Annotated in this window: 50 protein-coding genes (2 of these 50 running past the window's edge); 37 read left to right on the forward strand and 13 right to left on the reverse strand. The window is 41.8% G+C overall.

The window, feature by feature from the left end; all coding sequences use genetic code 11:
* On the reverse strand, positions 1–84 hold the beginning of the coding sequence (locus tag BUE31_RS22155; RefSeq protein WP_073406022.1) for a LytR/AlgR family response regulator transcription factor. The gene continues 651 nt to the left of window position 1, outside the view; 84 of the gene's 735 nt are visible here — the first part of the coding sequence; its start codon is at positions 82–84; its stop codon lies off the left edge, out of view.
* Between the two features lie 3 nt (positions 85–87).
* Positions 88–1,206, reverse strand: a complete 1,119-nt coding sequence (locus BUE31_RS22160) for a sensor histidine kinase (RefSeq protein WP_073406023.1) — start codon at positions 1,204–1,206, stop codon at positions 88–90.
* 216 nt (positions 1,207–1,422) lie between these two features.
* Between BUE31_RS22160 and BUE31_RS22165 the strand changes: the two genes are divergently transcribed.
* Both BUE31_RS22165 and BUE31_RS22170 read left to right on the forward strand, forming a co-directional pair.
* Positions 1,423–2,292, forward strand: a complete 870-nt coding sequence (locus tag BUE31_RS22165; protein WP_073406024.1) for a creatininase family protein — start codon at positions 1,423–1,425, stop codon at positions 2,290–2,292.
* A gap of 2 nt (positions 2,293–2,294) precedes the next feature.
* On the forward strand, positions 2,295–4,742 hold the full coding sequence (locus BUE31_RS22170) for a TonB-dependent receptor domain-containing protein (RefSeq protein WP_073406025.1): 2,448 nt from the start codon (positions 2,295–2,297) through the stop codon (positions 4,740–4,742).
* 99 nt (positions 4,743–4,841) lie between these two features.
* On the opposite strand, the gene BUE31_RS22175 is transcribed toward BUE31_RS22170, so the two are convergent.
* From BUE31_RS22175 to BUE31_RS22190, 4 genes are all read right to left on the reverse strand, one after another.
* Positions 4,842–5,660 carry a DUF4249 domain-containing protein gene (locus BUE31_RS22175; RefSeq protein WP_073406026.1) on the reverse strand — a complete coding sequence of 273 codons (819 nt, stop codon included), beginning with the start codon at positions 5,658–5,660 and terminating at the stop codon, positions 4,842–4,844.
* Positions 5,661–5,665: 5 nt separating this feature from the next.
* A complete protein-coding gene (locus tag BUE31_RS22180) occupies positions 5,666–8,347 on the reverse strand; it encodes a TonB-dependent receptor (protein ID WP_073406027.1) in 2,682 nt (893 codons plus the stop codon).
* A 218-nt stretch (positions 8,348–8,565) separates the two neighbouring features.
* The gene (locus BUE31_RS22185; RefSeq protein ID WP_073406028.1) at positions 8,566–9,543 is read right to left on the reverse strand and encodes a FecR family protein; all 978 of its coding nucleotides are present in this window, start codon (positions 9,541–9,543) and stop codon (positions 8,566–8,568) included.
* 340 nt (positions 9,544–9,883) lie between these two features.
* The gene (locus BUE31_RS22190; protein WP_073406029.1) at positions 9,884–10,792 is read right to left on the reverse strand and encodes an AraC family transcriptional regulator; all 909 of its coding nucleotides are present in this window, start codon (positions 10,790–10,792) and stop codon (positions 9,884–9,886) included.
* A gap of 101 nt (positions 10,793–10,893) precedes the next feature.
* Between BUE31_RS22190 and BUE31_RS22195 the strand changes: the two genes are divergently transcribed.
* The 5 genes from BUE31_RS22195 (at position 10,894) to BUE31_RS22215 (ending at position 15,278) form a co-directional block, all read left to right on the forward strand.
* On the forward strand, positions 10,894–11,259 hold the full coding sequence (locus BUE31_RS22195) for a nuclear transport factor 2 family protein (RefSeq protein ID WP_073406030.1): 366 nt from the start codon (positions 10,894–10,896) through the stop codon (positions 11,257–11,259).
* Between the two features lie 355 nt (positions 11,260–11,614).
* Complete coding sequence (gene pxpB, locus BUE31_RS22200; protein WP_073406031.1) at positions 11,615–12,331, forward strand: 5-oxoprolinase subunit PxpB; 717 nt, start codon at positions 11,615–11,617, stop codon at positions 12,329–12,331.
* 1 nt (position 12,332) lies between these two features.
* A complete protein-coding gene (locus BUE31_RS22205) occupies positions 12,333–13,325 on the forward strand; it encodes a 5-oxoprolinase subunit C family protein (protein WP_073406032.1) in 993 nt (330 codons plus the stop codon).
* 9 nt (positions 13,326–13,334) lie between these two features.
* Positions 13,335–14,096, forward strand: coding sequence for a LamB/YcsF family protein (locus tag BUE31_RS22210; protein WP_073406033.1), 762 nt, complete (start codon positions 13,335–13,337; stop codon positions 14,094–14,096).
* Positions 14,097–15,278, forward strand: coding sequence for an NRAMP family divalent metal transporter (locus tag BUE31_RS22215; protein WP_073406034.1), 1,182 nt, complete (start codon positions 14,097–14,099; stop codon positions 15,276–15,278).
* A 133-nt stretch (positions 15,279–15,411) separates the two neighbouring features.
* On the opposite strand, the gene BUE31_RS22220 is transcribed toward BUE31_RS22215, so the two are convergent.
* Together BUE31_RS22220 and BUE31_RS22225 are read right to left on the reverse strand one after the other, a co-directional pair.
* Positions 15,412–15,999 (reverse strand): RNA polymerase sigma factor, encoded by a 588-nt coding sequence (locus tag BUE31_RS22220; RefSeq protein WP_073406035.1) that lies wholly within the window; start codon positions 15,997–15,999, stop codon positions 15,412–15,414.
* Between the two features lie 212 nt (positions 16,000–16,211).
* Complete coding sequence (locus BUE31_RS22225) at positions 16,212–17,150, reverse strand: alpha/beta hydrolase (protein ID WP_200801964.1); 939 nt, start codon at positions 17,148–17,150, stop codon at positions 16,212–16,214.
* A 168-nt stretch (positions 17,151–17,318) separates the two neighbouring features.
* On the opposite strand from BUE31_RS22225, the gene BUE31_RS22230 reads away from it, so the two are divergent.
* The 4 genes from BUE31_RS22230 to BUE31_RS22245 all read left to right on the forward strand — a co-directional run bounded on the left by BUE31_RS22230 (position 17,319) and on the right by BUE31_RS22245 (position 20,771).
* Positions 17,319–18,302, forward strand: a complete 984-nt coding sequence (locus BUE31_RS22230; RefSeq protein WP_073406036.1) for a GlxA family transcriptional regulator — start codon at positions 17,319–17,321, stop codon at positions 18,300–18,302.
* A gap of 165 nt (positions 18,303–18,467) precedes the next feature.
* Positions 18,468–19,352 (forward strand): pirin family protein, encoded by an 885-nt coding sequence (locus BUE31_RS22235; RefSeq protein ID WP_073406037.1) that lies wholly within the window; start codon positions 18,468–18,470, stop codon positions 19,350–19,352.
* A 4-nt stretch (positions 19,353–19,356) separates the two neighbouring features.
* Positions 19,357–19,746: an OsmC family protein gene (locus BUE31_RS22240; RefSeq protein WP_073406038.1), complete on the forward strand. Its 390-nt coding sequence runs from the start codon at positions 19,357–19,359 to the stop codon at positions 19,744–19,746.
* A gap of 83 nt (positions 19,747–19,829) precedes the next feature.
* Positions 19,830–20,771, forward strand: a complete 942-nt coding sequence (locus BUE31_RS22245) for a DUF5996 family protein (protein WP_073406039.1) — start codon at positions 19,830–19,832, stop codon at positions 20,769–20,771.
* Positions 20,772–20,848: 77 nt separating this feature from the next.
* Here BUE31_RS22245 and BUE31_RS22250 read toward each other — a convergent pair whose 3' ends face one another.
* Positions 20,849–21,730, reverse strand: a complete 882-nt coding sequence (locus BUE31_RS22250; protein WP_073406040.1) for a LysR family transcriptional regulator — start codon at positions 21,728–21,730, stop codon at positions 20,849–20,851.
* An 89-nt stretch (positions 21,731–21,819) separates the two neighbouring features.
* On the opposite strand from BUE31_RS22250, the gene BUE31_RS22255 reads away from it, so the two are divergent.
* The 13 genes from BUE31_RS22255 to BUE31_RS22315 all read left to right on the forward strand — a co-directional run bounded on the left by BUE31_RS22255 (position 21,820) and on the right by BUE31_RS22315 (position 44,472).
* Positions 21,820–22,791, forward strand: coding sequence for an alpha/beta fold hydrolase (locus BUE31_RS22255; protein ID WP_083620198.1), 972 nt, complete (start codon positions 21,820–21,822; stop codon positions 22,789–22,791).
* 292 nt (positions 22,792–23,083) lie between these two features.
* Positions 23,084–24,688, forward strand: a complete 1,605-nt coding sequence (locus BUE31_RS22260) for a DUF6377 domain-containing protein (RefSeq protein ID WP_073406041.1) — start codon at positions 23,084–23,086, stop codon at positions 24,686–24,688.
* 598 nt (positions 24,689–25,286) lie between these two features.
* Positions 25,287–28,256 carry a SusC/RagA family TonB-linked outer membrane protein gene (locus BUE31_RS22265; protein WP_073406042.1) on the forward strand — a complete coding sequence of 990 codons (2,970 nt, stop codon included), beginning with the start codon at positions 25,287–25,289 and terminating at the stop codon, positions 28,254–28,256.
* Positions 28,257–28,288: 32 nt separating this feature from the next.
* On the forward strand, positions 28,289–29,809 hold the full coding sequence (locus BUE31_RS22270; protein ID WP_073406043.1) for a RagB/SusD family nutrient uptake outer membrane protein: 1,521 nt from the start codon (positions 28,289–28,291) through the stop codon (positions 29,807–29,809).
* 132 nt (positions 29,810–29,941) lie between these two features.
* Complete coding sequence (locus BUE31_RS22275; RefSeq protein WP_073406044.1) at positions 29,942–30,874, forward strand: hypothetical protein; 933 nt, start codon at positions 29,942–29,944, stop codon at positions 30,872–30,874.
* Positions 30,875–30,902: 28 nt separating this feature from the next.
* Entirely contained in the window at positions 30,903–34,202 is a 3,300-nt protein-coding gene (locus tag BUE31_RS22280; protein ID WP_073406045.1) for a VCBS repeat-containing protein, read from the forward strand.
* Positions 34,202–36,235, forward strand: coding sequence for a glycoside hydrolase family 65 protein (locus BUE31_RS22285; RefSeq protein WP_073406046.1), 2,034 nt, complete (start codon positions 34,202–34,204; stop codon positions 36,233–36,235). The genes BUE31_RS22280 and BUE31_RS22285 overlap by 1 nt, the downstream gene beginning before the upstream one ends.
* A gap of 111 nt (positions 36,236–36,346) precedes the next feature.
* Positions 36,347–37,666, forward strand: a complete 1,320-nt coding sequence (locus tag BUE31_RS22290; RefSeq protein ID WP_073406047.1) for a vanadium-dependent haloperoxidase — start codon at positions 36,347–36,349, stop codon at positions 37,664–37,666.
* A 324-nt stretch (positions 37,667–37,990) separates the two neighbouring features.
* Positions 37,991–38,749, forward strand: coding sequence for a 3-keto-disaccharide hydrolase (locus BUE31_RS22295; protein ID WP_073406048.1), 759 nt, complete (start codon positions 37,991–37,993; stop codon positions 38,747–38,749).
* A 511-nt stretch (positions 38,750–39,260) separates the two neighbouring features.
* A complete protein-coding gene (locus BUE31_RS22300) occupies positions 39,261–41,759 on the forward strand; it encodes a T9SS type B sorting domain-containing protein (RefSeq protein ID WP_234997887.1) in 2,499 nt (832 codons plus the stop codon).
* A 313-nt stretch (positions 41,760–42,072) separates the two neighbouring features.
* Positions 42,073–42,660 carry a TetR/AcrR family transcriptional regulator gene (locus BUE31_RS22305; protein WP_073406050.1) on the forward strand — a complete coding sequence of 196 codons (588 nt, stop codon included), beginning with the start codon at positions 42,073–42,075 and terminating at the stop codon, positions 42,658–42,660.
* Between the two features lie 79 nt (positions 42,661–42,739).
* Positions 42,740–43,600 carry an oxidoreductase gene (locus BUE31_RS22310; protein ID WP_073406051.1) on the forward strand — a complete coding sequence of 287 codons (861 nt, stop codon included), beginning with the start codon at positions 42,740–42,742 and terminating at the stop codon, positions 43,598–43,600.
* 401 nt (positions 43,601–44,001) lie between these two features.
* Entirely contained in the window at positions 44,002–44,472 is a 471-nt protein-coding gene (locus tag BUE31_RS22315; protein WP_073406052.1) for a hypothetical protein, read from the forward strand.
* A gap of 4 nt (positions 44,473–44,476) precedes the next feature.
* Here the strand turns inward: BUE31_RS22315 and BUE31_RS22320 are convergent, their stop codons facing one another.
* Positions 44,477–44,989, reverse strand: coding sequence for a YciI family protein (locus BUE31_RS22320; RefSeq protein ID WP_073406053.1), 513 nt, complete (start codon positions 44,987–44,989; stop codon positions 44,477–44,479).
* Between the two features lie 439 nt (positions 44,990–45,428).
* On the opposite strand from BUE31_RS22320, the gene BUE31_RS22325 reads away from it, so the two are divergent.
* The 6 genes from BUE31_RS22325 to BUE31_RS22355 all read left to right on the forward strand — a co-directional run bounded on the left by BUE31_RS22325 (position 45,429) and on the right by BUE31_RS22355 (position 49,397).
* The gene (locus tag BUE31_RS22325) at positions 45,429–45,764 is read left to right on the forward strand and encodes a PadR family transcriptional regulator (RefSeq protein ID WP_073406054.1); all 336 of its coding nucleotides are present in this window, start codon (positions 45,429–45,431) and stop codon (positions 45,762–45,764) included.
* Positions 45,761–46,339 (forward strand): HAAS signaling domain-containing protein, encoded by a 579-nt coding sequence (locus BUE31_RS22330; protein ID WP_073406055.1) that lies wholly within the window; start codon positions 45,761–45,763, stop codon positions 46,337–46,339. The genes BUE31_RS22325 and BUE31_RS22330 overlap by 4 nt, the downstream gene beginning before the upstream one ends.
* Positions 46,340–46,417: 78 nt before the next feature.
* Positions 46,418–47,311 (forward strand): CPBP family intramembrane glutamic endopeptidase, encoded by an 894-nt coding sequence (locus BUE31_RS22340; RefSeq protein WP_083620201.1) that lies wholly within the window; start codon positions 46,418–46,420, stop codon positions 47,309–47,311.
* Between the two features lie 333 nt (positions 47,312–47,644).
* Positions 47,645–48,112 (forward strand): cupin domain-containing protein, encoded by a 468-nt coding sequence (locus BUE31_RS22345; RefSeq protein WP_083620203.1) that lies wholly within the window; start codon positions 47,645–47,647, stop codon positions 48,110–48,112.
* 12 nt (positions 48,113–48,124) lie between these two features.
* Positions 48,125–48,565, forward strand: coding sequence for a carboxymuconolactone decarboxylase family protein (locus BUE31_RS22350; protein ID WP_073406058.1), 441 nt, complete (start codon positions 48,125–48,127; stop codon positions 48,563–48,565).
* Positions 48,566–48,590: 25 nt separating this feature from the next.
* Positions 48,591–49,397, forward strand: a complete 807-nt coding sequence (locus tag BUE31_RS22355) for an MBL fold metallo-hydrolase (RefSeq protein WP_073406059.1) — start codon at positions 48,591–48,593, stop codon at positions 49,395–49,397.
* 21 nt (positions 49,398–49,418) lie between these two features.
* Here BUE31_RS22355 and BUE31_RS22360 read toward each other — a convergent pair whose 3' ends face one another.
* Together BUE31_RS22360 and BUE31_RS22365 are read right to left on the reverse strand one after the other, a co-directional pair.
* Entirely contained in the window at positions 49,419–50,039 is a 621-nt protein-coding gene (locus tag BUE31_RS22360; RefSeq protein ID WP_073406060.1) for a hypothetical protein, read from the reverse strand.
* Between the two features lie 197 nt (positions 50,040–50,236).
* Positions 50,237–50,656, reverse strand: a complete 420-nt coding sequence (locus BUE31_RS22365) for an SRPBCC domain-containing protein (RefSeq protein ID WP_073406061.1) — start codon at positions 50,654–50,656, stop codon at positions 50,237–50,239.
* Positions 50,657–50,905: 249 nt separating this feature from the next.
* Between BUE31_RS22365 and BUE31_RS22370 the strand changes: the two genes are divergently transcribed.
* From BUE31_RS22370 to BUE31_RS22400, 7 genes are all read left to right on the forward strand, one after another.
* Positions 50,906–51,748 carry an oxidoreductase gene (locus BUE31_RS22370; RefSeq protein WP_073406062.1) on the forward strand — a complete coding sequence of 281 codons (843 nt, stop codon included), beginning with the start codon at positions 50,906–50,908 and terminating at the stop codon, positions 51,746–51,748.
* Between the two features lie 331 nt (positions 51,749–52,079).
* Positions 52,080–52,853, forward strand: coding sequence for an exodeoxyribonuclease III (gene xth / locus BUE31_RS22375; protein ID WP_073406063.1), 774 nt, complete (start codon positions 52,080–52,082; stop codon positions 52,851–52,853).
* Positions 52,854–52,862: 9 nt separating this feature from the next.
* Positions 52,863–53,435, forward strand: coding sequence for a GNAT family N-acetyltransferase (locus tag BUE31_RS22380; RefSeq protein ID WP_083620206.1), 573 nt, complete (start codon positions 52,863–52,865; stop codon positions 53,433–53,435).
* A gap of 74 nt (positions 53,436–53,509) precedes the next feature.
* Entirely contained in the window at positions 53,510–53,782 is a 273-nt protein-coding gene (locus BUE31_RS22385) for a DUF4242 domain-containing protein (protein WP_073406065.1), read from the forward strand.
* Positions 53,783–53,798: 16 nt separating this feature from the next.
* Entirely contained in the window at positions 53,799–55,121 is a 1,323-nt protein-coding gene (locus tag BUE31_RS22390) for a gliding motility protein GldB-related protein (protein WP_143167211.1), read from the forward strand.
* Positions 55,122–55,268: 147 nt separating this feature from the next.
* Positions 55,269–56,021, forward strand: a complete 753-nt coding sequence (locus tag BUE31_RS22395) for a helix-turn-helix domain-containing protein (protein ID WP_073406067.1) — start codon at positions 55,269–55,271, stop codon at positions 56,019–56,021.
* A gap of 95 nt (positions 56,022–56,116) precedes the next feature.
* Positions 56,117–57,391: a M48 family metalloprotease gene (locus tag BUE31_RS22400; protein ID WP_083620209.1), complete on the forward strand. Its 1,275-nt coding sequence runs from the start codon at positions 56,117–56,119 to the stop codon at positions 57,389–57,391.
* 228 nt (positions 57,392–57,619) lie between these two features.
* Here the strand turns inward: BUE31_RS22400 and BUE31_RS30585 are convergent, their stop codons facing one another.
* Positions 57,620–57,671, reverse strand: partial view of an alpha/beta fold hydrolase gene (locus BUE31_RS30585; protein ID WP_083620212.1) — the 3' portion only. 1,322 nt of this gene lie beyond the right edge of the window; only the last 52 of its 1,374 coding nucleotides appear in the window; its start codon lies beyond the right edge, outside the window; its stop codon occupies positions 57,620–57,622.

Below are 57,671 nucleotides of genomic sequence, written 5' to 3' on the forward strand. Positions count from 1 at the left end.
CAAAAATTCAACATCCTCCACAAAATCAATCAGGCCTTCTCTTGCCAAAGGTTCGTCATCTACAATTACACAATTGATCATCATTGTTTAATAAGTCATTTCCGGAATAGATAATTGAACCATTTCTTTCAAAGTTAACTGCAGGCTAACCTGGTACAGGGAAGCCGTTTGGCTGACTGAAAGCAGGTGCTGTACCGGATAAACCAGGTCAAGCCTTCGCTGTACATTTTTTAAGCCGATCCCGCCAACTGCACCCGTAATTGCCTCTCCAATGGTATTAATAACAGACAGCTCAAGCACCTGCTGATCAAGGGAGAGCCGGATGCTGATCCGGTTATCCATTTCCGGTTCTCTCGAAACATGCTTAAAGGCATTTTCCACAAAGGTCATCAGCAGGAAGGGCGCGATCCCTAAATGATCTGCATAAAATTCCTCTGCGCTAAACTCCACTTTTAAATATTTATTCTGCCGCAGCTTTTCCAGTTCTATGAAATGCCCCAGGTAACTGATCTCCTTGCTTAAGGGGATCTGCTGCTCGTTACAATCATACAACTGGTGGCGCAGCAGGTCAGAAAACTTGGCAAGGGCTGAAGAGGCCAGCTCAGGGTTCTTACGGATCAGGATGAAAATGGAGTTGATGCTGTTAAACAAAAAATGTGGATTGAACTGGTGTTTTAAAAATTTCAGCTCCGTTTCCAGCTTTTCATTTGCTATCATCTGCTGCCTGCGCTCTTCCTGGATCCGGTTCTTGAACAGTTTAATGGTCATAGCCAGGGTCATGCTGGCAAAAGCGGAGGGTAAAGCATAGCCCAGGAAAAAATAAAAACAGTTAGAGCCATTCCCATACAATTCTTTCAGCGTTTTACCGGACAGGTCTGAACTGAGGTAATACCCGGAAACAATGAACAAAGCTGTCCCGGTAATTGTAAGGGTTAAAAACAGGAAATACAGCGTATACCTTTTTTTATCAAAGTACCGGGGGATGAGGTAATACAAATTAAAGTAAACCGCCAGCGCTTCAAAAACCACATAAAACAGGTACTTAACACTATAAGGCAGGAAAATAATATTTGCAGCAGCTTTTAGCGGGTTGCCAATGGCTACAGTCCACCACAGGTAATGGTAGAGGCACCAGAAAGGAATATGATACAGCTTATATTTAAAAAACCAGTTCTGTTCCGGGCCTTCGTTCCACCAATTTTTCATCGTTATGAAAATTAATAAACTAAGATAAGGGAATTTTAAGCTTGCCTGGTGCTGTATTGATGAAAGCACCCAAATTATTGCTGAAACTCAGCTTTGGGCAGGTGAACGTACTATTTGCATTTCATCAATAAAACCCGGCGGGTCATCATTCATATTTTCAGGGGTATTTCTGCGCTGTTTCTTTGTGCTAATTAAAAACCATCAAAGAATTTAATTATGACAAAGAAACTTTTTTTACTACTGATCATGCTGGCGGGGCTTTCATTTGCCCATGCCCAGCAACTGCCGGCCCGTTGGGATGAGCTGGTGGCCAGCGATTGGGGCAGGGCCCTGAAATTATCAGATTCTACCTGCATCCTACCCATTGGCGTACTGGAAAAGCATGGCCCGCACGCCCCGATGGGTACCGACCTGATCAGGGTAAGGGAATATGCCGCCAGGGCTACAAAGAAGGAATATGCTGTGGTTTTCCCCGACTATTTTTACGGCCAGATCAATGAGGCGCGGCACCAGCCCGGTGCTTTTGCTTTACCTGAGCGGGTAGTTTGGGACCTGCTGGAGGCCACCTGCGATGAAATTGCCAGGAACGGTTTTAAGAAGATCCTGATTGTTAACGGGCATGGGGGTAACCCGGAACTATTGCATTACTTTATGCAGACGAGGCTGGAAAAACGCAGGAATTACGCAGTCTTTCTTTATGAGCCAAGGATAGACGATCCGGATTTCGATAAAAAATTTGCCCAGCTAAGTAAAGGAGACCTAACCAAAGGTGACCATGCTGGTGAGATGGAAACTTCGGAAGTGCTTTATGTAAGGCCTGAGCTGGTTAAGCTCGACAGCGCCAAAAACGAATCAGGTGTAAAACAAAACCGCCTGTCGCTGCCCAATATCTATACGCCCATCTGGTGGTACGCGGGTTATCCTAATCATTATGACGGGGATGGCTCAAAATCAACAAAAGAACTGGGTAAGCTGGAGGTTGACCATGTAGTAACCGGTATAGCAGAAGCATTAAGAATTATAAAGGCCGACCAGCAAACGCTGAAACTACAGAAAGAGTTTTTTGACCGGGTAAAAGAACAATAACTATGAAAGCTTTACTTGTAGGCCTGTTCTTTTTAACCTGTATGTGTGGCGCATTTGCCCAGGTATCCGGGAAACTGGCGGATGCCACTGGGCAACCTGTTTCATATGCTACGGCTTTTCTTTTGAAAGAGGCCGATAGTACAATAGTACGATCTGCCTTAACTAATGATACCGGGAAGTTTTTAATTGAAAATATACCGGCGGGCAGGTACCTGTTAAAAATAACAAGCATTGGCTATCAAACCTGGATCTCACCTGTTTTTGAGGGACCTAAAGCGTTTGGAACCATTGTACTGCAGCAGAACAAACGACAGCTGGGTGAGGTACTGATCAAAGCGGGCAGGCCGCTTTTCCAGCAACGCCCGGATGGAACAGTAGTAAATATTGAAAGCAGTGTGCTCACAAAAGGCAGTACTGCCCTACAGGTGCTTGAGCGTTCGCCCGGGGTGATCATTGACCATCAGAACAATGAAATTGCCCTAAATGGCAAAAATGGTGTAATGGTTATGATCAATGGTAAGCAGATGCGACTGCCGGCAGACCAGGTGGTGACCTTACTGAACGGGATGAGTGCAGATGATATTTCTAAAATTGAACTATTGACCACACCAGGCGCCGCTTATGATGCCGAAGGAAGTGCCGGCCTGGTCAACATTGTGCTGAAAAAAAACAGGAAAGCTGGTACAAACGGATCTTTTTCCCTGTCGGGTGGCTATGGGTACGGCGAAAAAGGAACAGCCGGGATCAATCTTAACCATAATAGCGGGAATACAAATCTGTATGGTTCCTATAATTATGCCCATGACCGGAGCTATAGTGATTTTCATGCCATAGGCGCAGAACAGGAGCCTTTATTGGGTGGCTTTGCAGCCTCAGATTTTTTAAGTATTGCTAAACCTGTGCATAATAACCATACCGCCGTTGCGGGCTTTGATACCAAGCTGAATACAAAGACCCTTATAGGTGGAAATGTGAACTATAATAATAGCAGTACGGCTATTCAAACCAATAACCATGCAGTTTATACCATTAAACCAGATTCCATTTACCGGCTGAATGCCCTGATCAATGGCGTAAATCACTGGAGGAGCATCACCTCTGGTTTATATGTGGAAAGGCAGCTGAAACCGGGTGAAAAGCTTAACCTTGACCTGGATTATATCAACTATAAAAATGATTACCCTACCAACGTGCAAAGCACTTTCCTGGATAAGAACGGCAGGCAGGCGGGGACTAATGACACCTTGTTTTCACCACGGCAAAAGGGTTTATCCAATACCCTGATCCAGGTGGGGGCGATTAAGGCGGATTATAAAAAGCGGCTCAATACTATGCTTACAGTAGTGACCGGGATTAAAGGAACTTATACGCGCACGGCCAGTGTATCTTCCATAGCCAGCCTGGTGAATGGCGAATATGTTACCAGCCCCACCGCAATTAATCATATCATTATGCGGGAAGGTATCTGGGCGGGCTATGCCACTATGAATGCACAATTAGATTCGTCCACCAGGTTAGTGGCGGGTCTCCGTTTCGAGTATTCGGGTACCCGGTTAGCCGATCCGCAAAGCGGGCAGCTTATCACCGACAGGAAGCTGGCTGAGCTGTTTCCGAACCTGTTACTTTCCAGGAAAGTAAATAATGATGCCGAGCTTTTTTTATCCTATACCAAAAGGATCAGCCGCCCTGCTTACAGCGACCTGGCTTCGTATGTAACCTATAACGGCCCCAACTCGGTGAATACCGGGAATCCATTATTAAAACCAACCATCACAAATAACCTGAAACTGGGTTATAACAACCGGGGTTATTCCCTCTCCGTTTTATGGAGCAGGGATGATGAACCCATTGCCCGCAACCAGTTTGTTTACATACCTGACAGAAAGCAGTCGGCGGTTTCACCCCAGAACCTGCGCTACAGGGATGAGTTAACTTTCCAGGCCGAACTTCCGCTTGCGATTGGGAACTGGCTGAATATGAATTATGGGTTTGTGGGTGGATGGCGTAAATTCAACCTGAATTATACTCAAAATCCGGTAGAAAAAACTTATTTCGGTTATTCGTTGCATGGTAGCCAAACATATCAGCTCCCGGACAGGTTTTCCCTTGAACTTTCGGGCTACTATAATTCGCTGTCATATAACGGGACCAGAAAAGTTGACGGCTATGGCGTACTTAATGCGGGGATCAAAAAAATATTGAAAAACAATGGCGGCATCGTTCAGCTTGCCGTAGCTGATCTATTAAGCAGCAATGTGATCAGCAGTTATTTCGGATCACTTACGCAGGAGGCCTTTAACCTAAAAAGCCATGTGGTTTTTCATACCGAATCTGGTAAATATCCGCTAATCAGGCTCTCTTACTCCAGGTCATTCGGTGGCACAAGTTCAACGTCATCAGGCAATAATAAATCAGGAATTGAAGATGAAAACAACAGGATAAAAAATTAATGCGGTTGAGGCGCAGGTGTAAATCTGAATTTAATTGTTTGAAATGAGCGGCTAATCATTAAATAGCCGCTCATGTTCTTAGCAGATAAGGAGATGCTTTTATGGCACTGTAATAACTTTATGCTGAATAGTATGCGTGCTAAAATAGCCCAAAGCCCCCCCCTGTATATTGCCAACAGGGTTTGATGGCGATGCCGTGTTACTATTGCCACTCGCCCCGTCAGCCAGGCTATACCAATATTTATATATAGCCTCGTCAATACACAACATATCTATATTGAGTTTATCACCCTTTTTAATATTCCTGGCAGGGTCATCATTATCGTTATTAAAATTAAGCGGGGTGTTAACCTCCTGCCCGTTTGTAAATTCATCGTTGTTTACAAAAATTGATTTCTCTTTTTTTCCATTGAGATATTGAATAAAACGGTAATAATTTTTTACTGAGGCAGGGTCTTTATATTCCACAGTTGCATATTTGCGAATGCTCCCGTCTTTATTGGTATTCAGGTTATCCACGGTAACATACACACTATCTAAAGTTACAATTTGAGGCATGGTACAGGTTGCTGTAAATGTATTGCCTTTAATATTTATAGTTAGCTTGTAAGTATTTCCAGGCACACCAATAAGCGTGTTGGCCTGGTATACCCCATTACCAACTGCTGTACAAATATTTAAGGCGCCATTTCCTTCAATCGTAATTGTTGCGCCGTCAACACCGTTAAAATTATTATTATCGCTAAAGTTTTTTGTTTGGCTCAGCAGCACCTGAGCTCCGCCTGCCTCGCTGGTAACCACGCCTTCAACTACATATTTGGTTGCACTGTTGTTCAGCTTAATATCAATCACTTTATCGCATGAGCACAACAGGGCTGCGAATATTAAAAAGAGTGAAAAATGTTTTATATTCATCATGAGCGTTAAAATTTAAAATTGTAGGTAACGGATGGAACGAACTTAAATAAAGTGGTTTTAACAGCTTCTGTTCTGCTTGGATCTGTTTTACTGTCTCTGAAATAAATGCGGTAAGCATTTGCATATCCATAAGCGTTGTAAATACTAAAGTTAAGTTCGGATGAGAATTTTTTGGTTTGTTTTAACAGCCTGGTAGCGCCCAGGTCAAGTCGTTGGTAACTTGGCATGCGGTAAGCATTACGCTCGGTATAATAGTAAAAGTTAGTGCCGTCAACCTGGTATTTGCCACTTGGAAAAGTAACAGCATCACCGGTTGAGAAAACCCAGTTGGCAGACAATGTCCATTTGGGGCTTAGCTGATATATAGTCACCAAAGCAATATCATGCGTTCTGTCTTGCCGGGCATTGTACCACTTATCATCATTAATGCCATCAATTTTACGTTGCGTTTTTGATAATGTGTAGCTTAGCCAGCCCGTTAGCCTTCCGATTTTCTTTTTTATCAAAAGTTCAATACCATATGCCCTCCCCTTACCATACAACAATTGTGTTTCAATAGGCTGGTTGGTAAAAATATCGGCTCCGTTACGATAATCAATCTGGTTATCCATGCTTTTATAATAACTCTCTACGGTAAGCTCATATTTATGATCGCTCAGATCCTTGTAATAACCAATAGAAAACTGATCGGAAATTTCAGGTTTAATAAGGTTTGTACTGGCCACCCACTTATCAGTTGGGGATGCCGAAGTGGAGTTTGATATCAGGTGCAGGTTTTGCACATTGCGCACATACGATGCTTTAACCGATGCCATATCATTAATCTGCAAAGTAGCGGCAATACGGGGTTCGGGGTTAACATAGGTTTTTACTACCTGGCCCTGTGTATAATGCCGGGTGCCTGTTATATTACCATCAGCATTAAGCATATAAAAATCACCCGGGCCAAGTATGGAAAATGCTGATAAACGTAAACCGTAAGTTAAACTAAAGACGCTGCTGGCTTTCCATGAATTACTGACATATGCAGCGTTTTCTAAGGAATACTGGCTCTGCAATGTTTGTGAAATAACGCCCGAGTTACCTGTAGCCGAGATTTCACCAGGCTTTATAGTATGAAATATACTGTTAACACCAAAGCTAATTGTATTTTTTTCATCGGCATACCACTGCATATCCTCTTTAACATTCAAGTCTCTTATCTGTGAAAATACGGTAAAGTTGCTAGCTGCCTGCTGTGCTTTAATTTTGTAATTGTAATTGCTGAATATAGCTGAAGTGTTTGAAAACAGCTTATTGCTGAACAAATGGTTCCAGCGCAAAGTACCGGTAGCATTACCCCAGTTAATGCCTGTTGTCTTATCTGCACTCAAAACATCTTTGCCAAAATAACCCGAAAGGTATAGGCGATCCTTATCGCCTAATATATAATTGGCTTTAGCGTTAAGATCATAAAAATACAGGGAGGTGCGGTTCACATTTGTATCTTTGGATAGCTTAAGAAAAGCATCAATATAGGTACGCCGTGCCGAAATCAGGAACGATGATTTGTCCTTTTGGATGGGGCCCTCCACATTTATCCTTGATGCAATTAAACCAATACCTCCGCTTACGCCATAGTTCTGGTTATTACCATCATTCATTTTAACATCCAATACTGAAGACAACCTACCGCCATACTGTACCGGCATACCGGCTTTGTAAATAGTTACATTTTTTATAGCGTCTGAATTAAAAGTTGAAAAGAATCCCAGCAAATGCATAGCATTATATACAGGGGCTTCATCCAGTAAAATCAGGTTCTGATCTGCCGAGCCTCCACGTACATAAAAGCCGCCGCCACCATCACCGGCAGATTTTATACCAGGTAAAAGCTGGATCGTTTTAATAATATCATGCTCACCCAGTAAAACAGGTACGTTTTTAGTTTCACGTACGCTCAGTTTCTCAACTCCCATTTGAGTGCTTTCCAAATCCCGCCCTCCCGGTGCTTTGGCTGTAATATTTACAGATTGCAACTCCTGCTCGCCATCTTCAAGTAAAATATTGAGCTTCGTATCCTGGTGCAGCACAACATCCTTAACTATATTTTTCTGGCCAACAGCGCTTATAGCCAATTGATAGGTACCTTTTGGTAACGTAAGCGAATAAAAGCCATACTCGTTGCTGCTTGTGCCTTGAGGCATACCAACTACCCGCACAGTAGCTCCAATAATGCTTTCGCCTGTTTTTTGTGAACGGATAACACCACTGATTGTATATTTATCATCCACCGCATTTACCTGCGTTCCGGTTGATGACATTTTTAGTTTTTCGGGATCATAGCGTATAAACACTTCCTGGTCAAGCGTGCTAAAACTATAAGGATACTTAGCCAGCGCTTCGCTTAATACTTGTCTGAGGGTTTTGTTTGCTGCCTGCAACTTTATTTTAACCCTGCTATTGGCTACAGTTTCGCTATAAGTAAAATTCACACCGCTTACCGCGGTAATTTTATCAAGCGCCTGTTTCAATGGCTCATTATTCAAATTTATTGTGATGGTTTTATCCAAAGGATTTTGTGCATACACTGGCGGATGTGCAAATACAATAAATGCTGTGCAGCATATCACAGCTATTACAAATGCTGATAATCTCATAATGGAATAAATAAGTGGCAGGAACCTTACAGGTCCGTATTTTTTCATATTTTTATTTTTTAATGTTGATCGTAACCCGTTGTTGTTTTCGAGGCTTTAGCGGGATACGTTAGGTTAACTTAAAACTCAGGCCCTGTTCTGCTTGCAGAATCGGGCTTTTTTGTGATCATATTTTAGCTGGCTGTTATTTCATTATTGTGCGGATTTGATTTATTTACTATTGATTTGTTACGGATAAGTTTTAGGTTATGAATGCCTGCCGGGCTTTATTTTATGGTATAAGCATCCCCGGTTTTTATCAATTTAACTTCCATTATTGTGCAAAGCTTATTTAGCGTTTGGTTAATATTATCAGTTGTCTTTAAACTTCCATAAAATGCTTTATCAGACAATTGTGCATTAATTGTTATGCTTATCCCATATTCATCTTCCATGTCCTGAACCACAACTTGTAACGGTGTTCCTCTATATTGAAAAACACCTTCGCGCCGGGTCAAAAATTTACGGGCATCCGGATAGTCCTGTTTAATAAGCATGGAGGTTGCCTTGTTAAACACAGCCCTTTGGTTAGGTAACATTATTTGCTGTTGCGGCTTACCTGCTAGTAAAGCCACCGCTACTTTTCCGCTTACTAAGGTTACATTAATAGTAGCCTTATTCTTATATGCATCAACATTAAAGCTTGTACCCAATACGGTTGTTTTAATATTATCAGACTGAATGATAAAAGGATGATCCTCATCATGCTTTACTTCAAAAAAAGCTTCCCCATCTATATTAACAAAGCGCTTATCGCCTCTGAATTTATCCGGATAAGTTATCGTTGTAGCAGGGCTAACCCATATTTTGGTGCCATCGCTTAGTAGTAATTGTTTATGCTGGCCTTTTGCAGTTACCATTTGCAGCTGATGTACCGGGTTAATTAAATTGAGCAAAGTAACACGATATAAAGCTGCGCCACCTATAATAAACACAATAGCCGCCGCGGCAACCATCCGCCTCAGTAAGTGGATAACTTTAGGTTTTGCCCGCTGCTGATCATCTATCTCAGCAGCAATACGTTTATACATATCATCACGCATTTGCCCTGTCGATGTGTATTTACTATCGCTCATTATTAACTCTTCATCATTAAAACCGGCATACCAGGTTTCAAAATAAACGCGTTCTTCGGGTGTGATAGTCCCCTTTAGCCATTTATCAGCCAACTGATTAATATTGTACGGTTTATTTTCTGAATCCACGTTTTTAACAGTTTATACTCATATAGTCAATGCAATCGGTGTATACCCTTAGCCGGGGCTAAAATATTTTACTAAACCGTAAAAAGATAGATAGAGCAGATAATGGTTATCGGTAATCGCTATAACTCCAATATTGATTATGATTTTTATGATTTCCTTTTCGTGCACTATTTACACATATAGTCAACAGAAACGGGGTGTACCCTTAGTGGGTTTATGAATATATTTATAAAGCTGTGAAAACGCTAAGTTGATGTTACACTTTTGTGGCAAGATGCTGTTACATTTAAGTTATGCTGTAAAATCAGTGGTAAAAAAGGCCGCATGCGAAAACTTACTGTTAAAACTTACTTCTTCTGTACGCTGCAGGAGTCTGCCCCGTTTTTGATTTAAAGATCCGGTTAAAAGCCGATTCCGACTGATAACCTACGCTTGCTGCAATTTCTGATATATTGCTGTTATCCGTTGTTAATAGCTTTTGGGCTTGCCTGATGCGCCAATTGGTAAGATAGCTCAACGGCGTTTCATGCACTAATTTTTTAAACCGGTTAAAGAAAACAGAACGTGACATGCCAATCTCCGATGCAAGAGATTCCAGCGTCCAATCGTTTTGGGGTGAGTCCTGCATCAGTTTGAGCGCCTTGCTAATTCTTGGGTCATTTAATGCGGAAAGAAAACCAGTGTCGGGCATAGCCTGTTCTAAATATGCCCTTATGATATTGATAAACATAATTTCCGATAGGTTTTTCAGCATTATGCTGCTTCCCGGCTTTTCGTTATTGAGTTCTTCCAGCATTAATTGCGTAACCTGCTTTAGCAAAAGCTGATTCTCCGTCACATATTGCCTGATATGGATAATTGGCGGCAGATCCTTTAAAAAAGGATGCAAGGGCTGGTAATCAAATTCAAAATGGCCCGCTATAAGGGTAGTTACATCGCCGCCGCCGTTAAAAACATTTATCCCTGCTCTGTGGGCTTTAACAAATTCTGGCGAGGGCATGCGTAAACTTGTGGATTTATCAGCTATCCAGTGGGCGCTTCCGTGAGGAACAAATACCAGATCGCCCTCCATCAATTCTATGACATGCCCATCAGGTGAGCCAATGGTACAACTGCCGCTCACCAATCGCCAGAATTGCGAATTTTCGTCTTTAATAACGTCCAGTCCCCACGGTGCTTCGAGGGGAAATTTGCTATAAACAACACTTCTGAGCCTGGTTGCCTCTAATACGGTACTTAAAGCGTCCATCTTTATAAATTGATACGATCAAGCAAATATATAACACTTTTTAATGCTTTTAGTAGTGAACAACAAAATAGCTTTGTATTATTAAATAATCAAGAAAAAAAATGACAACTCAGGAATTAGCCAATCGCTACTATGATCTTTTTCAACAAAGGCAGGTGGCAGAGATCTATCAACAGTTTTATAGTGCCGATATTGTTTGTACCGAACCTGAACATGCTTTGGCAATGGGCGTGCCAACTGTAACCAGAGGCATTGAAGCAGTTTTAGCCAAGTCGAAAGCCAGGCAGGAAATTATAGCAGAAGTACACAGCTTCTTTTGTAGCGAACCGGTGGTTGGCGGCAACTATTTTAGCGTGGCCATGGGCAGAGACATGACCCTGAAAAATGGACAGCGGTTACAATTGGCAGAAATTGCAGTTTTTGGCGTAAAGGATGGTAAGATAATATCCGAAACTTTTTTTTATTAGCGATCAGTCAAAACTAATTGAATAATAAACTATTTGCCAGGTGCCGCAAATCCTTAAGGGAGATGATTCCTCCCGGACCATTAAATCATATTGAAAAAGTGGGTAATCAAAAGGTTATCCGCTTTTTTTATGCCTTCATAGCATCCTGTTTACCCGAACGCCCTTAGATATTCTTTAGCGTCGATGCTCAAAACTACTTACCGCCAGGCGGAAGACACTTGGCCGGCTGGGGAACTTACAACGTTAAAATTTGCGTTTCTCACAAAAAGGATCGAAAATATATCTGTACCGAATAAAATGTATTGCCGAGATTTATAAAAAATAAAACGCTCCTGTTTCACAATTAAAAACACCCATGCAAGAGGAAGTCTCTCAAATATATTATTTAAGCGAAGTGGCTGTAACAGTTGAGTTTGGGCAACAAATTGCTGAAAATTTATTAACAGCAGTTAATAATCTAAACGTATTGCTTTATGAACGGCCATTTCCGGGTTTTAAAACAACGGTGCCGGCTTATGCCACTTTAACTGTTTTTTATGATCCCATTTTGGTGATTAAATCAAATTTACCCGGCACCGGCAGCTTTGAAAAAGTTTCGGGTTACCTGAGTGACTTAAAACTTCAAAGCAACACAACTAAGGCAGTTAAAGGAGATGTAGTTACTATCCCGGTATGCTATGATCTCGATTTTGGCCCAGATTTAACAGAAGTAGCAAGTGTGCACCAGATAAGCACAGCCGAGGTTATTAAGTTACATAGTGCAGGCGCCTACAAAGTTTACATGATGGGCTTTATGCCCGGTTTCGCCTATTTAGGCGGTATGAATGCACAATTGACTACACCACGAAAAGCAACACCACGAAAGTCGGTACCGGCCGGAGCAGTCGGCATTGCCGGACAGCAAACCGGCATATATCCATTAGAAACCCCGGGAGGATGGCAGATCATCGGGCAAACGCCTTTGAGATTATTTGATGTGAATCGCGAACAGCCGTCATTATTAAAAGCCGGCGATACGGTAATCTTTAAGCCTATCGATATACATGCATTTAACCAATTAACAGCATGGTAATATGCAGATAAGAATATTAAAGCCCGGCTTGATGAGCACAATACAGGATCTGGGTCGTTACCAATATCTCTCACAAGCAGTTCCAGTATGCGGCGCTATGGATACGCTATCGGCGCGTATTGCCAACAAAGCAGTTGGGAACGAGGATAATGCGGCTGTTATCGAATTTACGTATGCTGATGCGGAATTCGTTTCTGAAACTGATTTGTTGATTGCGTATGCCGGGGATGGCGCGATATTAAAATCAGGTGAACAGGAATTACCGTGCGATCGTCCTCTTTTTATCCCATCGGGGACGTTCATAAAATTGACAAATAACCCATCCGGGTGCCGGACTTATTTGGCCATTGCCGGGGGCTGGGATGTGCCGGAAATTTTGGGCAGCAGGAGCACTTTCCTAATTGCAGGTTTTGGAGGCATGGATGGCCGGGTGCTTAAAAAAGGCGATACTCTCAAAAATGAGGCTACGCAATCTGTTAGTACGCAAAAAATATTTAAAAGTCTTAATTACGGAAAAGTCAATTATCCGGAATGGAGCATACCCCGGCAATTGCTTTTACCCGCTGATCGTAAGGCAATAAGGGTAGTGCCTGCAAATGAATTTGGCTGGTTCAATAGCCGGAGCACTGCCGATTTTATGTCGGCGTCACATATCATTGGTAGGCAAAGTAACCGGATGGGATACCATTTGGAAGGGGTGCTTCTTCACCGGGTAAAGCACCATGAATTATTAAGTACAGCCGTAACGCCGGGCACGATACAGGTTACCGGAAGCGGCAGTTTAGTGCTTTTAATGGCTGATTGCCAGACAACAGGGGGGTATCCGCGGATTGCAAAGGTAGCGGCTGTAGATATGCCGTTATGTGGCCAGCTAAAGCCAGGCGACGCTCTTAATTTTAAAGAGATTGGCCTGCGCGAAGCAGAAATGCTTTATATTGAACGCGAACAACATTTACAGCAGCTAACTACCGCTGTGCAAACCAAATATTTATAAATTGAAATTATGCAAAGTATAGATCTTAACTGCGATATGGGCGAAGCATTTGGCAACTACCCTATGCCTAATGATGATACTCTGATGGACTACATTACATCGGCCAATATTGCCTGCGGTTTTCACGCCGGCGACCCTGAGGTGATGCAGCATACGGTTAACATGGCTATTAAAAAAGGTGTTGCAATTGGTGCGCATCCCGGCCTCCCTGATCTGCAGGGATTCGGCCGCCGTGATATGAAGATAACTGCCAACGAGGCCTACCAGATAACACTTTACCAGATAGGTGCGCTGTATGGCTTTGTAAAAGCTGCCAATGGCAAACTTCACCACGTAAAAGCACATGGCGCTTTATACAATATGGCAGCTAAAGATGCCGCGCTGGCCAAAGCCATTGTGGAGGCCGTGCATGACTTTGATTCATCGTTAATATTGTATGCGCTCGCAGGTAGCGAAATGGTTATCGCCGCCAAAAAAACAGGTATAACAACCGCGTCTGAAGTGTTTGCCGACCGTACTTACCAGGACGATGGCACGCTAACTGCACGGGCGCAAAGCAATGCACTAATCACCGATGAAGGACAATCGATTGATCAGGTAATGATGATGGTAAAACAACAAAGGGTTATATCCGTCAATAGCAAAACTGTTCCGCTTAAAGCTGAAACGCTTTGCCTTCACGGTGATGGAGCACACCCGGTAGATTTTGCCAAAAAGATCAGGGAAAAGCTGAAAGCCGAGGGCATTAACATTAAAGCCCCGGCACAATAAATGAAAAAGCCAATTAATTGGAGTATTTTAATAGGCGCCGCTTTCCTTATGGCATCGTCGGCTATCGGGCCGGGTTTTTTAACACAAACCGCTGTATTTACCGCACAGTTAGGCGCCAGTTTTGGCTTTGTAATATTGCTTTCGGTGTTGCTGGATGCAATTGCCCAGTTGAATATCTGGCGAATTATTACCGTAGCGGATAAGCCAGCACAAGATATTGCCAACCAGCTTTTCCCTGGCCTGGGTTATGTTATTTCGTTCCTGGTTTTTTTGGGTGGCATGGCCTTCAATATTGGTAATATTGCAGGGGCGGGGTTAGGACTGAATGTATTGTTTGGTGTTAGCGTTGGACAGGGTGCAGTAATGAGCGCCATAGTGGCCATTGGTATATTTATTTATAAAGAATCAGGCAAGGCCATGGACCTGTTTGCGAAATGCATGGGGTGCCTTAAAATCGTATTGGCGCTTTATATTGCCTATGTTAGTAAACCGCCACTAGCAGAAGCGGCATTAAGAACGGTAAATCCATCACATTTCAGCTTTACAGCGGTGCTAATTATTGTTGGCGGCACTGTGGGCGGCTATATTACCTTTGCAGGGGCGCACCGCTTACTTGATGCCAAAATAACCGGCCAGCAGAATTTGCCTGTTGTGAACAGAGGCGCTTTAAGTGCTATTGGCCTGGCATCGCTCATGCGGTTGTTGCTTTTCATAGCTGCCTTAGGGGTGATAACAGCCGGTGGTAAACTTAACCCGGCAAATCCTGCGGCATCCATATTCCAACTGGCGGCCGGCCAGGTTGGCTACAAATTATTCGGGGTTATTATCTGGGCCGCCGGAATATCATCGGTTGTGGGTTCGGCTTATACTTCTGTATCATTTATCAAAACCTTTAGCCCGCTGATATTGAAATGGACCCGCGAAATCACGATTGCCTTTATTGTTGTGTCATGCTGTATTTTTTTGGCAATAGGAAAACCTGTTAAAATATTATTAGCCGTGGGCGCTATCAACGGCTTTATACTTCCCATTGCGTTGGGCGTGATGCTGGTAGCCGCCTATCGTTCAAAAATTATATCATCGTATAAGCAGCCTCTCTGGTTAACTATATTAGGGGTAATGGTAGTGGTTACTATGACCTGGATGAGTATTGGTGCCATTTCCCAAATGTTAGGACATTAAATTTGTGGATGGAAAAGCGGATAATCGAACAGGTTATCCGCTTTTTTTATGCCTTCATAAAAGTCTGTTTACTTGAATTTCCTTAAGTACATCCTTTAGTATTGAATAATTAAGATAGATGATTGATTATCTATTACTTATCTAACAGGTAAAGCAATACTGGTATAGATACATTAAGTGTTTTACGCAGGGTGCGTAAAGCTTTGGTCATATGCGCTTCAACAGTTTTTTCGGATATGTTTAGCTCACTGGCAATTTGGGCATTGGTTTTACCTTCTTCCCGGCTTAACAAAAAAACAATGCGGCATTTTTCAGGGAGCATGCTTACACATTGTTCTAATTGCTGCTGTAGCTCTTTTTCTGATAACCACTGCCCTGTGCTATCCTCAGTATAAGGTGCAGTAATGGCCAGGTAATCTATATGCTGCTGCTTACGCTGCTGCCTGGCCAGGTGGTTTATAATTTTGTATTTAACCGCTACGGATAAATAAGTAGCAAAGGTATGCGTTAGCTGGATACTCTCCCTGCGTTGCCATATGCTCAAAAACACCTCCTGTACTACTTCTTCCGCTTCATGCTCATCATCCAGGCGGTGCATCGCCACAGCAAATATTTTGTCCCAATAGCGATTATAAAGCTCGGTAAATGCCGCGCGGTCGTCCTTACTGATAAGTTCCAGTAGTTTGCTATCTGTATAAGTTTCTGATGGATAAACTAACATTTGCCCGGTAATCCTGCTTGCTAATATGCCTGAATTATCTGAGCCAATGTTAATAATATTTTTTATTAAATGGTTACTATAAAATTGTAGTTGTTCTGCTTATGGAGCATATTGTTGTTGGAGATAACATTTAGTCTTGAGTCAGAAAAAGAACAAAATTTAAAAAAAGCTCCCCAGGTTATCGCAGTAGACCCGGGGAATATGCTATTAAATTAAGTCAGTCCCAGCTTAGGTTTTACCCATCCAACAAACCTTGCTATAGAATCGTCTGATTCGGGCGCACGGCCGGCTGCCATTTGAAAAGAATGCTGCATGCCGGGAAAAACATCAAGGCTCACGTCCACTCCGGCCATCCTCGCATGCTCTGCTAACCGGAGATTATCATCCAAAAGCACTTCGTCGCCACCCACTTGAATATAAACCGGCGGAAGACCAGCAAGGTCAGCATAAAGCGGATTTGCGTGAGGGTCTTTCGCATCGCCATTTTCCCCGAGAAACATCCCCGCCATGCCTTTTACCCATTCTTTGTTCAATAAAAGGTCTTTTCCATGGTTAGCATCCATTGATCCGCCGGTCACCTCCATGTCAAACCATGCAGAAAAAGGCATAATTGCGGCCGGAACAGGTAGGCCCTTATCACGGATAAGCAAAGTGCCGGTAATTGAAAGACCGCCACCCGCCGAATCTCCGGTAATGGCTATATGGTTTGCCTGGATTCCCTGGTCAAGCAGCCACTTATAGGCGGCAAATACATCATTAACCTGTGCAGGGTGCACGTGTTCAGGAGTGAGGTGGTAATTCAAAATTAGCGCCCTGCAGCCAATAGCTTTGGCAAAATGGCCGTAAAGCTTTCTGTGCGTATACATAGAGCCGCTGAAAAAACCGCCTCCATGAAGACACAGGATCACCCTGTCCTCAATGCATCCTTTCGGTACCGCCCACATAGCAGGCACACCACCCGCGTCAATTTCTATGTAATCCACACCGCCTGGTTCTGCAGTAAGGCCCGCCCAATTTTCACCAAAGTCTCGCGCTTCATCCAGGGTTTTATGCCCGGTTGCTGCTGCAACCATCGTAAGCCACCACTTGCCAACCTCTTCTACTTGTTTGCTTGGTTTAACGGGCATTTGCTGTTCCATCTTAGTTGTCATAATTTGTGATTTTTATTTATCTGCCTATATTTTTTGCCGTCCGATTTTTATGGACTTAACAAAGTTGTGCAGTTAACAATAAAAATAGAACTAGCATTTATGACTTCTTAAGGGGGAATTTATGACATTAAATAGTGTTAAATTTGTATAATTCATTCACAAAATACCATGAGGAAAATATCATTGTTAGTTCATGAAAATGTTTATTTGTCGTCTGTTGCCGGCGTTATAGATTTGTTTGCCGGCGCTAACTGGTACCTTGAACAATGCGGCAAATCGCCCGCTTTCACGCTTGAACTGGTAGGCGAAAAAATGAAGAATATCCAATTGGATGTTTCTGCACAGTTTATATGCCGCACTACTATGGAAGAAGTGAGCCAAACCGACCTGATCATCATTCCGGGATTTAATGGAGAAAATAAAGCTATTCTTAAAAAAAATACAGCCATTGTTAACTGGATAAGGGAGATGAACAATGCAGGGGCAGAAGTAGCCAGCCTGTGTGTGGGCAGCTTCTTTTTGGCAGAGGCGGGTTTGTTAAATGGCAAAATAGCAACCTCACATTGGGCGGCAGCGGAGGAAATGCAGTTACAATACCCTTTAATTAAAGTAAAATCAGACAGGGTTATTACCGACCAGGGTGGAATTTATACCAGCGGAGGCGGTTTTTCATCAATAAAGTTGATATTATACCTTATTGAAAAATTTTGCGGAAGAGAAGCTTCGCTTTGGATAAGCAAGCGATTTTCTATAGATATAGACCAGATAAGCCAGGCACACTTTGCGGTATTTACCGGGCAGCATCAGCACTATGATGACGAAATTTTAAAGTCTCAAACCTATATTGAACAGCATTATTCAACAGATATATCTATTGATGAGGTATCGGCATTAAGCAATACCGGAAAACGCAATTTCATCCGGCGGTTCAAAGCTGCAACCAATAGCACCCCTATTGAATACTTGCAGCGTGTAAGAATAGAAGCAGCTAAAAAAGCATTGGAGGATAAGAACTGGCAATTAGATGAGGTAATGAGCACGGCGGGCTATAAGGATATAAAAACTTTCAGGATGATCTTTAAAAGAATGACGGGGCTTTCGCCTAATGGTTACAGGAAAAAATATTCAAGAGATATTACTGTTTTAAAATAAATTGCGGAGTAGCTATAATAATGTTTTTTTTAATCTACCTAAAAACATCAAAAATGGTATAACGTTGGATTGTAGTGCAGCTCAGCCTGATTTTTTATTTAAGGACGCCCAAAAAACAGTTTAATTAAATTAAAGCCATAATACATTATATAAGTATATATCACTATGTCAAACATCAATCTCATCATCGAAGAAAGGGCAGCCAGCGTTGACAATTTTATGGTTGGCCGCTTACTGCCTTTCAGGGAAAAAAGAATGGTTGGCCCTTTTATTTTTATTGATCATATGGGGCCGGTAAAGTTAAACGAACGCGAAAACTTTGATGTGATGCCGCATCCGCACATTGGCCTTTCAACACTTACATTTTTATTTGAAGGCAGCATTATGCACCGCGACACTTTGGGTAATGTTGCAGAAATAAAACCGGGCGCAGTAAATTGGATGACCGCAGGAAAAGGAATTGTACACTCAGAACGGACCCCGGAATATTTGCGCCATGCGGATAAAACGATGCATGGCTTACAGATCTGGGTAGCATTGCCAAAAGAGCTGGAGCAGATGGAGCCGGAGTTTTTTCATATTGATGCAGCGCAGATTCCCACATGGACATCGGGCGATCTTCAGTATAAATTAATAGCCGGCGAAATATTGGGCCATATATCTGCCGTTCCAGTTTACAGCAAGCTTTTTATGATAGAAGTAAAAAGCAAAACGAGGCAAACAGTAAATATTGGTCATGAGCTTTTTGGTGAAGCTGGCTTATACATACTTGAAGGAAATATTGAAAGTGAGGGGAACATTTACCACCCCAGGCAATTGTTAGTAGCCAAAGAAAGTACCATGTGCGAGTTTATTATAGAAGCAAACAGTACAATTTACCTGTTTGGCGGGGAACCTTTTGCTGAAGAACGATTTATTGACTGGAACTTTGTGGCTTCGGACAAGGAACTTATTAATGCGGCCAAACAAAAATGGATAGCGCAAACTTTTGATAAGATAAAAGGGGACGAAACAGAATTTGTACCTTATCCATCATTCAATAAAAAATAAAACGATGATAGCAATTAAAGCAAGTATTGGCACCGAGCCTTACAGGATTGAAATTAAATCGCCAACTGGTAACGTGGTAATTGCCGATGAGCCGGTTGAAAAAGGAGGGCAGGACAAAGGGTTTTCACCCAAAGAGCTGCTGGCATCAGCCCTGGCGGCCTGTACCTGTGCCACATTGCGCATGTATGCCAACCGCAAGTTATGGGATCTTGAACAGGTAAATGTAGCGGTTGAACTTAATGAAGAAGCCGGAAAAACAACATTTACCAGGAAACTACAACTTACAGGTAAGCTTGATGAAGAACAACGCGCCAGGTTACTAACCATTGCCAATGCCTGCCCCGTTCATAAAATACTTACTAACCCCATTGCTATTGAAACCATATTGATATAGTTGAAAATGAGTGTTAAGTCTTTAATTAAATTTTGACCTTTTCCGGCTTAGAGCTTATCTGAAAAATATAACACAGCATACCCATGGACGCCAAAACAATTAAACAAGAACAATGGCCGGAATTGGCTTTTGAAAACTGGAAAGATACGATTGCCACTTTGCACCTATGGACGCAGATTGTTGGCAAAATACGATTAACACAAATGCCCTGGTTAAACCATTCGTGGCATGTTGCCTTGTATGTTAGCGCTAATGGTTTAACTACCGGAAGCATTCCATACCCGGCGGGGGTATTCCAGATCGACTTTGATTTTATACATCATGTGCTGCATATTACTACCAGTGCGGGCGGTAGTGAAAGGGTTGAACTTTATCCCCGGAGTGTCGCTGATTTTTACAGGGAGCTATTTGAAAAATTAAAGCTTGTCGATATAGATGCCAGCATCAGTACCGGGCCCAATGAAGTTGATCCGGCTATTCCTTTTGAAAAGGACGAAACGCACCAATCCTATGATGCAGAAAGGGCACATGATTTTTATTTGGCACTGGTGAAAATTCATAACGTATTTACCAAATTCAGGGCAAGGTTTACCGGTAAGTGCAGCCCCGTGCACTTTTTTTGGGGATCGTTTGATATGGCGGTTACGCGATTTTCAGGCAGGCCTGCTCCGCTCTTTTCAGGCGAAGTACCAAACATTCCGTTACCCGTAATGCAGGAGGCTTATTCTCACGAGGTAAGTTCATGCGGGTTTTGGCCGGGCAACAAACAATTTCCGCATCCTGCATTTTACTCTTATTGCTATCCATCACTTGCTGAGTTTAGCCAGCAGCCGGTTAAACCAAACGAGGCATTTTTTAGTGGAGATATGGGCGAATTTATATTGTTATACGAGGTGGTTCAGCGGTCTGACAATCCCGGGGATACCCTGATGCAATTTTTACAGTCGACTTATGAAGCCGCATCCATCACAGCTAAATGGGACAAAAAGACGTTGGAATGCGATTTCTCCTCGTTTAATGAATAGGCTTTAATTGAAGCCGGCATGAATTTTAAATACCGGGCTAAAATTCTTCAACCCAACTAATTGCAGTGTTTTATCCATTAAACAGATGCAAACACGGTATCGGTTGCATACATATCAATAAACATCTTCAAAGCGCCGGATTGCGGCACATCCTTCCGATATATCAGTAAAGTGATCATTGTGCCTAATTCCTTATTAATGACGAAGGTGCTTAATTTCCTGCCGGCGTAATATTGCGTAATCACTTCGGCAGGCAAAATGCTGATGCCAAGGCCCGCTTCAACAAAATTGATGATCCCTTCGATAGAATTAAGCACAATGCTTTTATATTGAATGATCCCTTTAGAAGCAAGCCACAATTCAAGCAATGACCTGAAGATGCATCCCTGGTCAAACACCACAAGTTTTAAAGGTTTGGCGGCAAGCGCTTCAGAAACCTTTGTAAAATGCGCCGGTGCTAAAATAACAAGCTGCTCTTCCTTAACAATTACCTGCTCAAGGCCGGCAACATTAACAGGGGCCGATACAAAAGCAGCATCCAGCTTATAATTAAGTACATCACTGATCAGGCTGCCGCGCATGGCCGATTTAAATTCAAGATCAACATCCGGGTAGTTTTCAGCAAAATGATTAATTATAGAAGGGACCTTGAGCGCCATAGTGGTTTCAATACAACCCACTTTAATATGCCCTTTTACCGAATCGGCATTATGAATATCCTTTTTAGCTTCTTCAATAAGGTGACTAACCCGTTTACTGTATTGCATCAATGTTTCGCCCGCGGCCGTTAGCTCAACCTTGCGCGATGTGCGGGTAAATAGCTCGGCACCAAATTCTTCCTCCAGGCTTTTGATCCTAGCGGTTACGTTTGACTGAACTGTGAACATTGCTTCAGCAGCTTTTGTAAAGCTGCCATTAGCAGCAACAGCTTCAAAAATTTTAAGATCGTGCGTATTCATACATCACTAAATATGATTTATACCATCATTATAAATCGTTTTTAATAATCAAATATGGGAAGTAATTTTGACTTAAACAAATCATAAAAATGAAAACTATAATAAAAACGACAGCAGTATTAATAGCCAGCCTGTACTTTGCTGTTAATCCCGCATCTGCCCAATCAAATCAAACATCAAAAAATCAAATTATGGAAACGTCATCAATTCACTACCGTACTATCAAAGCTAATGGACTGAACTTATTTTATCGGGAAGCAGGTTCAAATAATGCACCGGTAATTTTATTGCTGCATGGTTACCCAACCTCATCACACATGTTCAGAAACCTGATCCCTCTATTAAGCGGCAAATACCATGTAATAGCGCCGGATTTGCCGGGGTTTGGATATTCAGATGCGCCGGATCATCAGCAGTTCCAATATACATTTGATAACCTGGCTAAAACAATGCAGGCCTTTATTGATGAGCTGGGCCTTAAACGTTTTGCACTTTATGTGTTTGATTACGGAGCGCCTACTGGTTTTAGGCTGGCATTAGCCAATCCCGAAAAAATCACCGGTATAATTTCTCAGAATGGCAATGCCTATGAAGAGGGATTAAGCAAGGAGTGGAACCCAATCCAAAAATACTGGCAGGACCCTTCACAGGAAAACAGGGATGCCTTAAAAGATTTTGTATCAAAAGAATCAACCTGGTATGCATACCACCAGGGAGTATCAGACCCATCTTTAATTGCGCCGGAGGCTTATACCCTGGATCAGCATTTTTTAGATCGCCCGGGGAATATTGAGATCCAGCTGGATCTTGTGAAAGATTATAGGACCAACGTACAGCTATATCCAAAGTTCCAGGCATATTTCAGGGAGCAAAAACCAAAGACGCTGGCTGTTTGGGGCAATAAAGACCCCTACTTTTTACCTGCCGGAGCAGAAGCTTATAAACGGGATAACCCTAATGCTACCGTTAAATTTTATAATACAGGCCATTTTGCATTAGAAACACATGCTAAGGAAATAGGCAGCGATATTTTAAATTTCCTGGATGGTTTGCCTAAATAATGCCGCTTAATTAATATTAAAGCACCCTTAAAAGTGGTTAAAGAGATTATCTCCTTAACCACTTTTTTTATTTCATGTTAAATGCAATCTTAAAATGTTAGTACAATAAACTAATTAACTTATTTGAGTTAATGCCAAAGGGGTATTAAGACCAGCTAACTAAAAAGTGCGAAATTTCATCAAATAAGTCTATATTTAGTTCAAAAATGTGTCCTTAACAAGTAGTAATGGCAAATTAAAGCGTTGCGTTTTTCATATTTTATTTTTTCTTTTAAATGTTAATCCGTTATCTATGAGAATTTATTTATCATTTTTATTCCTGGTGCTTTTTGGTTACTCAACTTTTGCTTCTTCAAAAACAGATAGCCTGCTGATTGTATTAAAAAAAGAACTGGTAAAGAAAAAGGTTTATGACGACCAAAAAGAAGCGCGGATAAAAAGGTTCAGAAATTTGTTATCAAAAACACCTCAAACAGATTATGTAAAACTTTATGGACTATGCAGCAGCCTTTATGAAGAATATAAAGTTTACCAGTTTGATTCGGCCTATGTGTACACCAATAAGTTACTGGATCTTAGCCACCAGCTAAAGGATCAGTCGAAAGAGTATGACAGTAAAATGAAGCTTGGTTTTATTTTATGTTCAGCGGGCATGTTTAAGCAAACTTTTGATTGTTTAAATAATATTAATGCCGCTGCTTTAAGTAACGATTCAAAAGTTGAATATTACTCATTAAAAGCCAGAGCCTATTCTGACTTGGCCGATTACGATAATGACAGCTATTACACCCCTTATGAAAATGCTGAATCTGTTAAGTATTTAGACTCGGCAATCAGGTTTTGCAAACCGGATTCGTTTGACTTATTGATGCAGCTTGGCACCAGGCAATTAAAAACCGGTGATACAAAAACTCCGTCAAAATATCTTATCCGACTGCTTTATAACTTCAACATTACTACTCATCAACGCGCCAGGACTGCTACCGGCCTCAGCCTCTTTTATATCAGTGACGCCCAGGCAGATGAGCGGATCCAACTTTTAACCATTGGCGCAATTAATGATATAAGAGCATCGATTAAAGAAACCCTGGCTGCTTTTTTACTGGGCCAGCAACTGTATCAGAAAGGCAATATGACTGATGCTTATATATTTATACAGGAAGCAATGAACGATGCAGAATATTATGGGGCCAGGCTCCGTAAAATAAAAATAGGAGCAGTATTACCTGTAGTTGCGGCTCAGAAATTGATTTTGGTAGAGAAGGAAAAGAACAAGGTAATAGTTTATCTATTATCAACAACTGCGGTTTCGGCATTAGTGTTGTTAGTTTCGTTCATTATATTTATCCAGCTGAAGCGTTTAAAAGTTAAAGAGAAGATTATTGAAGAGAAGAACATTCAGCTGGAAAAGATCAATGAAAAGCTTGGTGAGGATACCCGGATCAAGGAAGAGTATATAGGCTACTTTTTTAATGTAATATCGGGCTACATTTTAAAGCTCGAAAAGCTGAAAAGAAGCATCGACCGAAAACTAGTTACCAAGAAATATGAAGACATCCAGCTAACTATTGACGAAATAAATATTAAAAAGGAAAGGGAGACGCTGTTTTATACATTTGACCATACTTTTCTTAAAGTATTCCCCAATTTTATAACCACATTTAATTCGCTGTTTAAAAAGGAAGACCAGATCTGGCCAAAGGACCACGAAGTTTTAAATACTGACCTTCGCATATTTGCATTAAACAGAATGGGAATAAGTGATAATGAAACCATAGCCAGTATTTTAGAATACTCCGTAAAAACCATATATGTTTATAAAATGAGGATCAAGGCAAAATCAATATACCCTTCTGACCAGTTCGATCATAAACTCATGGCTCCCAATAAATCCTGATTATTTATGTTTAAGGTCTATTTATCCTCCCTTATAAACAGGCGTTATTGTACACATTAGTTAAAAAACATTTAAATTTTTTTATATTGTTTATGTGTTTTTATTTTTTAATATATTGATAATTAAATACTTACAAATAAAATAATTTAAATTTTTTTATATTTTAAGTAAAAAAATAGGTTTTCCACTCATCAACCTATTACTTTGTTATGTCGTCATTAATGGGGCACATTAGGGATTTAGGCCCTGCCGGCTTTAGTGATTTTAAGACTTATAGACCAATTATAATTTTTTCAGGCAGACAGCACTTTTGATTTTCGTGATCAGCAGGAGATATCAGTTTTAGTTTTTATTGGGATGATTTGGCGCTGATGCTTTGACTTTGCGTGAAACGCACACATAATATGCGGTATTAAAATAATATCAAAACCTTATACCTATGAGAAAACTGTACAAATCAACAAATGCCCCTCCTTAATCAAATATTTACTTTTTGTTAATTCAATTATTAACAAACGAAAATAAAACTTTCAACTATAATTATATTTAATTAATAGTTATATTTAACCAACCAATTTATCTATTCAACCCTAAATTTATGAAGCTTAGAAATTTACTTAAATTAAGCTGTCTCCTGCTGTTATGTTTTTTTGTTTTGCCCGCAATGGCTCAAAACAAAACAATTACCGGTAAAGTTACAGACTCAAAAGACGGATCAGCCATGCCCGGGGTATCCGTTGGTGTTAAAGGAACAACTATCGGTATTACTACCGACACAAACGGGAGTTTCAGTTTATCCGTGCCGGCATCAGCAACTACACTAGTTTTTAGTTTTATCGGCTATGACAAGCAGGAAGTTGACATAACCGGAAAATCAACTGCTAATATTTCAATGATCTCTACCAGTACTTCACTTAATGAGGTGATAGTAGTGAGTGTGGGTTACGGTTCACAACGTAAAAAGGACTTGACAGGTGCCGTATCAAACGTTGCCTCAAAAGATTTTAACCAGGGCGCTATTATTAATCCGCTTCAACAAATACAAGGTAAAGTAGCCGGTGTTGTTATTATTGAAGGTAGCGGTGACCCGAATCAAAATGTAAGTATCCGCTTACGTGGGCAAACATCCATATCAGGCGACCAATCACCGCTGTTTGTAGTCGATGGTGTGCAATTGAACGACCCAAGTCAGTTTCAAAATATAGCACCAGGCGATATTGAATCATATGACGTATTGAAAGACGCATCAGCAACAGCTATTTATGGTTCGCGCGGCGCAAATGGTGTTATTATTGTAAACACAAAAAAAGGAAAAGCCGGCAGAACTGAAGTTACCTATAGCGGATATGTTAGCATGGCAAAGCAAGCTAAATATTTTGATTTACTAAATACATCTGAATATTTAGCGGCTGTTCCAAATGTAGCCAACAGGCCAACAGCCCAGAACGAGTCAGATGATGTTAATACTGACTGGCAGCGGGCTATTAACCGTACAGCAGTAGTTCAAAGTCATAACCTCGCTATATCAGGCGGAACAAAGGATTTTAATTATCGTGCTTCATTAAACTATCAAAACCAACCGGGTATTATCATCAATAGTGGTAAGCAACAATTGGGCATGAGGTTTAATGGCGAACAAAAGGCACTTGATGATAAACTGGACATTACGTTTGGTATCTCAAATGTTAACACCAACAGGAGCTTAACCAACCAGAGTGACCTTGGATATGTATTTAACGCCCTGCCAACTATACCGGTTAGATTACCTAATGGCCAGTATAATGATTTTGGCGCCGGCTATAACGCTTATAACCCGGTTGAGTATTTAGCGGAAAAATACAACAAACATAATGAGTATTTGACCAATATAAATGCCACAGCTAATTACAGCATCCTTCCTGAACTTAAAGTTGGAGTTACCGGCTCTACGGTTCGTAATAATGTTCAAACGCATTATTTCCAGCCGTCATTTGTTGCTCAAAACAGCCCAAGTAATGCTAATGATTATAATTACAATACCAACTCATATAGTGGCGATATACATGCAAGCTATGACAAAAAGTTTGGCAAACATTCTATTTCAGTTGTTGCCGTTGCAGAAAAGGATGTATTTTATTATGATTACTTTTTTGCCGCTGCGCAGCAATTGCTGGTTCCTGAAGGCTTAGACAATAACCTTGGCACCGGAATTTCGCCGGTTGCAGTACCTATTGGCTCATATAAGGAAGAATATCAGTTAAGCTCATTGCTTGGCCGTGTAAATTACAACTATGATGGCCGTTTTTATGCCACAGCATCTATCCGTAATGACCGTTCAAGTAAGTTTGGTGCAAATTTTCAATCGGCATACTTCCCGGCATTTGACCTTGCTTATCGCTTAAAACGTGATTTGCTTAATAATGTTGAATGGATAAATGATTTAAAGCTTCGGGTAGGATTTGGTGAAACCGGTAATCAAAACCCTATTGGTCCTTATAGCAGCTTAGCACTGGTTGCACCGGGTAATAAATATTATGATGGCGCCAGCGGCAACTATCCTTCGAGCTATGCCCCTAACCAAAATGCAAACCCATATTTAAAATGGGAAACCAGGGTAGGCAGAAACATAGGTTTAGATTTTTCGTTATTTAATGACCGCTTAACCGGCGACCTTAACTATTATAATGATAAAACAAAAAACCTGCTGTTTAGCAGTACAGTACCTCAACCTCCCAATTTAGTAAGTACTACTTTTTCAAACGTTGGTACCTTAACTAATAAGGGTTTGGAAATTGCACTTACAGGCAAGATCCTGACCGGTAGCGGAGTTAACTGGACAGCATCAGGAAATATTAACTTTGTAAAAACCAAGATTGCTAATCTATCAGGTACACTGGCTGACGGAACAAAGGTAAATACCAGTTTCCTTGACGTAGGTAATGCACAAGGCCAGGGTTTAAGCTCAACAGCCATAACCCGTTTTGTACCCGGATACGCACCTTATGTATTTTACCTGCCCCATTCTACGGGTGCGAACGCCCAGGGAGTTGAGACTTTTGACGGAAAAACCCTTGCAGAATATCCCGGCAACATCCCTCCGAGCCATTATATTGACCCTAGCCCTAAGTTTAACTACGGTATAAATAACAACTTTAGTTATAAAAACTGGAGCCTCGGTTTCTTCCTGCGCGGTGTTTATGGTACAAAAATATTTAACAACACCTTGTTAGACTATGAAACCATTACCCGCTTACCATCAACCAATACTACCCGTGCTGCATTAACCAACGGTGTAAAAAGTGCACCAACACAATCAGACAGATGGCTGGAAGGTGCGTCATACTTAAGACTGGATAACGCTTCATTGGGCTATACCTTTGATCATATTAAAGGAGTTAACTCTATAAGGGTTTATATAGCGGCTAATAATCTTTTCATAATTACGAAATACAGAGGCTTAGACCCGGAAGTTGATATTGCTCCTAATAATAACCCTAATCAAAATTATATTGATGCAGATTACGGTGGCTTTGCCTATTATCCAAAAACCAGGACATTTACATTCGGTACAAATGTTTCATTTAAATAGTATCGGTTTTATTAAAATTTAATTTAAAAGAGATGAAAAGTAAAAAAATATTAAGCCTGTTCGTGGTCATAATGGCGGGTACTATACTCACACAATCCTGCAAAAAGCTTGATCAAAATGTCTATAGCGTTGTACCAATCCAAAATTTCTATCAAACCCCCTCAGAAATAGCTGCAGGTTTGGCGCCCGCTTATACAGCTTTAACACCATTGCAAACAGAAAATGTTTTCCAGCTGAACGAAGCTTCAACTGATGAAATGGTAATTCCAACACGAGGCAATGACTGGTATGATGGCGGGGAGCACACCCAGCTTTGGCTACATACGGTTGATGCTAATAACGCCAATGATAATGGTGGATGGCAGGACCTAAGTAACGGTATAACCAAATGTAATTTTATTATAAATATCATAAATGGTTTAGCTACCAAACCTTCAAACTCGGCTGCGCTTATAGCAGAGATCAGTGTTTTGAGAGATTATTATACATTTTTATTTACTGACCTTTATGGTAACGTTCCATTGGTAACAACCTATAGCGCAACTGCAAGTTTAGCACCTGTAAAAAGGTCTGACATTTATGCTTACCTGGTTTCTGATCTGCAAAAAAATGTCCCTTTATTATCAACTGATAATGCCGCAAGCAATCCGGCTATTTATGGCCATTTTAACCAATGGGCCGGCTATATGCTGTTGGCAAAGTTGTATTTAAATGCCCAGGTATATACAGGCACTGCTGATTGGGCAAATGCGTTGAAATATTCGCAAATGGTTATCGACTCAAAAAAGTACAGCCTGCAGCCTAACTTCTTTGATAACTTCACCTACACTAATCGTGGTTCGGTTGAAAACATTTTTACCATTCCTTTTAACTATCCGCTTATAAAAGGTAACGTTATACAGATGTATACGCTTAATTACAATAACAACCTAACGTTTAACTTAACCGGCCAGCCTTATAACGGTTTTTGTGCGCCAACCGCTTTCTACCAATCATTTAGTGATGGTGATTTGCGTAAAAAAATGTGGCTGGTTGGTCAGCAATATACTGCCGCCGGTGCACCAATAGTGGGCACAGTGCTTAGTAAGTATGTAAAAGAGTTAAGCAACCCTGCAGATAGCTTTAAGTACGCAGGTGTTCGCAGTGTAAAATATCAACCCCAGCCAGGTACAGGCGGCGATGGTACAAGCAATGATGGCGTTAGATTTCGCCTTGCAGATGCTTATATGATGGCTGCTGAGGCCAAATTGCAGACAGGGGATGTTGCAGGTGCTATCATTAATGTAAATTTAATAAGAGCAAGAGCTGGTTTGGCGGGAGTAACAACCTTAACCCTTGATGATATGCTTGCCGAACGCGGCAGGGAGTTTGCATGGGAAGGCTGGAGAAGAAATGACCTGATAAGGTTTGAAGTTGCGACAGGAACTAAATATTATACAGGAGCAAGGGTACCAGGAAAACTGGCAGATGGTGATACCCATACCTTTCTTTTCCCTATACCACAACCACAAAGAAATACGAACCCTTTATTGGTTCAAAATCCTGGTTATTAATTTAATAATTGGATTCTTTTACAGATACAAAAATGGAATGGCTTCGGCTGTTCCATTTTTGTTTAAACAGTTTAACATATTGCAAACCGCCTGTTAATTATATTAGTACATTTAGCGAAAGCTGACCTGGAAATGAAAAGATTAGTGCTATTAAGTTTATTGTTAATTATTTTAATTGCGGCGCTCATAATTCCTTTTAATAAACAGGTTACCATAAAAATCAATGCATCGTATTTTAATTGTTATCAGCAATTATTTACACCGGGAAACTGGAAAAAGTGGCAACCGGATATTAACAAAGATTCCTCCGCATACAAAGAGAATCTTAGTTCAAACGGATTTAGAATTGACATTTCAGGGAAACATTTTCTAGTAAAGAAGCAGGATAGTTATAACCTGTTGGTTACCCGGGTAACCGACAATAACAAGCTAAATTACAGTTTCACAATTATTCCGGATTCAAAGGGCTTAACAACAACCGTTGCTGTTACCTTTAAAGTTAACGGACTTGCCTGTTTAATGAAAATTTTCAAAGATGATGATCTGAACAATACTGGTATAACCAGTTTTAAAAATTACATGGAAGATGTAAGGCTCTATTACGGCTTTTTGATTAAAAGGGAACAAACACCCGAAAAAATGGTAGCTGTAAAAAGAAGTACATTTTTAAAAAGCGACCTGTACAGGCAAAGTAACATGATGCAGGCTAAACTAAATGATTTTGTTTCGCAAAATCATTTAAAGGTTGTTTATCCCCTGCAACTGCAGTATGTTTCGCATAAAGGTGATTCGCTGCAAATACTTATGGGGCTGCCGGTAAATAAGAAGGTTGCGATTATTAATAACAGCATTGAATATATGAATATGCCACGTGGTAAAATATTGGCTGGCTATTTTAAAGGAATCTACAAGGACAAGGAAAAGCTATATAAAGCAATGCAGATGTATATGAATGATAATTACATTCACCCGATGATATTTCCTTTTGAAAGATTTGAAAACAATAAATTGCCCACCAGTGATACCACATTGGTTGAGATGCAGGTGATGATACCCTATATGTAATAATTACTATTGAGATAAGGCTATGATAATGCGTTTAAAAAAACACCTGTTAATTGTAATCACAGTTGCTTTATGCCTGGCCGCATCCTCCTGCAAAAAAAATCAGCCATCGCCTCCCCCGTTATTTCAATCGCTCCCCTCCTCTCAAACCAATATTCATTTTTTAAACCGCATCAGCGATAATGACAAGCCAGGAATTTTAGATTACCTGTATTATTACAACGGCGGCGGGGTTGCTATCGGTGATATTAACAATGACGGTTTGCCCGATATTTTTTTTACAGCTAATAAAAAAGGCGGCAACAAGCTTTACTTAAATAAAGGCAATTACCAGTTTGAAGACATCACCCAAAAAGCAGGCGTTGCCGGTACTGCAGATTGGAGCACCGGCGTAACCATGGCCGACGTAAACAATGATGGCTATCTTGATATTTACGTATGCGCAGTAGCCGGTAAGCTTGGGCTTAAAGGGCATAACATGTTGTACATTAATAACCATGATGGCACCTTTACTGAAAGATCGGCTGCGTATGGGCTTGATTTTTCAGGCTTCTCAACGCAGGCGGCATTTTTTGACTATAACCACGATGGATTGCTGGATTGTTTTTTGCTCAACCAGTCGGACCATTCTGTTTCTATGTATGGTGACACTTCATCCAGGCATATTGCCAATAAGCTGGCCGGCAGCAGGCTTTATATGAACCAGAAAGGGCATTTTGTTGATGCTACCGCCAGCTCAGGCATCTATAGCAGCGCCCTGGGATACGGACTTGGCCTTGCCATTGGTGACATTAACAATGACGGATGGGATGATATTTATGTGGGGAATGATTTTCACGAAAACGATTATTACTACATCAACAACCACAACGGCACATTTACAGAGTCCGGAGCTAAACACTTTAACCATTACAGCAGGTTTAGCATGGGTAATGACCTTGCCGATTTTAACAATGATGGTCAGCTGGATTTGGTAACCCTTGATATGCTGCCCGCGGATGAAAAAACACTAAAAAGCTATGGCGCCGATGAGTCATACGATCAGTACCGGTTTAAAATTTCAAAAAACGGTTTTCAAAATCAATACTCGCGCAATTGCCTGCAGAAAAACATGGGCAATGGCGAGGCTTTTAGCGAAGTAGGCCTGATGAACGGCATTGCCGCAACTGACTGGAGCTGGAGCCCCTTATTGGCCGATTTTGATAACGACGGAATAAAAGACCTGTTTATTGCCAATGGCATAAAACGGCGCGCGCTGGATATGGATTATGTAGCTTTTGTATCTAACGATCAAATTCAGGGTTTATTAAACAGCAGCGGCGGGGCAGATAGCCTGGTGCTGGACAAAATGCCTCCCGGCGCTGTGCATAGCTACCTGTACAAAGGCACCAAAACCGAAAAATTTGAAGATAAAAGCGCCGACTGGGGCTTTACTGAACCCGGCCTGGCAAGCGGCGCCGCCTACGCCGATCTGAATAATGATGGCAAGCTCGACCTGGTGGTGAACAACGTAAATCATGAAGCCAGCATCTATAAAAACACATCGAAAAGCAGCAATTACATTACCCTCGGTTTTACTGGGAAACAGGACAACCATTTTGGTATCGGCACTAAAGCATACGTGTTTTGCGGTGGCCAAATGCAATATGAGCAACTGATGCTTACCCGTGGGTTTCAGTCGTCGGTTGATGCGCGGTTACATTTTGGGCTGGGTAATTATAAAAAAATTGACAGCATTTTGCTTGTCTGGCCTAATCAAACTTACCAGGTTTTAAAAGCTGTAAAAACGAACCAGGTTTTAAACATCAGTCAAGCCAATGCCAAAGGAACGTTTTCATATGCCGCATTCTTCCCGCCAAAAAAACCAATATTTAAAGAGGTTACCAGGGAGATGCAGGTAAGCTGGAAGCATAAGGAAGACTACTTTGTCGACTTTAACCAGCAGCCGCTGATCCCGCACATGCTCTCGGCCGAAGGGCCAAGGATGGCAGTTGCCGATGTGGATCATGATGGGTTGGAGGATTTTTATGTTTGTGGTGCAAAAGGTCAGTCTGGCGCGTTGTTTATTCAAACAAAAAGCGGTGGGTTTAAACAATCACCTCAACCAGCCTTTATTACCGATAGCTTAAGCGAGGATGTTGATGCAGTGTTTGCCGATGTAAATAATGACGGCTTTCCTGATCTTTATGTAGTTAGCGGTGGAAATGAGGCAACCAATGGCTCCCCGGAATTAGCCGACAGGCTTTATTTAAACGATGGCAAAGGTCATTTTACAAGATCAGCCAATATTCCCGACATCAGGCTTAACAAAGCTGCCGTTGCGGTTGCAGATGTTAATCATGACGGCTACCCTGACTTTTTTATAGCCGGTGCGCCGGAAGCAGGTAAGTTTGGCGGAATCCCGGAATCGTATTTATTGATGAATGATGGGAAAGGTCATTTCCAAAAAGCAGCTATTCCTGAAGAATTAAAACATGCAGGGATGATCCGATCCGCTGTATTTGCTGATTTGGATAATGATGGCTGGCCCGACCTTGTGGTGGCCGGGGAATGGATGCCGGTAAAAATATTTATGAATAAAAAAGGCAAGCTGGTGCAAAGCCGCCAACCTGCTATGGATAAACTAAGCGGCTGGTGGCAAAAAGTTGTGCTTGCCGATGTGGATGGTGACGGTATGATTGATATCCTGGCCGGTAACTATGGTTTAAACTCCAAGCTAAAACCAACGGAAGAAAATCCGGTAAAACTCTTTCTGTCAGATCTTGATAAAAATGGCACTGTTGACCCTTTGCTGACTTACAGCATAGCGCAGCAGGATTATACGTTTTTAGGTAAAGGAGATCTTGAAAGGCAAGTGCCACTGATAAAAAAGAAGTTTTTGTACTACCATGATTTTGCCGGTAAAACGGTTAATGAAATTTTCGGCGACTCGTTAAATAAGGATAAATTTTTAAAAGTACAGTCGTTTAAATCGGGTGTATTCTTTAACAAGGGGAACGGTGTGTTTGAGTTTAAAGCTTTTCCGGCTTCGGTGCAATCTGCGCCTTTGTTTGCCTTTGGCACGTTTACTTTACCCAATGCAACCGGCATACTAGCAGGCGGCAACTTTAGCGGCACTTTACCTTATGAAGGGATTTATGATGCGGATTATGGCGATATTTTAGCCGTTGACAAGCAAAGATTGCTCAAAAGCATTTCTTCTGTTTCGGGCGGATTTTTATTGCGCGGAGAGGTAAGGGATATTAAAACTATAAAAACAGCAAGCGGCAACATCTATGTGGTTGCGTTTAATAACAAAGAGATCAGGTTTTTTAAACAGGTGAATTAATGAGGAAGATATTTATAGTTGTATTGGCAGCATGCTTATTTTATAGCAGACCATTAGCAGCACAGGATCAATGGGTAATTAAAGCTGATAAAATTGATCCGGCTAACTATTACGGGATCACTGTGGCTAACGGCATGATAGGGATAGTGTCATCGCCCGAACCTTTTAAGGTGAAAAATGTGGTATTGGCAGGGGCGTATGATCTTTACGGGCGTGGCAGGGTGAGCAATTTTCTCAATAGCTTTAACCTGCTTAACATGTACCTGGAGATTAACGGCAAACGGATTGGTGCAGACAACATCAGCAATTTTAAGCAGGAGCTTGATATGGCGCATGCTGCCTTTACCACCACGTTTGATTATGGTGATGAAGCGTCCATAAAATATACTTATTATTCGTTGCGGCAGCTGCCTTTTACCGTTTTAATGGATGTTTCCGTCATCGCCAAAAAACAAATAACTATTACAGCAGCCAGTGTAATGGAAGCGCCGGATGCTTTAAAAGATGTGCAGAATTATTATAACGAGATCGATCGTCCGCATGTAACCATAAGCCTGCTCACCTCAACGGCAAAAAGCCCGACGGGAAAATTACAGCTCTGCGCGTCTAATACCTTTTTGTTTAATGAAGCGCACGGACAGGAACCAAGGGTGATTCACGAAATGTGGGATAATAATATGCACCTGATGAAATTCAGCAAAAGTTTAGCGGCAGGTGAAACGTATAAGTATGCGTTGGCTGGGTCGTCTATTACCTCAGCACATAATGCTGATCCGCTGAATGAGGCTGAACGCCTTACCATGTTTGCCAAACTGGAAGGTGTTGAACGCCTGAAACAATACCACAACAACGCATGGGATGAGCTCTGGAAAAGCGATATTAAAATTGATGGTGATGCGCAGGCTCAGCAGGATATACACAGCATGCTTTACCACCTGTATTCGTTTTCACGAGCTGGCACCAGCTATTCGCCGTCGCCGATGGGTTTATCGGGTTTGGGATATAACGGGCATGTTTTTTGGGATGCCGACCTGTGGATGTTCCCTGCCTTGCTGGTTTTACACCCGGAGATAGCACATTCATTGGTTGAATACCGCTTTGAGCGGTTGACCGAAGCCAAAAGGAATGCTTTTGCCCATGGCTATAAAGGAGCCATGTTTCCATGGGAAAGCGCTGATAGCGGGGTTGAGGAAACACCTGTTTGGGCTTTAAGCGGTCCGTTTGAACACCATATTACTGCTGATGTTGCACTTGCAGCATGGAACTATTATTGCGTAACGCAGGATAAGGATTGGCTCCGCGAAAAAGGCTGGCCTATCCTATCCGCCACTGCCGATTTTTGGGCAAGCCGGGTAGAACGCAACGGGCCGGGGCATTATGATATAAAAGATGTGGTAGCCGCAGATGAATGGGCAGAGAATGTAGATAATAACGCCTTTACCAATGCAGCTGCAAGCGCCAACCTCAGGGCCGCAACAGCGGCTGCAAAATTATTAGGATTAAAAGCCGATGCCGACTGGGAGGTGGTTGCACAAAACATCCCTGTACTTAAATTTCCGGATGGGGTAACCCGTGAATTTGAAACTTATAAAGGCGAAGGAATAAAGCAGGCGGATGTTAACCTGCTGGCATATCCTCTAAAAACAATAACAGATCCCGCCCAAATAAAAAAGGACCTGGAATACTATGAAACCCGCATCCCCAACGAAGGCACCCCAGCTATGACGCAGGCGGTATTCGCTTTACTTTATTCACGCTTGGGTAATGGCGATAAGGCGTATCATTTTTTTAAAGATGCCTATGAACCAAATCTTAATCCGCCGTTCAGGGTAATTGCTGAAACCAAAGGTGGAACAAACCCCTATTTTGCAACGGGTGCCGGAGGGATAGTACAATCACTATTGATGGGTTTTGGCGGATTGGATATTACACCTACCGGCATAGTCCAAATTAAAAGCAAGTTGCCGGGAAACTGGAAATCTGTTACTATAACAGGCGTTGGGGTTGGTAAAAAAACTTACACTATAAAATAGAGACAAGAAATCAAGAATCAAGAACGTAAGAGTCAAGGGTTGGAAGTGAAATCCTTTTTATCTTGATTCCTGACTCTTGACTTCTTGATTCTAATCCTAAAATAAAATACTATGAAGTACATCTTCCTTCTCTTCATCTCCCTGCTCATCTTCTCCTGCAAAAAACCTGATTACCAAAAGGTAATGAGCGACCCGGCTTTGTTCAGCAATACAGTGCATGAGCTGAACCGCGTGGTAATGGGGAACAACTTTTCGCCAGTAGTTGCTTCACGCAATTATGCCTATGCAACAGTTGCGGCTTATGAGGTAATCGCTGCCGGTGATCCGGCGCATTACAAATCGCTTTGCGGGCAGCTGAATGGTTTGAAGGCTGTGGCAAAGCCGGAAAAAGATGCGAAAATAGATTTCCATTATGCAAGTATCCTTGCCTTTTGCAAAGTTGGCGAGGCGGTTACCTTCCCGGCAGGTAGCATGAAGCAATATGTTATCGATATGCAAACCAGGGCTGCAAATGCAGGGATGCCGGACGAAGTTTTAAAAGGCTCTGAAAAATTTGCCGATGCCATGTTTAAATCCATCATGAAATGGAGCAAAGGGGATAATTATTTAAAAACCCGGAGCGCTTCAAAATATGCATTGAGCGACAAAGAGGGCCGCTGGGTGCCTACCCCGCCCATGTATGCCGAAGCTGTTGAACCGCATTGGAGCGAGATCCGCACCATGGTGATGAAAGACGGATCGCAATATAGTGTTGTGCCTCCGCCCGATTTTAACGTAAAGGACAAAAACAGTAAATATTACCAGGAAGTGATCGCCATAAAAAACAGGGTGGACAGCCTGACTCCCGAGCAAATTCATATTGCTGATTTTTGGGATGATAACCCGGGAAAGCTAAATGTAAACGGGCATTTAATGTTTATCCGGAAAAAATTCTCACCAGCCGGTCATTGGATGAGCATAGCCGGAATTGCCGCCAAAACAACCAATGCCGATTTTAACACAACCGTTTGCGCTTATGCAAAAACGGGCATTGCTTTATTTGATGCTTTTATTGAATGCTGGGCCGCAAAATATGTTTACAATACGGTAAGGCCCGAAACAGTAATAGATAAATATTTTGATGCAACCTGGCGCCCGCATTTGCAAACACCTCCTTTCCCTGAATACACCTGCGGACATTGTACCATCTCGGCATCGGCGGCAAAAGCGCTCACCAGCGTGTTTGGCGATAACGTAACCTACACCGATACCACAGAGCTTGAATTCGGGATTAAGAGCCGCAGTTTTAAATCATTTAACCAGGCAGCAGCCGAAACCGCATGGTCGCGATTTTATGGGGGCATCCATTTTCATAACTCGTGCATGGTTTCCAGTGGTTACGGGCAAAAAGTTGGTGATGCTGTGGTTGAAAAGCTGGTTATGAAGAAGTAAATTATCATTTCTTCTCTTAAATTATAATTAAATTTTTTAAAGCTATTTGTTTTACAAATAGTTGATATATAATTATTTATATTTTTAAAAGTCATCTTTCTCTGAAATTTTCAGTATAAAAATAGGTTTTATATTAACTGGTACATTAATTTGTACTTATACTTAAATTACTAAGCGCATCTACCTGAATCATAAAGAGAGCGCTTACTTAAACTATTATAAACCAGGCAAATTAACCGTTGCCAATGTAAACTGTTCTAAGCATATTTTATTGCTGCTAAAAAAACAGGAACAGCGTTGTTTTAAAATGTTAAACCTAATTATATGAACAAAATACTATTGACCATCCTGTTAGCCGGCAGCTTTATAATAGCCAGGGCGCAAAAACATGAAGATACCGAGATCTATGAGCCGGTACCTAAAGTAGTAACTCCGGGCAAAACGGTTAGCGATGCTCCGTCGGACGCGATTGTGCTGTTTGACGGCAAAAACCTGGACAAGTGGGTAACCACCAACGACAGGGACAAACCTGCAAACTGGGACGTAAAGGACAACATCCTTACCGTTAATAAAACCGCGGGAAATATAGAGACCAAACAGGCCTTTACCAATTACCAGCTGCATGTGGAGTTTCACATCCCGGCTAATATTACCGGCGAAGGGCAATTAAGGGGAAACAGCGGCATTTTTTTAGCCTCAATTGGCAAAGGCGATGCCGGTTATGAACTGCAGGTGCTCGACTCGTACAAAAACAAAACTTATGTTAATGGCATGGCAGGCAGTATTTACAAACAATTTATCCCGCTGGCTAACGCATCCAAACCTCCGGGCGAATGGCAGACCTATGATGTAATATGGACCGCCCCAACCTTTAACGAAGATGGCAGCATGAAAACCCCGGCCAAAGCAACCGTATTTTATAACGGGGTGCTGGTTGAAAATAATGTGGAACTGCTTGGCCCTACCCGTTATATAGGCAAGCCGGTTTATGAAAAGCACGGCCCGGCCCCCGTAAAACTGCAGGCACACGGCGATAAAAGCGAGCCGCTGAGCTACCGCAACATCTGGATAAGAGAACTATAGTAAATTGAGTATATAGTTGATTGGTTTAAGGTAGCTGAGGAGTCAGCTACCTTTTTGGTTTATGGGTAAAGGCCTACCATTAAATAGCTTGTGTTTTTCTGTTTTGATTTCTTGCACTTACCGCCTGGCGCTTGAAGTAGTTTGTACTATGTGAGCAATGTGTATGAACGGAATAGTAAAGATCAGTAATACTATGAAATAACAAACGGTGTCAAGAGATAGTCTTTACACATTGGCAGCCGTCATATCCACCCACCAGATGATAATGTAAAAACGATAGTACAAATTCAAACTACCTATTGTTATATTAAATTCGGTTTACTGATAAAATACTTTTATTATTAAGGAATATTTTTTTGGACCTTATCAAACACAAAAAATGTTAAAAATCGCTTTAAAAGCATTCATAATCTTTTTTCTTCAATTTGTGTTAATCAGTGCTTTTTGTCAAACCTCTTCAACACGTTTCCTGGTAAGGTCAGACAATACTGTTCTAAAGCCTATCCCAAATTTGCATTCGGACAACATTGTGCTCAATGGTGTTGCGCTATCAACCACGCCACCTGAAATAAGTTACGAGACGCCACAAAACTATGTGCTTAACCAATCAATAAGTCCGTTGGCCCCAACCAATATAGGCGGGGCCGTGCCTGTAGCTATTTATGGTAAACTAAGTGCAGTAACAGGCAGTGTTTTTAGTGTTGTTACAGGGATTGCTGTTGATGCCTCCGGCAATATATATGTTGCCGATTTCTATAATAACCAGGTTAAGGTAATAAATACGGCAGGTACAGTATCACTTTTTGCCGGCAGCAGCAGCGGAATGTCCGGAGCAGATAATGGGCCGAGAACATCAGCAACATTTTATGAACCCGATGCTCTTTTGTTTGATAAGTCTGGCAATTTATATATAAGCGATATCAAAAATGGTTTAATAAGAAAAATAAATTCTGCGGGTTTAGTTTCTACGTTTGCAGGCAATGGCGCTACTGGTTTTACCGATGGTACAGGCACGTCAGCAAGTTTTTATTACCCCAGGGGGATGGCCATAGATAATTCGGGCAATCTTTATGTAGCAGATCAGGGCAACAATGTGATCAGGAAAATAACACCTTCAGGCATTGTTAGTACGTTTGCAGGAAACGGTACGGCAGGTTCTGCAAATGGTCCAAATCTTATAGCAAGCTTTAACATACCAACAGCTATTACAATTGATGCAAGCGGTAACTTATATGTATCAGATTCAGGGGACGGCACCATCAGAAAAATTACTATTGCCGGAATGGTTTCTACATTAGCCAGCGGACTTAACTTTCCCCGCGAGTTAATTGTGGATGGAACAGGCAATATTTATGTAACTGAACAGCAGGGCTATAGTATAAAAAGGATCTCGCTAAATGGTTCTGAAACAGAAATTGTGCCGGCCGGCTTATCCGGACCAATTGGTTTGGCGCCGGATGGAAAAGGTAACCTTATCATAGGCGATATGAATTCTGTAAAAAAAGTGTCAATATCTGGCTATACTATTGATAAACAGCTGCCTGCCGGATTAAATTCCGATCCAACAACCGGCATAATCAGTGGCACGCCAACGGCTTTATCGCCTTCTGCAAATTATACGATCAATGCATATAACAGCGGTGGTAGCAATACAACTGTTGTAAATATTGCGGTAGGGCTCACCAAAGTATTAAAACAATCAATCATCACACTGCCTCCGCAGCAACCCACCGGATTGGATGCCTCAAACAATTATGACCCTAAGGCCACAAGTACTAATAACGAAACTCCTATCATCTATACCAGCAGTAATCCCTCAGTAGCTACGGTGACGCCTGACGGCTTATTAATACATGTGATAGCACCGGGTATAACAACCATCACCGCCTACCAGAAAGGGAATGCTAATTATTCTGACGCCACACCTGTGCAACAAATTTTAACCGTAGTTGAATACTTGTTTGTTAATTTACCCGAAATAGCTGTAAAAACAATTTGTGACGCCGATTTTTCTGCAGATGCAAGCACTTCCGAAGTAAAAATACCCTTAACCTTCAATAGCAGTAACCTTGCCGTAGCCACAATTTCAGATCAGGGAATTATTCATATTGCAGGATCGGGCGTAACAACTATTACAGTATCGCAAAATGCCAATCCACCACTATATGTTTCGGCTACTCCACAATCAAAAACGCTTACCGTAACTTTACCGGTTACTCCCGTTGTTAGCATTGCTGCCCAATATATCAATCCCTGTGTTGGCTCTTCGGTAATATTTACAGCCACTACAGATAATGGGGGAGCCAATCCCAATTATCAATGGAAAGTTAATGGCAATAATACAGGCGTTAATGCAAAAACATTTACCAGCAGTGTACTTGCTGATGGTGACGTTGTTACCTGTACAAGCACAAATACAGATAATGCCTGCATTGCAGGTTTTCCTGAAGTTTCTAACCCGGTTAAATTAAATCTTATTACACCCTCAACCCCGGCAGTAAGCATATCAGCCTCTGTAAATGGCGTTTATCCGGGCGTACCTATAACTTTTACCGCAGTTGTAAGCAATGCCAATGGGTTGGTTGGGTATCAATGGGCTGTTAATGGTTATAATGCTGGCACGGGAGCTTCTGTTTTTATCAGCGATACTTTCGTTAACGGCGACATAGTTACCTGCGCAATTACGCCAACTACTGTTTGCAGCATGCCAGCCATAAGTGAGCCGATTAAGGTGATTATAGTTTCCAAATTGGAAATACCAAATACATTTACCCCAAATGGCGACGGCATAAACGATACCTGGAACATCAGCGGGATAGCAAATTACCCTAATTGTTTTGTAAATATTTACAATCGTTATGGCATGCCTGTATTTCAATCAAGAGGATATCACCATGCATGGGACGGAACAATGAATGGGGCTAAGGTGCCTGTGTCAACTTATTATTATGTTATAGATCTGGGATCACAAAATAGAAAGATCAGCGGTGACATTACCATTATCAGATAAATTAACGCTTATTGTTTTAGACAGTGAAATTATTCCGCCTTTCCGTGGCAAAGTTTATCGCAACCTGATTTCGCCTAAAATACAACATGAATTCTGTTTGCAAAACTGCCCAGATCGGCTCTTAAAAAAACACATCCTCTCTCCGGCCCGAGAATGACAGACCTGCACAACGTAAAGGCTTCCCGTGAACCTACTACATTCTATAAACTACCGCTACTGATCAAAGTATAATTGTTATTTTTCTGTAAAAAACTAAAATAATTCTATTTATGACCGATCGGTCATGCATCTTTGTTTCATAATTCCATCAGTGATGACAAAAGGTGAAGAAACAAGGCAGTTTATAATTGAGCGTTCAGCGCCGATCTTTAATACCAGGGGGATTGCCGCAACTGCCATGAGTGATATTATGGAAGCCACCAAACTGTCAAAGGGAAGCCTTTATGTTCATTTTGAAAATAAGGATGTATTAGCCGGTGCGGCAGTTGACTACAATATGGAAAAGCTTGGTAACAAAGTGATGGCAGCTTTAAGCCGGCACAAAAATGCGAAGGATAAGCTTTTCGCTTATGCAGATGCGTTTAATGATCCTATGCAGCCCCCGGTTACGGGTGGTTGCCCCATGATGAATTTTGGTATGGAGGCTGACGATACCAATGAGGTGGTAAGAATTAAGGTAAACGAAGCGGTTGAAATGAGCCAGCAAGTTATTATTGATATAGCAAAAGCCGGGGTTAAAGAAGGGACATTTAAGCCCGACTGGAATTACAAGGAATTCGCCACCATGATGTTTGCCATGATTGAAGGCGGGATTATGATAAGCCGGGTTGCCGGTAACAACAGCAAAATGAAGATCATTACCCGTAACCTTAAAAAAATGATCACAGAACAGGTGATCTAATTTTTTTTATCAATAAAATGACCGATCGGTCATTTTATTGATAAAAGTATATAAAACAAATAATTAAATAAAACACGTTATGAAAAAGCAAAAAGTATGGTTTATTACCGGAGCCTCTAAAGGTTTCGGATTAGAGATTGCCAAAGCAGCCCTTGCCGCAGGCGACAAAGTAGTGGCTACCGTAAGAAGCAATGCCGATGGGTTAAGATCCGCGCTGCAACAGGATAATGATACGCTGGTGGTTTCGTTGGATGTTACCAATGAACAGCAGGTAAAGGAAGGGGTACAAAATGCCATTTCACGTTTTGGCCGCATTGATGTGCTGGTTAACAATGCGGGTTACGGGTTGTTGGGCGCAACGGAAGAGGTGTCTGACGAGGAAGTAAGAAAACAATACGATACCAATGTTTTTGGATTGCTGAATGTAACCAGGGCTGTATTGCCGCATATGCGCAGTCAGCATTCGGGCCACATCATTAATATTTCTTCCCTGTTTGGTTATACGGCCTCCGCTCCCGGTTTTGGCCTGTACGGTTCAACCAAGTTTGCGGTTGAAGGGATCTCTGAAGGTTTAGCCCTCGAAGTAAAACCGCTGGGCATTCATGTTACTGCGGCAGCGCCCGGTTTGTTCAGTACAAATTTCACTTCCCCGGATGCTTATCAGCCTTCAAAGGTTATATTGGATGCATACCATGAAACCGTGGGCGGAGTAAGAGGCTTTGTAGGACAGCTGCATGGAAATGAGCCCGGTGATCCTGCCAAACTTGCCGGTGTGATCATCCAATTAGCGGCTAGCGAAAACCCGCCGTTACATTTACCAATAGGAACAGATGCCGTAGCAGCTTTTAAAACCAAAACGGAACAAATGGGAAAAGAAGTGGCTCAATGGGAAGCTGTCTCCAGCAGTACCGACCATGTAAAAAGCAATCAGATCAGCTAAGGCACTGCAAACAAAACGCAAAAGAACAACAGCCTTTATGGCATTGCTTCAAATTGAAGGAATGCGGCAGAAAAGTGAACGGTAATAGTCCTCATTATCCGTTCACTTTTTGCTGTGAAATAATGCCCTGTCATTTTTTTATCCCCAAATATCATCTTTTCGCTTTTATATAACTCTTAATCCGTTTGCTGTAACCGGCAAGGTTTTTTTCTGCGGATACTTGTAAGACACTAATTAAGTGCATTGGCGCTCATGCATGGCGGTGTGGACTCACCCTGTCTGCTAGTTAGCGGATTCGCTCGTCACCCCTCTATGCTGCGCAAAGAGGGGAAAAACACACGATTAATGACATTGCCTGGCCGGCTGCAAAAAAGAATCTTTATCACTTAAAAACAAAGAAAATGAAACTAAACTTTACCCGCGCCCTTATTTGCTTTTTTATAACATACGTTGCTGTAACTATCATGGCAACAGCAATTTCTGTTATATACGGCATAATCACTAATTCACCTCCGCCTGCACCAGGAGTCAGCGTATTGCAGGCAGCTTCCTTTGTGGCTACTGTGCCTTACCATGTGCTGCTTATGCTGCTGATCTGGCCGGTTGCGGCCTGGATCTATTTTAAAAAACCTTTTCAAAAAGATCCCGGAACCCAAATAAAAGAGACTTTATCCCTTTCATTTTTTTGGCTGATAGCAGCTATTTTTACCGATTTTGTTTGCTTTGTATTTATTAAACATCCGTATTCGTTAACGCCCCATGAGTTCTATGTTCTATACCAACCATGGATCAGTTTGATCTATTTATCAATCTTTTTAAGCCCGTTGATCAGGTTGGGGTTTTTAATGGTGTTTAAAAAACAGCAGGACTAAAGTCTTATTGCCTGGGTTTAGGTAATTCTTTACCGGATTCGGTTGTTGTTATACGGGGTTGGATTTCCCTTACTTCAATTATTCCGCCTTGCGGAAGTACCGGGCAATTTTTTGCTAACTCCAATGCAGCTTCGTAACTGGTTGCCCTTAGGACCAAATTGCTCACCAGTCTAAAATTATCACTAACAATACCTTCTTTGGTTATGGTCTTTTGCGGGCCTTTAACCAAATAGCCATCATTTGGATAAACGAAACTTGTAACATAAGTGCCGTTAGCTTTCCATTTGTCGGTAAGTTTAGTCCACTGTTCTCTTACTTCTTTTGCCTGATCGGGTCCGTAATTAAGTGGCAAATGGACTAATAAAATGTATTCTTTGAATGCTGAGCTTTCGTTTTTCATTTTTGCTTCTTTTTTTGGTTGACTTAATGATTGATTGGTTTTTGCCTGCGGGAATACCCGTGCGCTGATAAGTAATAACCCTGAAAGGAAAAACCCTATGTTGATTATCGATTTCATTTTTTTAAATTTTGTTTATTCAAAATTGAGGAATGATAAACCTTAATAATTGTAAAAAATCATTGATTTGTTATCGTGATAAACGGGCACTGGTGGCTGTTCATTAAGTTAAGGGAAACACAAATGTAATTCTCCCCAAAAACCTTGTAGCCCCCTCTAAATCTCCCCCGGTAGGGGAGACTTTAGCTTCGCCCGCGTTTGTTTTTTTCAAGTCCTCCCTACCGGGGAGGATTATTCACAGTTGTTTATTTTTAATAGGCGTTCATGAGGGCTATGCCGTTTAGGTTGGGCTATTGAACGTTGCTATGTGGTTAGTTTGTATCAAACCTTCTCTTAATGATATTGGGTGTCGATGGCTGCCCGTCATCATTTTTTAAAAAAAATAACAAAAACATAGCAAAGCCTTGTACATTGCATTACTATGTATTATATTTGTTGCATGAATTCAGAATTTGTGCAGAACTGGTTCTCCCAGGTAAAAAAAGGGACGCTCTCCTATATCATCCTCATCATTCTTGATGAAAAGGAATATTATGGTTATGAGCTTGTACAGGAAATAAAAATTCATACCACGCTGGAGGTTGCAGAGGGCACTTTATATCCATTATTAAACAGGTTAAAAGCAGAGGGAATTGTTGATTCAAAATGGGTTGAGCAGGAATCAGGCATCCCCCGCAAATATTACACGTTAAGCAAGAGCGGCAAAGCTACGCTAACTGAAATGCAAAAAATATGGTCGGCATTAGAAACAGCCATTAACAAACTTCAAAAATGAAAAGAATAGTTTTTACAAATCCCGCGGCCCAAAAGATCTATGACGATTATATCAAACGGGTTACCAGATGCATCAGGCTATTATCGGCAGATGACCAGCGCGATACCCTGATGGAGATCAACAGCCATATCTATGAGGCCACCAATGCTGCGCCACCCGAAAATGAAATTGAGATCCTGCTGGATACGCTCGAAAAACTAGGCTCGCCCGAAGAGGTATTGCAGCCTTTAGTTGCTTATAAAAAAGCGCAACAGGCAACTCGTTCGTTTAACCCGGTGCACATTTTACAAGCTATGCGCCTCAATATTGCTAATGGTGCTGCCTATGTAATACTGGCGTTCTTCTATTTGCTGAGCGTATCCTTTTGCATTCTCATTATCCTTAAAATAATTTACCCGTCACATACCGGCTTGTTTATGCAAAACGATAAATTCATTGCCTTTGGCTTCACTACCGAACTATCCGGAGGCTTAACTGAAGTGTTAGGACAATTATTTATTCCCGTAGTTATCCTGCTAATGGGCGCGCTTTATTTTTTAAATACCCTGCTATTTCGTTTACTGAAAAAGGAATAGCTTTTTTTATACCCATATGCATTGTTATGCTATGTATTATGCATAGCTAATTAAATCACTTATTAAAAATTATAAATCATGACAACTACATCAACAAAAACCAACAATCCCCCATCACCCGGAAAAATTGTTTTATTCACGCTGGTAAGCATTACAATGTTTATACTTATTGCAATTGCCTGCTCCTTACTTACCTCCTGGATCCAGAATAACGCGCTCAAAATAGCGGTAAGGGAAGTTGTGCTGAGGGCGCCGCTAACTATTTTATTCATGCATTTTTTTGCCCGCCGCGTTATAAAAGCTTATGACCCTGCTGCCCTTTATGGCAAATTAACATTAGCGGGACTGTTTAAATGGATAGCTATCAGCACTATCCTACCTGTTTCAATCTGGCTATTTTATTATGTATTTCACTTTATAGCCCCCCTCACTGGGGATAATTCAATGAGCCTGGCCGATAAGGTTCAGTTGTTTATAAAATGGTCGTCTGTTTCTATTGCAGCGGGGTTAACAGAAGAAGTCGTTTTCAGAGGTCATCTTTTTCTGCTGATGAGCGCAAGGTATTCCAAGTTTAAAGCCATGTTTATAACATCTTTAATATTCGGCCTGTTACACATCTACATGCTTACTTCTTTTAATGTACTGGATGCGCTTATAGTTGTTGGTGGCGGGATAATTACCGGCATGATGTTCTCTTTTATTTATGCATATACCAAAGTGATCTGGTACGTGGTACTTGTACATGTTATCTGGGATATCTTTTTTATAGGTAAAATAACCACCATTGCCACATCTGCTACAGATGCAAAGCAGGCGTTACTGGCTTTTAAATTTACTACCCAAAATGTATTACTTACCGGAAGGGGATTTGGCATTGAGGCGGGAATACCTTGTTTACTAACCTTCTTACTGCTAATATTTGTTTTATATAAACGAAGCTTTGGCAGTTTAAAACCTGTTGCGATTAGTTAAAACAACGCGAGTTCGATATAAAGAATAGTGGAACATTTTGATTGTCAAATACTTACATTTATTCAATTCCCTACAAATAACTAAGTAATTGATAATCAGAATGTTTCATGACGTTCCACGTGTTCCGCGTGGAAAAATGGAACGCTTTGCCTGCGTGGATACACAAACTTACGCTTCGCCTCAACGCAGTTGGAGAAGGGTTTGGGGAGAGGAGGTGATCGCTGCTTTATTGGACTACCTTATTTGTATTTACTGGACTACTATGATAGTCCAAAATTGAAATATTTTTGATCTTCAATAATACGTAAACACTCGCTTTTCTGCTTAAATGGAATGCGAATAAAAAAAGAGATCATGCAATTAACAAACGCTCAATCAATACTAAAAACTTTCCTATCCGCTTTGCTGTTCGTTATCTTAACAAACGGATTGTTAGCACAAGGGCATCCGGCTAAATCAGTTGATGATGCAAAGATCACAAGCGTTACCGTACTTAAACAGTTGTTAAATGAACCGGGGATAAAAAACAAAGAAGCGCAAATGGAGGTTGTTAATTTTCCTCCCGGTAGCACATCACCTGCCCACCGGCACCCTTGCCCGACATTTGGATATATACTGGAGGGTGAAATTGAGTCTGTTTTTGAAGGGGTAAGACATGTATATAAAAAGGGAGATTCATTTTACGAGAAGCCTTTTGGGCTACACTCCTTAACACGCAATAATAACCCCAAAAAACCGGCTAAACTATTGGTGCTGTTTCTTAATGCGCCATCTATGCAAAATTCAATTAAGTGTAAATAAATATTAAAACGTATGAAACTAAGAATGAACATTAACCAGGCAGAGCCCCGCATTTATAAGGCGATGGCTGTTGCTGATGATTTTTTACCCGCATTTGATATAGATGCCAAACTACAGGAAATGATAAGGACCCGGGTTTCCCAGTTAAACGGCTGTGGTTATTGTATTGATTATCACACCAAAGCAGCGTTACACCTGGGAGAAACCACGCAAAGGCTTTTTGCACTTTCGGCATGGTGGGAAACGCCCTTTTTTACAGATGAAGAGCAGTCGGTATTGAAGCTGGCTGAAGAAGTTACCCAAATTTCGGTACATGGCGTTTCTGATGAAACTTATCAAAATGCGTTAAACCTGCTTGGAAAACAAAGGTTGGCACAGGTAATTTTTATAACCGTAACCATTAACAGCTGGAACAGGATAGCCATTTCGATGCATATGATTGCCGGGGAATAATTACAAACATTTAAAATATTAAATCATGAGCAAAACATTAATATGCACTACCTGTGGCACGCAATACCCACCGGATCAGCAAGTACCTGAACTGTGTACCATTTGTAATGATGACCGGCAGTATATAGGTGATAACGGGCAGAAATGGACCAGCATGGCGGTTTTGAAAAATAATTACAGCACCAGGATAAGCAAACTAAACGATCAGATCTCAGCCCTGAAAATGCAGCCGGACTTTGCACTGGCAAACCGTGCCCTTTTAGTGCAATCGCCCGAAGGGAATATTTTATGGGACTGTATGCCGCTGCCTGATCAGCAAACCGTGGATTATATCAATTCCATTGGCGGGCTTAAGGCAATTGCATTTTCGCATCCGCACTATTACAGCACAATGAATGAATGGGCGACCCTGTTTAACTGCCCGATCTATATTCATGAACTGGACGGTGAATGGATCATGTACCCTACCCCATCTGTAAAATTATGGAGTGGTGATAGTCTGCCACTTTGGAATGGGATAAAAATTGTGCACACCGGCGGGCATTTCCCGGGTAGTTGTATGCTTTGGATGCCCTCATTAACAGGTGAAGGTACGCTATTATGCGGCGACAGCGTTTACCTGTCGCGCAGTAAAAGACACCTGTCGGTAATGTACAGCTACCCAAACCAGATCTTGTTGCCGAGGCGCGATTTTACAGCATTTGACCATAAAACATCCGCCCTGAAATTTGACACTCTTTATGGCGCATTTGATAACCAGGACCTGGAGGGCAACGCCATGGATGTTTTTAATACCTCTATGCAGCGGTACAGGGATAGTTATGAATTATAATGCCCTCATCTAACCGGGCTATCAGGCGTACACAATATTTTGCAGTGTAAAGTTAAAACCGGTTGAAGCCTTACCCGGGCCACCGCCGGTCATCACAATATCGGCGCTTGCAATTCCTAATAATGATAACTCGGTGTTAACCTGTGATATGATGGCAGAGTTTATCAAACTCCCTTCCAAAATCTGCGAAACCGCTCCTATCCATAAGGTTGGGTTAAATTCAAATGCCACTTTCTGCTGGGGCGCCACACCGGTTTTTGTAGCCAGCAGTCGCCCATCCTTGTAAATATTAGCATTAATGGCACCTGTATGCAGGCCATTTAAAATCTGCATTTCCTTACTGCTGGTGGCGGAGCCCGCATTCTTAAGTATATTGCCAGACGGACTTTGCTCCACGCTGAACAACTGGCCATTTTGAGCAGCCAGCTGCGGTGAGTAGTTCCCCCAGCTATCACTGGCCGATACATAGTTTTGAATTGGAAACGAAAAAGGATGGTTCATTCCCTGTCCGCAGTACTTAATTACTTTCCATGCTACCGCCAGCTCATCAAAATTAGTAGCTGCATTTTTTTGAAAAATAACGATCTCCGAATTATTTGTGTCGTTTGATTGGTTGATAAAGTTTAGTTTAACGCCTGTCATGATAAGATATTTGAGTGCTTATTGATGATAACGCCTCTAAAATACATAATTTATCAAGTGTCGCTAAATAATTCTTAAGAAAGTATTCAGGCCTTAAACTTACCGAAAGTTCCCGCTTTACGCAAAGTTCCGGATAGCTAACCGCCATTGTTAACTTATTTTAGGGCGATACAGCTTTATAACATTGATTGCAGACACTACCCCTCAACATACTTTTTAAACCCATCCAACACAGCCTGGCAAAATTCCTTTTGCATGGCAATAGGCTGGGTGTTGTCTGCTTCAAAACTTTCAGCCAATATAACCGGGTTCCCGCTGGTAAAAGTAATAGTCGACTTCCGGCCATCGTTAAGGGTATAGCTAATCAGTTCGTTGGTTTTCACATCGTCATAAACGCCGGTAAAATCAAAATTAAGGCTACCGTCTTTTAATGCCATAGCAAACAGGAAGGCGCCGCCGGGGCGCAGGTCGTTTTCTACTTTGGTGGTGTGCCAGTCGGTATTGGGGGTGTTCCATTGTTTAATGTCTTCGGGAGTGGTCCATAGGGCCCAAACCTTTTCAATGGGTGCATTTATTTCTATTTCACCGTTAAGGGTAGTTTTGTCAACTTTATTCATGATGCTTTCATGTTAAAACACAAACATAAGGTTCGCCTGTTAACAAAACACTGGGCAACAATGACAATATGAGGGGGTGATTATGCCATTTGTTAAGCCTGGAGCCTTTAGTCATAAGTAATTTTAGTCTTTTCTAACTCACGACTAAATGCAGGAAAACCAGAACTTTATGTGAAAAATTTGCCGGATACCTTTTTAATAAATAATTGAATATCTATATTTTTGAGTCTACAACTAAAAATCATAACTATGGAAAATAAAGTAAAAAAAGTATGGTTCATTACGGGTGCATCCGCAGGTTTCGGGAAATCATTTGCGGAGTATGCTATTCAGCAAGGCTATCATGTAGTAGTTACGGCAAGACGTTTGGATAAACTGGAAGCTATAAAAGCGATTGCACCAGACCAGGTAGAAGCTATAAAAATGGATGTAAATAATAGTGCTGAAATTGCCGATGCAGTTAAAGCGGCTGTCGGCCGGTTTGGGCAGATTGATGTTTTGATCAATAATGCCGGATATGGCATAGTTGGCGCTGTAGAAGAAACGCCTGAGAATGAATTACGCGCCCAAATGGAAACAAATTTTTTCGGCGCTGTAGGTGTTACCCAGGCTTTATTACCAACCTTCAGAGCGCAAAGATCGGGAGCAATTGTAAATATCAGCAGTTTGGGCGGACAGCTTTCATTTGCAGGATTCGGAGCGTACTCTGCTTCAAAATTTGCATTGGAGGGCCTTTCAGAGGCATTAGCTGCCGAATTAGCTCCCTTTGGAATAAAGGTGCTTATTGTAGAACCGGGTAATTTCAGAACCGAATTAGCGGGTTCGGCCATGAAATATATGCCGGAAATAACAGCTTATAAAGATACCGTTGGGCAAACAAGAAATTTTGCAAAGGGCATGAACGGCGCACAGGAAGGCGACCCTTTAAAAGGTGCCGCTATAATTGATAAAGCCCTGGCCGCAACACACACGCCATTAAGGTTACAGTTGGGAGAGGACTCTGTAAATGCGATCAGGCAGCACAATGAAAATCTGTTAAAAGACCTTGCAGAGTGGGAACCATTAGCGGTTGATACTAAATTGGATCTTTAAACGAGCGGTGATCCTTATATGGTGCAGTAAAGATGTAGTTAAGGGAGGGCACCCTATTACTTTTCCCCTCTTTGCGCAGCAGAGAGGGGTGACAAGCGAAGCGATTTCGGGGTGAGTCGACGCCGCCATGCATTTGCGCCGTGCATTTGCGTGAATATCGCCCGCAGATTTTACTCACCCGGTCGACGCTTCGCTGGACCTCCCTCTCTTCGCTGCGCGTAAAGAGGGAAGAAAATGCCACTGGTCTTGAAAGCGACTGACCTGTATCATCATTTTTGTTTATCTCCCCCAATTTTCATAACATTGTTTTTCCACCTCCATTAATTTTATCATGAAAATAGCAACCTATAATGTAAATGGTGTAAACGGTCGGCTGCCGGTATTGCTGCGCTGGCTTGAGGAAACTGCGCCTGATATTGTATGTCTGCAGGAGCTAAAGGCCCCGCAGGAAAAGTTCCCGGAGCAAGCCATCCGGGATGCCGGTTATAATGCGCTATGGCACGGGCAAAAAAGCTGGAATGGCGTAGCTATCCTGGCGCGGAACGCTGATATTGATGAAGTAACACGCGCACTCCCCGGTGATCCGGAGGATGAGCACAGCCGCTATATTGAGGCTGTTATTAACGGCATCACGGTTGGCTGCCTTTACCTACCAAACGGCAACCCGGCGCCGGGACCAAAATTCGACTATAAGCTGCGCTGGTTTGAACGGCTGGGCTTTCATGCTGCCGGGCTCCTTGCATCAGGCAAACCCGTGGTGTTAACAGGCGACTATAACGTTATGCCAACCGAACTGGATGTTTATAAGCCGGAACGCTGGCTAACCGATGCCCTGTTCCGCCCGGAAACCCGCCTGGCCTTTAAAACTTTGATAGACCAGGGATGGACAGACGCGATCAGGAAACTTTACCCGAACGAAAAGATCTATACTTTTTATGATTATTTCCGCAATGCCTACGGCCGCGATGCCGGTTTGCGCATTGACCATTTCCTGCTTAGTCCGCAGCTTGACGGCCGCCTTCTTGCAGGGGGTGTTGACCGCAACGTAAGGGGATGGGAGAAAACGAGTGACCATTGCCCCGTTTGGATCCAGCTGGCTGATTAGAGCAGGTATATGATTTCCCCCTTTAGCGATATAGTTACTCCCCGATTGGTATTGCGGCTGATGAATGCCGAAGTTATTTCAGCCAGCATGGACGGAAAGCTCGCTGAGGCAGCGTTACTGTTGGGCGCTAAAATCCCGGTAGAATTACTTGAAAATCTTAGCACCCTTAACTATAACCGGGAGCAATTGGAGACTGATCAAAATTATATGCCATGGTCTGCCCGCGCCATCATTTTGGCAAATGAAAATATCATGGTTGGAATTGTGCGTTTTCATAGTACGCCTGATCCTGAATATTTGCGTATGTACGCCCGCGGTGCGGTAGAATTAGGATATAGGATATTTTCCAACTATAGAAGGATGGGGTATGCAAAAGAAACGGTTAAGGCAGTGCTTGCTTGGGCAGGTGTTAACTTCAATATAACCAGCTTTGTTGCATCAGTGTCGCCCTCCAACGTTCCATCATTTAGTTTGATCAATAGCCTGGGCTTTATCAAGGTTGATGAAGTTATGGATGAGACAGACGGCCTTGAACATGTATTCATGCTGAATTCAAATTTCATAACCAAACAGTTGCATTAAAAGGAGAAAAAAATTAGCTTTGATTTACCTAAATAGTTAATAATCAATTTACTTAATAACTAAAACGCCTTAATATGCCTAAATACATAATTGAAAGAGAAATTCCCGGAGCGGGTAATCTTTCTGCAGACCAATTAAAATCCATTTCACAAACTTCGTGCGGGGTATTAAGTAACATGGGGCCGCAAATTCAATGGGTTAACAGCTTTGTTACAGCCGACAAAATTTATTGCGTTTATATTGCGCCTAACGAAGAAATGGTTCGTGAGCATGCCAGCCAGGGCGGGTTTCCTGCAAATTCAGTTAGCCGTGTATTAACAAATATTGATCCTACAACTGCTGAATAATAATCAGGCCGGTTCAATGATCATCGTCACAAACAAGGAGATTCCGATGATAGGAAAGGTTAACCCCTCTTCGATCATTGTTTTCATCCTGTCATTGATATTTTCCTTCCAGGCATCCAGCCAGGATTACCGGCAGCTGCGCAAAAATGCCGATAGCCTATACAAGGCAAAGGATTATCCGGGGGCTACCAGGGTGTATCTGAAGTCAGCTGCCATTGCAGATTTCAACCTGCAAAAAAAGAGCAGTTTGTATAGCGCCGCATGTTGTTACAGCTTTATGGAAAAAAAGGATAGCGCTTTTATCACCCTCCATAAAGCCATCCTTGCAGGGTATAGCGATAAGGAGAATTTATTGCAAAGCAAAGATTTAACCACCCTGCACGCAGAGAAAGAATGGGCACCCCTTGTCCAATCCGTAAAAGAAGAAAAGAAGGCTTTGAATAAAGATCCGCGCCAGGCTTCCCTGGTAACTACGGATGTCCACCGGTTTTGGGTTGCTTATGACCTGGCGCAGAAAGACACTGCCAACCGATTGTCTATTTATAAGAGATACTATTTTGACAAGGCTTCGCGGGGAATGCAGGATTATATGGGGCTTAAAGTGCGCAGTATAAGGGCATTTGTAAAGCATTATGACACGCATGCGGCTTTTTACCGTGCCATTAGGAATAACACTTTGCAGGCCGACAGTTTTAAGCCCGCCATATATACCTGTTTTGAAAAACTGAAGGCGATCTATCCCCAGGCATTATTTCCCGATGTTTATTTTGTTATGGGTGCTTATACCGCTGGGGGAACCGTATCAGATGCAGGGCTGCTGATAGGGATTAACCAGATTGCTAAGACAGATGGAATCCCGGTTGGTGAGCTGAGTTTATGGGAGAAAAACAATTTTAATCCGCTGCAAAATCTGCCTTATTTCATTTCGCACGAGCTGATCCACTTTCAGCAGGACAGACTTATGAAACTGGACGACACCACTACATTGCTGCCCGTAATTGCCGAAGGCATGGCCGATTTTTTGGGAGAGATGATCAGCGGTAAAAACACCAACCAGCGCCTGCATACCTGGGCTAAGGGCAGGGAGAAAAGGATCTGGCAGGCATTCACGAAAGACATGGATTATAACCGTTACAGCAATTGGATGGCCAACTCAGACCAGGAAACACCCGATAACCCCGCAGATCAGGGATACTGGATAGGTTACCAGATCTGCCGAGCCTATTATATAAATGCCAGTGATAAGCAACAAGCCATTTACGATATGTTCCATTTTACAAATGCCAGGGAGTTCCTGAAAAAGAGCAAATGGGAAGAAATGGTAGCAGCATATCAATAAAAGAATATACGCCAGAGGGAGTTTTTTAAATATGTCTTCTTTTTACAATTGTATACAATCAATCTTAGATAACTTTGTCGCAGTTCCTGGCTTAAAAAGCTTTGGCTTTTGACTTCTTAATGTTTAACCTGATCCTATTTATTTTTTGTGAAATACGTTAAATATAAACCCGATAAGTTATTAGAAAAACACATCGACTTTTATTGGGTATTACAAACTGATTCGAAATACAAACCCATTAAGGTGCCGTTATTTGCCGATGCCTGTTCTGACATTTTTATTAACCTTGGCGGCTCCCCGGCAAGTTTTAATGGCTATGCCGCACTTCAACCCGGTCTGGTTTATATTGGGGGTGTTTCTACCTCATCATGCTTTGTAACCAGTTTTCCGGATAGTGCTTTTGTTGGGATAAGGTTTAAACCCGGGGGCCTTCTTGTTTTTTATAGATTGCCGTTAGTTGAAATTGTTGACCAGATAGTAGAGTTCCAGGATAAAGATCTTGCTTTAATTGCAGATCCGGACGAATTGCTGCCTGAAAGGCTGGATCAGCTTTTCCTCTCAAAAAAAAATCAGGCTGATCTTTTTTCCCCCATAACAGAAGCAGTGAATTATTATAAAGGTCAGATCTCGGTTGATCTGCTTGCCCAAAATTGCAATATCAGCACCCGCACCCTGGAACGGCTTTTTTATATAAATTTAGGGATCAGTCCAAAAGAGTTTATAGGGATCGTTAAATTCCGTCGGGCCCTGAAAATTTTGCAGGAGGCACATTCAAAAGGGAAATTATTAGAAATAGCTTTGGAAATGGGTTATTATGATCATGCGCACCTCACCCGCGAAATAAAAAAACATTCCGGCTTACCCCCCTCGGCAATATGGCCGGGCCCAAGTTTCCCATAAAAGCATCGTTTTTCTTTGGTGGATTGTCGCATTTATACAAACTACCCCTGTTTTAGCGCATTTACTTTTGTATTTCATCATAAAAGTAAATCTCAATGAAAGCGGTATTCGTTATTTTCTGCTGTCTATTAACCTTCATGTTTGTAAAAGGGCAGTCCATTCAACCTGCTGCACATCAGCCCGGTAAATATGTCGCCCGCTTCGATCCTGAAAAAGCCGCGGCTCAACTAATAAGTACCATCCCGGCAGTTGCACGCGCAAAAGCAAACAACTATGTAGAAGGTGGTTATTGGCTGATCCTTTGGAATTTTTTAAATGCGGCGTTTGTGGCCTGGTTATTTCTTTTCGGGGGGCTGTCAGCTTATATAAAAAAGATTGCTGATAAAACCTCAAAAACAAACCGGAGCAACCTGGTTTATATTGTGCTTTCTTTTTTACTGTATTTCCTGCTCCTGATGCCGCTTGATATTTATCAAAACTTTATCCGCGAACAGCAATACGGCTTTTCTAATCAAAACTTTATACAGTGGTTTTCAAATGAACTGCTAACCTTCTTTGTTGAATTGCTTATTATAGCGCCATTTTTCGTTTTGATCTATGCCATATTCAGAAAAGTAAAGGAAAACTGGTGGATCTGGGGAGGCTGTATCTCTCTTCTGTTCATCATAGTTGTTCTTGTCATATATCCTATATTTATCACCCCCGCATTCAATGATTATACGCCAATAAAAAATGGAGCGCTGAAAGATCAGATCCTGTCAATGGCCCGTGCCAATAGTATAAATATTGACAACGTTTATGTGTATAATGAATCAAAGCAAAATAAACTATTTAATGCTAACGTAAGCGGACTTGTCGGCACTGCACGTATTTCGCTGAATGACAACATGCTTAATAACTGCACCAATAGTGAAATTAAAGCTGCGCTGGGGCACGAAATGGGCCATTATGTATTAAGTCACATTTTTATATTGACCATGGAATTTGGAATATTGATCATAATTGGTTTTAAGTTAGTTCAATGGGCGTTAAACAAATTATTCCTCAAATACGGAGAAAGGTGGAAAGTGGTGGCTATCCAGGATATCCGCAGCCTGCCCATCCTGGTGTTTTTGTTTACGTTCTACTTTTTTATCCTCACACCTATAAGTAACACCATTATCCGTACACAAGAAATCCAGGCGGATCTATATGGGTTGAATGCCGCGCGTGAACCTGATGCCATAGCCTCATACCTAATAAAATCCGCCGATGACCTTAAAGTAGCCCCGGACTACTGGGAAGAGATTTTCTTTTTTGATCACCCCTGCAGAGCATACAGGATCTTAACCGCTATGAAATGGAAAGCGGAAAACCTGGATGGGAAATGAACCTATCTGCTGGATTCTGAAGGAAAAATAACAAAAAAGGGGTGTCATGCTGAGGCACTCGAAGCATGTGGGCAAAGGCCTCAGCATCGTGCTTGGCACACGGACAGGCCACTGCGCACGACGTCCTTCGACAGGCTCAGGATGACACCCCATTACATACATAATTATAACTTGTCATGGGTAAAACCTGTGAATCGTATACAGATAAGGAAAACAAATAACAATCTTTTAATTGTGATATTGCTTACTATCGGCAGGGGCTTCCTTTCTGTCGAACATG

Source organism: Mucilaginibacter sp. OK098 (genome assembly GCF_900142915.1).
Taxonomy (GTDB): domain Bacteria; phylum Bacteroidota; class Bacteroidia; order Sphingobacteriales; family Sphingobacteriaceae; genus Mucilaginibacter.

Bases quoted from the DNA above. Each gene is read 5' to 3' on its own strand.
- pxpB (WP_073406031.1), top strand. From the start codon at position 11,615: ATGCAAGAGGAAGTCTCTCAAATATATTATTTAAGCGAAGTGGCTGTA.
- BUE31_RS22215 (WP_073406034.1), top strand. From the start codon at position 14,097: ATGAAAAAGCCAATTAATTGGAGTATTTTAATAGGCGCCGCTTTCCTT.
- BUE31_RS22275 (WP_073406044.1), top strand. From the start codon at position 29,942: ATGAAAAGATTAGTGCTATTAAGTTTATTGTTAATTATTTTAATTGCG.
- BUE31_RS22355 (WP_073406059.1), top strand. From the start codon at position 48,591: ATGAGCAAAACATTAATATGCACTACCTGTGGCACGCAATACCCACCG.
- BUE31_RS22180 (WP_073406027.1), bottom strand. From the start codon at position 8,347: ATGAAAAAATACGGACCTGTAAGGTTCCTGCCACTTATTTATTCCATT.
- BUE31_RS22220 (WP_073406035.1), bottom strand. From the start codon at position 15,999: ATGTTAGTTTATCCATCAGAAACTTATACAGATAGCAAACTACTGGAA.
- BUE31_RS22290 (WP_073406047.1), top strand. From the start codon at position 36,347: ATGAAGTACATCTTCCTTCTCTTCATCTCCCTGCTCATCTTCTCCTGC.
- BUE31_RS22365 (WP_073406061.1), bottom strand. From the start codon at position 50,656: ATGAATAAAGTTGACAAAACTACCCTTAACGGTGAAATAGAAATAAAT.
- BUE31_RS22270 (WP_073406043.1), top strand. From the start codon at position 28,289: ATGAAAAGTAAAAAAATATTAAGCCTGTTCGTGGTCATAATGGCGGGT.
- BUE31_RS22165 (WP_073406024.1), top strand. From the start codon at position 1,423: ATGACAAAGAAACTTTTTTTACTACTGATCATGCTGGCGGGGCTTTCA.
- BUE31_RS22265 (WP_073406042.1), top strand. From the start codon at position 25,287: ATGAAGCTTAGAAATTTACTTAAATTAAGCTGTCTCCTGCTGTTATGT.
- BUE31_RS22250 (WP_073406040.1), bottom strand. From the start codon at position 21,730: ATGAATACGCACGATCTTAAAATTTTTGAAGCTGTTGCTGCTAATGGC.
- BUE31_RS22380 (WP_083620206.1), top strand. From the start codon at position 52,863: ATGATTTCCCCCTTTAGCGATATAGTTACTCCCCGATTGGTATTGCGG.
- BUE31_RS22235 (WP_073406037.1), top strand. From the start codon at position 18,468: ATGTCAAACATCAATCTCATCATCGAAGAAAGGGCAGCCAGCGTTGAC.
- BUE31_RS22225 (WP_200801964.1), bottom strand. From the start codon at position 17,150: ATGACAACTAAGATGGAACAGCAAATGCCCGTTAAACCAAGCAAACAA.
- BUE31_RS22330 (WP_073406055.1), top strand. From the start codon at position 45,761: ATGAAAAGAATAGTTTTTACAAATCCCGCGGCCCAAAAGATCTATGAC.
- BUE31_RS22385 (WP_073406065.1), top strand. From the start codon at position 53,510: ATGCCTAAATACATAATTGAAAGAGAAATTCCCGGAGCGGGTAATCTT.
- BUE31_RS22170 (WP_073406025.1), top strand. From the start codon at position 2,295: ATGAAAGCTTTACTTGTAGGCCTGTTCTTTTTAACCTGTATGTGTGGC.
- BUE31_RS22240 (WP_073406038.1), top strand. From the start codon at position 19,357: ATGATAGCAATTAAAGCAAGTATTGGCACCGAGCCTTACAGGATTGAA.
- BUE31_RS22350 (WP_073406058.1), top strand. From the start codon at position 48,125: ATGAAACTAAGAATGAACATTAACCAGGCAGAGCCCCGCATTTATAAG.
- BUE31_RS22315 (WP_073406052.1), top strand. From the start codon at position 44,002: ATGAAACTAAACTTTACCCGCGCCCTTATTTGCTTTTTTATAACATAC.
- BUE31_RS22205 (WP_073406032.1), top strand. From the start codon at position 12,333: ATGCAGATAAGAATATTAAAGCCCGGCTTGATGAGCACAATACAGGAT.
- BUE31_RS22190 (WP_073406029.1), bottom strand. From the start codon at position 10,792: ATGGACGCTTTAAGTACCGTATTAGAGGCAACCAGGCTCAGAAGTGTT.
- BUE31_RS22340 (WP_083620201.1), top strand. From the start codon at position 46,418: ATGACAACTACATCAACAAAAACCAACAATCCCCCATCACCCGGAAAA.
- BUE31_RS22245 (WP_073406039.1), top strand. From the start codon at position 19,830: ATGGACGCCAAAACAATTAAACAAGAACAATGGCCGGAATTGGCTTTT.
- BUE31_RS22295 (WP_073406048.1), top strand. From the start codon at position 37,991: ATGAACAAAATACTATTGACCATCCTGTTAGCCGGCAGCTTTATAATA.
- BUE31_RS22280 (WP_073406045.1), top strand. From the start codon at position 30,903: ATGCGTTTAAAAAAACACCTGTTAATTGTAATCACAGTTGCTTTATGC.
- BUE31_RS22310 (WP_073406051.1), top strand. From the start codon at position 42,740: ATGAAAAAGCAAAAAGTATGGTTTATTACCGGAGCCTCTAAAGGTTTC.
- BUE31_RS22210 (WP_073406033.1), top strand. From the start codon at position 13,335: ATGCAAAGTATAGATCTTAACTGCGATATGGGCGAAGCATTTGGCAAC.
- BUE31_RS22345 (WP_083620203.1), top strand. From the start codon at position 47,645: ATGCGAATAAAAAAAGAGATCATGCAATTAACAAACGCTCAATCAATA.
- BUE31_RS22370 (WP_073406062.1), top strand. From the start codon at position 50,906: ATGGAAAATAAAGTAAAAAAAGTATGGTTCATTACGGGTGCATCCGCA.
- BUE31_RS22255 (WP_083620198.1), top strand. From the start codon at position 21,820: ATGAAAACTATAATAAAAACGACAGCAGTATTAATAGCCAGCCTGTAC.
- BUE31_RS22195 (WP_073406030.1), top strand. From the start codon at position 10,894: ATGACAACTCAGGAATTAGCCAATCGCTACTATGATCTTTTTCAACAA.
- xth (WP_073406063.1), top strand. From the start codon at position 52,080: ATGAAAATAGCAACCTATAATGTAAATGGTGTAAACGGTCGGCTGCCG.
- BUE31_RS22360 (WP_073406060.1), bottom strand. From the start codon at position 50,039: ATGACAGGCGTTAAACTAAACTTTATCAACCAATCAAACGACACAAAT.
- BUE31_RS22400 (WP_083620209.1), top strand. From the start codon at position 56,117: ATGAAAGCGGTATTCGTTATTTTCTGCTGTCTATTAACCTTCATGTTT.
- BUE31_RS22305 (WP_073406050.1), top strand. From the start codon at position 42,073: ATGACAAAAGGTGAAGAAACAAGGCAGTTTATAATTGAGCGTTCAGCG.
- BUE31_RS22325 (WP_073406054.1), top strand. From the start codon at position 45,429: ATGAATTCAGAATTTGTGCAGAACTGGTTCTCCCAGGTAAAAAAAGGG.
- BUE31_RS22260 (WP_073406041.1), top strand. From the start codon at position 23,084: ATGAGAATTTATTTATCATTTTTATTCCTGGTGCTTTTTGGTTACTCA.
- BUE31_RS22390 (WP_143167211.1), top strand. From the start codon at position 53,799: ATGATCATCGTCACAAACAAGGAGATTCCGATGATAGGAAAGGTTAAC.
- BUE31_RS22320 (WP_073406053.1), bottom strand. From the start codon at position 44,989: ATGAAATCGATAATCAACATAGGGTTTTTCCTTTCAGGGTTATTACTT.
- BUE31_RS22285 (WP_073406046.1), top strand. From the start codon at position 34,202: ATGAGGAAGATATTTATAGTTGTATTGGCAGCATGCTTATTTTATAGC.
- BUE31_RS22160 (WP_073406023.1), bottom strand. From the start codon at position 1,206: ATGAAAAATTGGTGGAACGAAGGCCCGGAACAGAACTGGTTTTTTAAA.
- BUE31_RS22175 (WP_073406026.1), bottom strand. From the start codon at position 5,660: ATGATGAATATAAAACATTTTTCACTCTTTTTAATATTCGCAGCCCTG.
- BUE31_RS22230 (WP_073406036.1), top strand. From the start codon at position 17,319: ATGAGGAAAATATCATTGTTAGTTCATGAAAATGTTTATTTGTCGTCT.